General features: G+C 42.5%; 58 protein-coding genes and 1 pseudogene (1 of these 59 running past the window's edge). 39 read left to right on the forward strand and 20 right to left on the reverse strand.

The genetic code is table 11. The features are described from left to right. The first annotated feature begins 222 nt into the window (after positions 1-222). The 6 genes from R7Q47_RS17555 to R7Q47_RS17580 all read left to right on the forward strand — a co-directional run bounded on the left by R7Q47_RS17555 (position 223) and on the right by R7Q47_RS17580 (position 6,494). Complete coding sequence (locus tag R7Q47_RS17555) at positions 223-1,248, forward strand: ABC transporter permease subunit (RefSeq protein WP_005379368.1); 1,026 nt, start codon at positions 223-225, stop codon at positions 1,246-1,248. Position 1,249: 1 nt separating this feature from the next. Then, entirely contained in the window at positions 1,250-2,293 is a 1,044-nt protein-coding gene (locus R7Q47_RS17560) for an ABC transporter permease (protein WP_005379369.1), read from the forward strand. Between the two features lie 38 nt (positions 2,294-2,331). Beyond that, on the forward strand, positions 2,332-4,158 hold the full coding sequence (locus R7Q47_RS17565; protein WP_005384774.1) for an extracellular solute-binding protein: 1,827 nt from the start codon (positions 2,332-2,334) through the stop codon (positions 4,156-4,158). Positions 4,159-4,167: 9 nt separating this feature from the next. Beyond that, on the forward strand, positions 4,168-5,025 hold the full coding sequence (locus R7Q47_RS17570) for an ABC transporter ATP-binding protein (protein ID WP_005379371.1): 858 nt from the start codon (positions 4,168-4,170) through the stop codon (positions 5,023-5,025). 35 nt (positions 5,026-5,060) lie between these two features. Further along, positions 5,061-5,900 (forward strand): ABC transporter ATP-binding protein, encoded by an 840-nt coding sequence (locus tag R7Q47_RS17575; RefSeq protein ID WP_005379372.1) that lies wholly within the window; start codon positions 5,061-5,063, stop codon positions 5,898-5,900. 168 nt (positions 5,901-6,068) lie between these two features. Further along, on the forward strand, positions 6,069-6,494 hold the full coding sequence (locus tag R7Q47_RS17580) for a phosphate-starvation-inducible protein PsiE (RefSeq protein ID WP_025768316.1): 426 nt from the start codon (positions 6,069-6,071) through the stop codon (positions 6,492-6,494). Positions 6,495-6,549: 55 nt separating this feature from the next. Here the strand turns inward: R7Q47_RS17580 and R7Q47_RS17585 are convergent, their stop codons facing one another. Continuing rightward, complete coding sequence (locus tag R7Q47_RS17585; RefSeq protein WP_005384776.1) at positions 6,550-7,416, reverse strand: YicC/YloC family endoribonuclease; 867 nt, start codon at positions 7,414-7,416, stop codon at positions 6,550-6,552. 184 nt (positions 7,417-7,600) lie between these two features. Between R7Q47_RS17585 and rph the strand changes: the two genes are divergently transcribed. Then, on the forward strand, positions 7,601-8,317 hold the full coding sequence (gene rph / locus R7Q47_RS17590) for a ribonuclease PH (protein WP_031780917.1): 717 nt from the start codon (positions 7,601-7,603) through the stop codon (positions 8,315-8,317). Positions 8,318-8,421: 104 nt separating this feature from the next. Next, on the forward strand, positions 8,422-9,063 hold the full coding sequence (gene pyrE, locus R7Q47_RS17595; RefSeq protein WP_026000307.1) for an orotate phosphoribosyltransferase: 642 nt from the start codon (positions 8,422-8,424) through the stop codon (positions 9,061-9,063). Positions 9,064-9,147: 84 nt separating this feature from the next. On the opposite strand, the gene R7Q47_RS17600 is transcribed toward pyrE, so the two are convergent. From R7Q47_RS17600 to coaBC, 3 genes are all read right to left on the reverse strand, one after another. Continuing rightward, positions 9,148-10,098: a Kdo(2)-lipid IV(A) acyltransferase gene (locus R7Q47_RS17600; protein WP_033905948.1), complete on the reverse strand. Its 951-nt coding sequence runs from the start codon at positions 10,096-10,098 to the stop codon at positions 9,148-9,150. A gap of 6 nt (positions 10,099-10,104) precedes the next feature. Beyond that, the gene (slmA, locus tag R7Q47_RS17605; RefSeq protein ID WP_005379386.1) at positions 10,105-10,695 is read right to left on the reverse strand and encodes a nucleoid occlusion factor SlmA; all 591 of its coding nucleotides are present in this window, start codon (positions 10,693-10,695) and stop codon (positions 10,105-10,107) included. Between the two features lie 171 nt (positions 10,696-10,866). Next, a complete protein-coding gene (coaBC, locus tag R7Q47_RS17610; protein WP_154204912.1) occupies positions 10,867-12,066 on the reverse strand; it encodes a bifunctional phosphopantothenoylcysteine decarboxylase/phosphopantothenate--cysteine ligase CoaBC in 1,200 nt (399 codons plus the stop codon). Between the two features lie 193 nt (positions 12,067-12,259). Here coaBC and R7Q47_RS17615 point away from each other — a divergent pair. From R7Q47_RS17615 to R7Q47_RS17650, 8 genes and pseudogenes are all read left to right on the forward strand, one after another. Continuing rightward, positions 12,260-13,933, forward strand: a pseudogene (locus tag R7Q47_RS17615) (methyl-accepting chemotaxis protein). A gap of 114 nt (positions 13,934-14,047) precedes the next feature. After that, positions 14,048-14,722, forward strand: coding sequence for a RadC family protein (gene radC, locus R7Q47_RS17620; protein WP_025768320.1), 675 nt, complete (start codon positions 14,048-14,050; stop codon positions 14,720-14,722). Between the two features lie 302 nt (positions 14,723-15,024). Further along, positions 15,025-15,261 (forward strand): 50S ribosomal protein L28, encoded by a 237-nt coding sequence (gene rpmB, locus R7Q47_RS17625; protein ID WP_005384783.1) that lies wholly within the window; start codon positions 15,025-15,027, stop codon positions 15,259-15,261. A gap of 13 nt (positions 15,262-15,274) precedes the next feature. After that, positions 15,275-15,445: a 50S ribosomal protein L33 gene (gene rpmG / locus R7Q47_RS17630; protein ID WP_004410866.1), complete on the forward strand. Its 171-nt coding sequence runs from the start codon at positions 15,275-15,277 to the stop codon at positions 15,443-15,445. Positions 15,446-15,717: 272 nt separating this feature from the next. Further along, on the forward strand, positions 15,718-16,194 hold the full coding sequence (locus tag R7Q47_RS17635; RefSeq protein WP_025998646.1) for a hypothetical protein: 477 nt from the start codon (positions 15,718-15,720) through the stop codon (positions 16,192-16,194). Positions 16,195-16,296: 102 nt separating this feature from the next. Continuing rightward, complete coding sequence (gene mutM, locus R7Q47_RS17640; RefSeq protein WP_239945670.1) at positions 16,297-17,106, forward strand: bifunctional DNA-formamidopyrimidine glycosylase/DNA-(apurinic or apyrimidinic site) lyase; 810 nt, start codon at positions 16,297-16,299, stop codon at positions 17,104-17,106. Between the two features lie 86 nt (positions 17,107-17,192). Continuing rightward, positions 17,193-17,675, forward strand: a complete 483-nt coding sequence (gene coaD, locus R7Q47_RS17645; protein WP_017820709.1) for a pantetheine-phosphate adenylyltransferase — start codon at positions 17,193-17,195, stop codon at positions 17,673-17,675. Then, complete coding sequence (locus R7Q47_RS17650) at positions 17,662-18,597, forward strand: glycosyl transferase family 90 (RefSeq protein ID WP_047103787.1); 936 nt, start codon at positions 17,662-17,664, stop codon at positions 18,595-18,597. The genes coaD and R7Q47_RS17650 overlap by 14 nt, the downstream gene beginning before the upstream one ends. A 31-nt stretch (positions 18,598-18,628) precedes the next feature. On the opposite strand, the gene R7Q47_RS17655 is transcribed toward R7Q47_RS17650, so the two are convergent. Genes R7Q47_RS17655 through R7Q47_RS17665 form a run of 3 tightly spaced genes read right to left on the reverse strand, consistent with a single transcriptional unit; the run spans position 18,629 to position 21,272 of the window. Continuing rightward, positions 18,629-19,417, reverse strand: coding sequence for a glycosyltransferase family 2 protein (locus tag R7Q47_RS17655; RefSeq protein WP_005379421.1), 789 nt, complete (start codon positions 19,415-19,417; stop codon positions 18,629-18,631). Beyond that, positions 19,414-20,181, reverse strand: a complete 768-nt coding sequence (locus R7Q47_RS17660; RefSeq protein ID WP_047103887.1) for a glycosyltransferase family 2 protein — start codon at positions 20,179-20,181, stop codon at positions 19,414-19,416. The genes R7Q47_RS17655 and R7Q47_RS17660 overlap by 4 nt, the downstream gene beginning before the upstream one ends. 35 nt (positions 20,182-20,216) lie before the next feature. Next, the gene (locus R7Q47_RS17665; protein ID WP_005384789.1) at positions 20,217-21,272 is read right to left on the reverse strand and encodes a glycosyltransferase family 9 protein; all 1,056 of its coding nucleotides are present in this window, start codon (positions 21,270-21,272) and stop codon (positions 20,217-20,219) included. 107 nt (positions 21,273-21,379) lie between these two features. Here R7Q47_RS17665 and R7Q47_RS17670 point away from each other — a divergent pair, with 107 nt between their 5' ends. The 9 genes from R7Q47_RS17670 to R7Q47_RS17710 all read left to right on the forward strand — a co-directional run bounded on the left by R7Q47_RS17670 (position 21,380) and on the right by R7Q47_RS17710 (position 28,407). Then, positions 21,380-21,787 carry a diacylglycerol kinase gene (locus tag R7Q47_RS17670; RefSeq protein WP_005395798.1) on the forward strand — a complete coding sequence of 136 codons (408 nt, stop codon included), beginning with the start codon at positions 21,380-21,382 and terminating at the stop codon, positions 21,785-21,787. An 11-nt stretch (positions 21,788-21,798) separates the two neighbouring features. After that, positions 21,799-22,509: a 3-deoxy-D-manno-octulosonic acid kinase gene (locus R7Q47_RS17675; protein ID WP_318089272.1), complete on the forward strand. Its 711-nt coding sequence runs from the start codon at positions 21,799-21,801 to the stop codon at positions 22,507-22,509. Between the two features lie 144 nt (positions 22,510-22,653). Next, positions 22,654-23,718: a dTDP-glucose 4,6-dehydratase gene (gene rfbB / locus R7Q47_RS17680; RefSeq protein WP_318089273.1), complete on the forward strand. Its 1,065-nt coding sequence runs from the start codon at positions 22,654-22,656 to the stop codon at positions 23,716-23,718. Next, positions 23,718-24,584, forward strand: a complete 867-nt coding sequence (rfbA, locus tag R7Q47_RS17685) for a glucose-1-phosphate thymidylyltransferase RfbA (RefSeq protein ID WP_005379428.1) — start codon at positions 23,718-23,720, stop codon at positions 24,582-24,584. Before rfbB ends, rfbA begins: the two co-directional genes overlap by 1 nt. Further along, positions 24,585-24,998, forward strand: coding sequence for a sugar 3,4-ketoisomerase (locus R7Q47_RS17690; RefSeq protein ID WP_005489486.1), 414 nt, complete (start codon positions 24,585-24,587; stop codon positions 24,996-24,998). Further along, a complete protein-coding gene (locus R7Q47_RS17695) occupies positions 24,985-25,506 on the forward strand; it encodes a GNAT family N-acetyltransferase (protein ID WP_017634982.1) in 522 nt (173 codons plus the stop codon). Before R7Q47_RS17690 ends, R7Q47_RS17695 begins: the two co-directional genes overlap by 14 nt. Beyond that, positions 25,506-26,615, forward strand: a complete 1,110-nt coding sequence (locus R7Q47_RS17700; RefSeq protein WP_017634981.1) for a DegT/DnrJ/EryC1/StrS family aminotransferase — start codon at positions 25,506-25,508, stop codon at positions 26,613-26,615. Before R7Q47_RS17695 ends, R7Q47_RS17700 begins: the two co-directional genes overlap by 1 nt. Further along, positions 26,615-27,547, forward strand: coding sequence for a glycosyltransferase family 2 protein (locus tag R7Q47_RS17705; protein WP_017820715.1), 933 nt, complete (start codon positions 26,615-26,617; stop codon positions 27,545-27,547). The genes R7Q47_RS17700 and R7Q47_RS17705 overlap by 1 nt, the downstream gene beginning before the upstream one ends. Then, positions 27,544-28,407 carry a hypothetical protein gene (locus tag R7Q47_RS17710; protein WP_017820716.1) on the forward strand — a complete coding sequence of 288 codons (864 nt, stop codon included), beginning with the start codon at positions 27,544-27,546 and terminating at the stop codon, positions 28,405-28,407. The genes R7Q47_RS17705 and R7Q47_RS17710 overlap by 4 nt, the downstream gene beginning before the upstream one ends. A gap of 48 nt (positions 28,408-28,455) precedes the next feature. Here the strand turns inward: R7Q47_RS17710 and R7Q47_RS17715 are convergent, their stop codons facing one another. The 12 genes from R7Q47_RS17715 to R7Q47_RS17770 form a co-directional block, all read right to left on the reverse strand. Next, the gene (locus tag R7Q47_RS17715) at positions 28,456-29,136 is read right to left on the reverse strand and encodes a cytidylyltransferase domain-containing protein (RefSeq protein ID WP_017634976.1); all 681 of its coding nucleotides are present in this window, start codon (positions 29,134-29,136) and stop codon (positions 28,456-28,458) included. A 2-nt stretch (positions 29,137-29,138) separates the two neighbouring features. After that, positions 29,139-29,774, reverse strand: coding sequence for an HAD family hydrolase (locus R7Q47_RS17720; RefSeq protein ID WP_054701124.1), 636 nt, complete (start codon positions 29,772-29,774; stop codon positions 29,139-29,141). Next, entirely contained in the window at positions 29,758-31,368 is a 1,611-nt protein-coding gene (locus tag R7Q47_RS17725) for an aldolase catalytic domain-containing protein (protein ID WP_053303379.1), read from the reverse strand. Before R7Q47_RS17725 ends, R7Q47_RS17720 begins: the two co-directional genes overlap by 17 nt. A gap of 103 nt (positions 31,369-31,471) precedes the next feature. Continuing rightward, positions 31,472-32,746, reverse strand: a complete 1,275-nt coding sequence (gene waaA, locus R7Q47_RS17730) for a lipid IV(A) 3-deoxy-D-manno-octulosonic acid transferase (protein ID WP_213874587.1) — start codon at positions 32,744-32,746, stop codon at positions 31,472-31,474. Next, positions 32,740-33,795: a lipopolysaccharide heptosyltransferase II gene (waaF, locus tag R7Q47_RS17735; RefSeq protein ID WP_213874586.1), complete on the reverse strand. Its 1,056-nt coding sequence runs from the start codon at positions 33,793-33,795 to the stop codon at positions 32,740-32,742. Before waaF ends, waaA begins: the two co-directional genes overlap by 7 nt. Beyond that, entirely contained in the window at positions 33,792-34,514 is a 723-nt protein-coding gene (locus R7Q47_RS17740) for a glycosyltransferase family 25 protein (protein WP_213874585.1), read from the reverse strand. Before R7Q47_RS17740 ends, waaF begins: the two co-directional genes overlap by 4 nt. After that, positions 34,511-35,497, reverse strand: coding sequence for a lauroyl-Kdo(2)-lipid IV(A) myristoyltransferase (lpxM, locus tag R7Q47_RS17745; protein ID WP_017634970.1), 987 nt, complete (start codon positions 35,495-35,497; stop codon positions 34,511-34,513). The genes R7Q47_RS17740 and lpxM overlap by 4 nt, the downstream gene beginning before the upstream one ends. 127 nt (positions 35,498-35,624) lie before the next feature. Further along, a complete protein-coding gene (gene rfaD / locus R7Q47_RS17750; protein ID WP_017634969.1) occupies positions 35,625-36,566 on the reverse strand; it encodes an ADP-glyceromanno-heptose 6-epimerase in 942 nt (313 codons plus the stop codon). A gap of 148 nt (positions 36,567-36,714) precedes the next feature. Beyond that, positions 36,715-38,910 carry a YjbH domain-containing protein gene (locus R7Q47_RS17755; RefSeq protein ID WP_248487249.1) on the reverse strand — a complete coding sequence of 732 codons (2,196 nt, stop codon included), beginning with the start codon at positions 38,908-38,910 and terminating at the stop codon, positions 36,715-36,717. Continuing rightward, entirely contained in the window at positions 38,910-39,665 is a 756-nt protein-coding gene (locus tag R7Q47_RS17760) for a capsule biosynthesis GfcC family protein (protein WP_154204904.1), read from the reverse strand. The genes R7Q47_RS17755 and R7Q47_RS17760 overlap by 1 nt, the downstream gene beginning before the upstream one ends. Beyond that, positions 39,662-40,342 (reverse strand): YjbF family lipoprotein, encoded by a 681-nt coding sequence (locus R7Q47_RS17765; protein ID WP_154204903.1) that lies wholly within the window; start codon positions 40,340-40,342, stop codon positions 39,662-39,664. Before R7Q47_RS17765 ends, R7Q47_RS17760 begins: the two co-directional genes overlap by 4 nt. A 68-nt stretch (positions 40,343-40,410) precedes the next feature. Next, on the reverse strand, positions 40,411-40,632 hold the full coding sequence (locus R7Q47_RS17770; protein ID WP_154204902.1) for a hypothetical protein: 222 nt from the start codon (positions 40,630-40,632) through the stop codon (positions 40,411-40,413). Positions 40,633-40,933: 301 nt separating this feature from the next. Here R7Q47_RS17770 and R7Q47_RS17775 point away from each other — a divergent pair, with 301 nt between their 5' ends. From R7Q47_RS17775 to wecA, 14 genes are all read left to right on the forward strand, one after another. Further along, positions 40,934-41,431, forward strand: a complete 498-nt coding sequence (locus R7Q47_RS17775) for a hypothetical protein (RefSeq protein ID WP_154204901.1) — start codon at positions 40,934-40,936, stop codon at positions 41,429-41,431. Between the two features lie 2 nt (positions 41,432-41,433). After that, positions 41,434-43,182, forward strand: coding sequence for a polysaccharide biosynthesis/export family protein (locus tag R7Q47_RS17780; RefSeq protein ID WP_154204900.1), 1,749 nt, complete (start codon positions 41,434-41,436; stop codon positions 43,180-43,182). Positions 43,183-43,341: 159 nt separating this feature from the next. Next, positions 43,342-44,448, forward strand: coding sequence for a phosphoribosylamine--glycine ligase (locus R7Q47_RS17785; RefSeq protein ID WP_239945667.1), 1,107 nt, complete (start codon positions 43,342-43,344; stop codon positions 44,446-44,448). A gap of 38 nt (positions 44,449-44,486) precedes the next feature. After that, positions 44,487-45,476 carry an SIS domain-containing protein gene (locus R7Q47_RS17790; RefSeq protein WP_154204898.1) on the forward strand — a complete coding sequence of 330 codons (990 nt, stop codon included), beginning with the start codon at positions 44,487-44,489 and terminating at the stop codon, positions 45,474-45,476. A gap of 41 nt (positions 45,477-45,517) precedes the next feature. After that, positions 45,518-46,258, forward strand: coding sequence for an ABC transporter permease (locus R7Q47_RS17795; RefSeq protein WP_241670013.1), 741 nt, complete (start codon positions 45,518-45,520; stop codon positions 46,256-46,258). Continuing rightward, positions 46,255-46,908 carry an ABC transporter ATP-binding protein gene (locus tag R7Q47_RS17800; protein WP_006742499.1) on the forward strand — a complete coding sequence of 218 codons (654 nt, stop codon included), beginning with the start codon at positions 46,255-46,257 and terminating at the stop codon, positions 46,906-46,908. Before R7Q47_RS17795 ends, R7Q47_RS17800 begins: the two co-directional genes overlap by 4 nt. After that, the gene (locus R7Q47_RS17805) at positions 46,905-48,050 is read left to right on the forward strand and encodes a capsule biosynthesis protein (RefSeq protein ID WP_154204896.1); all 1,146 of its coding nucleotides are present in this window, start codon (positions 46,905-46,907) and stop codon (positions 48,048-48,050) included. Before R7Q47_RS17800 ends, R7Q47_RS17805 begins: the two co-directional genes overlap by 4 nt. Beyond that, positions 48,037-49,530, forward strand: coding sequence for a hypothetical protein (locus R7Q47_RS17810; protein ID WP_250155653.1), 1,494 nt, complete (start codon positions 48,037-48,039; stop codon positions 49,528-49,530). The genes R7Q47_RS17805 and R7Q47_RS17810 overlap by 14 nt, the downstream gene beginning before the upstream one ends. Before the next feature lie 22 nt (positions 49,531-49,552). Next, entirely contained in the window at positions 49,553-50,458 is a 906-nt protein-coding gene (locus tag R7Q47_RS17815; RefSeq protein ID WP_241670011.1) for a glycosyltransferase family 4 protein, read from the forward strand. A 1-nt stretch (position 50,459) separates the two neighbouring features. Beyond that, positions 50,460-51,989, forward strand: a complete 1,530-nt coding sequence (locus tag R7Q47_RS17820) for a capsule biosynthesis protein (protein WP_318089278.1) — start codon at positions 50,460-50,462, stop codon at positions 51,987-51,989. 41 nt (positions 51,990-52,030) lie between these two features. Continuing rightward, on the forward strand, positions 52,031-53,989 hold the full coding sequence (locus tag R7Q47_RS17825; protein ID WP_318089279.1) for a capsular polysaccharide biosynthesis protein: 1,959 nt from the start codon (positions 52,031-52,033) through the stop codon (positions 53,987-53,989). A 48-nt stretch (positions 53,990-54,037) separates the two neighbouring features. Next, positions 54,038-54,796 (forward strand): 3-deoxy-manno-octulosonate cytidylyltransferase, encoded by a 759-nt coding sequence (gene kdsB / locus R7Q47_RS17830; protein ID WP_167426991.1) that lies wholly within the window; start codon positions 54,038-54,040, stop codon positions 54,794-54,796. A gap of 32 nt (positions 54,797-54,828) precedes the next feature. Beyond that, positions 54,829-55,680, forward strand: a complete 852-nt coding sequence (gene kdsA / locus R7Q47_RS17835) for a 3-deoxy-8-phosphooctulonate synthase (RefSeq protein WP_006742492.1) — start codon at positions 54,829-54,831, stop codon at positions 55,678-55,680. Positions 55,681-55,966: 286 nt separating this feature from the next. Then, a complete protein-coding gene (gene wecA, locus R7Q47_RS17840; RefSeq protein ID WP_239945660.1) occupies positions 55,967-57,058 on the forward strand; it encodes a UDP-N-acetylglucosamine--undecaprenyl-phosphate N-acetylglucosaminephosphotransferase in 1,092 nt (363 codons plus the stop codon). A gap of 3 nt (positions 57,059-57,061) precedes the next feature. Here the strand turns inward: wecA and R7Q47_RS17845 are convergent, their stop codons facing one another. Beyond that, a protein-coding gene (locus R7Q47_RS17845; RefSeq protein WP_318089281.1) for an MBL fold metallo-hydrolase crosses the window boundary here: on the reverse strand, positions 57,062-57,671 show its 3' end. The gene runs 716 nt beyond the window's last position; the window shows 610 of its 1,326 coding nt (coding positions 717-1,326); its start codon lies beyond the right edge, outside the window; its stop codon occupies positions 57,062-57,064.

The following is a 57,671-nucleotide window of genomic DNA, read 5'->3' on the forward strand; positions in this document are numbered from 1 at the left end:
GGAAGTTTGTCATGTTTTGGTTTCAAACACTTGAAGCTGATGTGGATTCAAGATAAATATGACGCTGAAATTATTGCAGTAGTAGAAAAGTCTAGCTCTTGAGGCGCAGGGAGTGTGCTTCAACAGTTTTAGTTACTACGAGATAAATATGCACCATTTTGGGCGGAAAATATCCTCTTTCACTCCGTTTGAACTGGACAGTAGACAAGGAGCAAGTTGTATATGCTGTCGTACTTTTTACGCCGTTTGGCGTTGGTTATCCCAACGTTTCTCGGGATAACTATTCTCATCTTTGCTATCACTCGTTTCGTGCCTGGCGGACCTGTTGAACGCATGTTGTCACAAATGCAGTCCCAGGGGGACGGCGCCGCATCAATGACGTCTGCGGGTGGTAACACGGCCCTTTCTGACGATCAAATCGCGGAGCTGAATGCGTTTTATGGCCTGGATAAACCTGTAACGGAAGCGTACGTCGAGTGGTTAAGTCGTTTGGTAATGCTAGATCTTGGCGAGTCGACGCGTTACTACGAGCCTGTCTCGGACATGATCGCAGAGCGTTTGCCAGTGTCGTTGTTTTATGGCGGCATGACCTTCTTTATTAGTTATTTTATCTCGATTCCTCTTGGTTACTATAAGGCGCTCAAGCACGGTTCTGTGTTTGATTCCGCTTCTTCAGTACTCATTTTCGTAGGCTACGCGCTACCAGGTTATGTGGTGGGTGTATTGCTGATCACGTTATTTAGTTATCACTTGGAATGGTTTCCGATGGGAGGCTTTGTCGGCGATGACTTCGACGATTACGAAACCTTCTTTGAACGCACTAAAGACATTATGTGGCATGCGGTGTTGCCTTTGATCTGTTACCTCATCGGTGATTTTGCCACGCTGACGATGACAATGAAAAATAACCTGATGGAAAACCTTTCCTCAGATTACATCCGCACCGCAATTGCGAAAGGATTACCTTTCAAAAAAGCAGTTCGTAAGCACGCGTTGCGTAACAGCTTAATTCCAATCGCAAGTCACTTTGGTAACTCTTTGTTGTTCTTCATGACCGGTGCCTTCCTGATTGAAGTTATCTTCAATATTGATGGCATTGGCTTATTGGGTTACGAATCAATCATGGAGCGTGATTACCCTGTTGTTATGGGTATTGTCGCCATTAATGCGCTGTTGCTGCTCATTGGTAACATTATTTCAGATATTTGTGTTGCTTTAGTCGACCCACGTGTGAAGTTTGGAGCGTAACATGATTAAAGTTAGTCCATTAACTCAAAAGAAAATTCGTCACTTTAAAGAGATCAAACGAGGCTATTGGTCGTTTGTTGCTCTTTCTATCATGTTGATCCTTTCTCTATTCGCCGAACTTTTGATTAACAGTAAAGCTCTAGTCGTCAAGTACGATGGTAGCTACTATTTTCCTGTTGTCAGTGACGTACGTTTAGGTAGCGAATTCGGCCAAGAGTCATCCAGCGAAGCGGATTATCGCGTACTGCAAAAAGCGTTTGAGGCCGAAGGGGGCGACAACTTTGTTATTTTGCCGCTTGTGCCATGGAACCCATATGAACAAGATTTTAGTGGTGATTTCCCGCCAACAGCACCTAGCGCCGAAAATAAGCATTATTTAGGTACAGATGTGATAGGTCGCGATATTTTGGCGCGACTTGTCTACGGATTCAGAACGGCGATGGGATTTGCGTTGCTTACGATGGCCATTTCCTACGCGATCGGTACTGCAGTCGGTTGTGCTATGGGTTTTTGGGGCGGTAAATTTGACTTGTTTGTACAGCGACTTATCGAAATCTGGTCAATGGTCCCGTTTTTGTACGTCATTATGATTCTTGTCTCAATCGTTCAACCGACGTTTGCTCTCTTTGTCGCTATTAACGTGCTTTTCACTTGGATGGGGATGACATGGTACATGCGGACCATGACCTATAAAGAAGCGGCACGAGAATACGTAATGGCGGCACGTGCTTTAGGGGCATCGACTGGACGTATCTTGTTTAATCACATCTTGCCAAATACGATGGTGATGATTGTAACCCTAGCACCTTTCACTATTGCAGCTAACATCACAGCATTGACTGCTCTCGATTACCTAGGCTTAGGCTTGATGCCACCAACACCAAGTTGGGGGGAATTACTGCAACAAGGTAAGTCAAACTTAGATTCGCCATGGATTGTTGCGTCAGTAGTGACTTCTATTGTTCTGGTTCTGGTAATGGTGACCTTTATTGGTGAAGCCATTCGAGCGGCTTTCGACCCGAAAAAATTCACACGCTATGTTTGAGCGAGCATTGTGAGCAAAACATAAAAAAGGGAAGTTTTATGAAGAAATTATTTTTAGCGTCCACGCTGAGCGCCCTGAGTTTTGGTGCAATGTCAGCAACGCTTCCGACTGACTTAAACTGGCAAACAAACTGGGATGAGCCTCAATATGGTTCGCCAGAAGCGAAACGTGGAGGGACTTATCGCACCTTTATGTCAAGTTTCCCGCAGACGTTACGTAGTGTTGGCCCAGATGCTAATGCAGGGCTACGTTCTTTTATCTTAGATGAAACACCAGGCTTGGTGGTCCGCCATCCAGATACTTTAGAGTTCATACCTGAGCTTGCTAACGAGTGGGCGTTAGCAGGTGACAACAAAACGGTCTATTTTAAACTCAACCCTGAAGCCAAATGGTCGGACGGCAAACCTGTGACTGCCGACGATTTCGTGTTCATGCTGAAGTTTTATCGTTCCAAAGACATCTTGGAACCTTGGTACAACGATTACTACAACAAAACGATTGCGGATGTTATCAAGTACGACACTCACACGTTTGCTGTTAAGGCGGCGAAAGAGTTCAATCCGGAAGAATTGCTGTTACGAATGGGGGCTCTGCGCCCACGTCCCGCACATTTTTATGCTAACCCTTCAAAAGATGAAAATGGTGACGGTATACATGACAACTTTGTCCGCTACTACAATTTTAAAAGTGAACCAACGACCAGTGCATACTACCTAGATGACATTAAAAAAGGTAAAAGTGTTACCTTCAAGCATGTCGGTGAAGACTGGTGGGGTTACAGCAATAAGTATTATCAACATCGCTATAATGTCGACAAAATCCGCATCACAGTGATTCGCGACAGTGATATCGCGATGAAGCACTTTGAGAAAGGGAAGCTGGACGCATTTGGTCTTGTTTTACCAAGCTTATGGCATGATAAATCGAATACGGAACCTTACCAAAAGGGATACATTCAAAAGTTCTGGGGTTACAACCAATTCCCAGTTGGGGCTGGTGGTGTATGGATGAACACCGCGATGCCTTTGCTGGATGATTTAAACATTCGCAAGGGCATTACTTACGCGATTGACTTTGATGGCATGATAGAGAATGTCATGCGTGGCGACTACTCCCGTAAACCGAACCCGACCGGTTATGGTCATGGTAAATACACCCTACCAGATGCTAAGGCACCGAAGTTTGATCCCGCAAAAGCGGCCGAGGCATTCGAAGCCGCAGGCTTTAACAAAATTGGTTCTGATGGTATTCGTGTCAATGATAAAGGTGAGCGCTTAAGCTTCGAGCTGACCTACGGAACACCTGTTCATACTCCTCGTATTGCCTTTTTGCGTGAGCAAGCCAAGCTAGCAGGGCTGGATATTGAGCTCAAGTTAGTTGATGGCTCATCCATGTTCAAATACGTACGTGAGAAAAAGCACGATTTGGCTTTCTTAGATATGGGTACGTCTGAGATCCCAACGTATTGGGAGTATTTCCATTCAGTCAATGCGAACAAGCCGCAAACTAACTCTTTCACAAACTACAGCACGCCTGAACTGGATGAAAAGATCATCGAGTATCGTTTTGGCATGGATATGGATAAAAAGATCCAGCTAGGTCATGAGATTCAGCGTGACATCATTGATGCTCACGTTATCGTCCCAGGCTACATGGTTCCTTATGTCCGCTATGGTCACTGGCGCTGGTTAAAGTTTCCAGATAAGCCAATGAATCGCATGACAGAGGCGCTGTTCAGTGGTTCAATCATAGGCGATGGCACTTACTGGATTGATAGTGATATCAAAAAAGAAACGAAACAAGCGATGAAATCAGGCAAAGCTTTTGAACCTGTTGTTGTCGTAGATGACACTTATAAGCTGTAAGGATTGGTTATGGAAAACGATGTAATCCTAAGTGTTAAAGATCTCGAAGTTGAATTTACCACCGATGATGGGCCAGTGAAGGTTCTGCATGGTGTGAACTTTGATGTGAGAGCTGGGCGTACACTCGGTCTGGTGGGAGAGTCAGGTAGTGGTAAGAGCGTAACCTCAATGTCGATCATGGGGCTATTACCTAAGCCATATGGCAACATCATTAAAGGTGAAGTGAATTATCGCGGCACCAACCTAGTTGATTTGCCTGCGGAAGAGATGTACGCCATGCGTGGCGATCGCATTTCGATCATCTTCCAAGACCCAATGACGGCGCTTAACCCAGTGCATACCATTGGTCGTCAAATATGTGAAGTGCTTGAGCTCCATCGACCTGAGCTCGACAAAAAGGAGCGGGAGGCGTACTCGATTGAGATGCTGGCAAAAGTAAAAATTCCAATGCCAGAGAAGCGATTGAATGAGTATCCCCATAACCTATCTGGTGGTATGCGCCAGCGTGTCATGATCGCGATGGCATTGGCCTGTAAGCCGGATATTCTGATTTGTGATGAACCGACTACAGCGTTGGATGTTACGGTTCAGGCGTCTATCCTTGAACTGATGAACGAGCTTCAGGAAGAAACAGGCATGGCAATGATCTTCATCACTCACGATCTCGGGGTTGTGGCAGAAGTGTGTGATGATGTTGCCGTGATGTATGGTGGGCGTATTGTCGAAAAAGCAGAAATTTTTGAGTTGTTTGATAACCCGCAGCACCCATACACAGAGCGTTTGATGGGGTTGATGCCGAGCTTAGATAATGAGCCAAAGCAGATGATCGATATCAAGCCTATTGATGCCAGTATGTTTGCCAGTTAACTGAGCAAAGTGAACCAGTCATAAAAGAGGATGTTATGGCAAAAGAAGTATTAAGAATTGAAAATCTTAAGCAGCACTTTGTTTCTGGTAAAGGGCTGTTCAAGAAAGGCTACACCATCAAAGCGGTAGACGGGGTTTCACTGTCTGTTTCTGAAGGTGAAACACTGGGGCTAGTTGGTGAGTCAGGTTGTGGTAAAAGCACCCTTGGTCGCACGATCTTAAAGTTATACGAGCCAACGGAAGGTAAGATTTTCTTTGAAGGTAAAGACATCACTAAATTGTCTGTTAAAGAGATGCGCTCGCTGCGTAAAGACATGCAAATCGTCTTTCAAGACCCAATGGAGTCACTCAATCAGCGTCATACCATCGGTATGATTCTGGAAGAACCGTTTGTTATTCATAAAATTGGCACGCCAACAGAGCGTAAACAATGGGTAAAAGAGCTTTTAATCAAAGTGGGATTACCAGAAACGGCAGTAAACCGTTATCCACATGAATTTTCAGGCGGACAACGGCAGCGTATCGGTATTGCTCGCGCGATTGCATTGAAGCCTAAACTACTGATTTGTGATGAATCGGTATCTGCGTTAGATGTGTCGGTACAGGCGCAAATCTTGAACCTATTGCTACAACTGCAACAAGAAATGAATTTGGCGATCATATTTATCTCTCACGATCTCTCGGTGGTGAAACATGTCTCTGACAAAGTTGCCGTGATGTATTTTGGTAAAGTGGTAGAAGCAGGCAGCGCTAAAGAAATTTATGCAAACCCGCAAAACGAATACACCAAAAAACTCCTATCTGCGATTCCGATCACTCACCCTAAATATCGGAAGAAAAAGCGCGTAGCTGAAAAAAAGCAGCAAGTGGCGTAAGTGATGCCACAGGTCCTATAACACAAAAGCGCTCCGCCAAATAAGCGGAGCATTTTTATAAGCAAATGCCAGGACTTGGAGTCGATTCGCACTGATGTTTATTCTGATTGATTGAAGATCGTTGCATGCTAAACTCAAGGCCTATTTTCTTTGTTTGGATAATGGACCATGCCGTCGAATTTACCGAAATCCTTTAGTCGACCTTTCCTGAAAATCTTCCATATTTTGGAGGCGGTGTTATTAGTCTCTATTACCTTGGCGACGTTGTACGCCATGATGCAAGAGTTTGTGCACGTATTTGTAGAGAAGCGTGTCTTACTCACAGATATTCTTTTGATGTTTATCTATCTGGAAGTGCTCGCCATGGTGCAGCAGTTCGTGATGAACGGTAAAATTCCGGTACGCTATCCTATCTATATCGCGATGATGGCAATCGCCCGCTATATCACTCTCGGAATGAAAGAGCTGGATGCAGTTTTGGTTGTGTGGTTATCTCTGGCTGCGTTTATTTTGGCTGCGGCTACTTTGCTGATCAGAATTGGACATCATTATTGGCCCTACGTTGATAACAGTACCTTGGAAAAAGACGAATAAAAGAAAGCCCCGTATTAGCGGGGCTTTTTTGTTTCAATACTCGATGACTTTTAGATCATTCAATGTTTTGGATCTGCTCACGCATCTGTTCAATTAGAACTTTCAGTTCAACGCCCGATGCGGTGATGTCGGTGCTGATGGATTTCGACGCTAGCGTGTTCGATTCACGGTTGAACTCTTGCATCATGAAGTCCAGACGACGACCGACTGCGCCACCTTTTTTCAGAATGTTCGTGGTTTCTTTTACGTGAGAATCAAGACGGTCTAGCTCTTCTGCTACGTCTGATTTCTGTGCCAGAAGGATAAGCTCTTGCTCAACGCGAGATGGGTCTAGCTCTACTTTCGCATCTTCAAATTTAGAGAACAGACGCTCACGTTGCCACTCTAGTATTTCTGGCATGCGTGCGCGCACTTTCACAACTTCTGATGTGATCGCTTCTAGGCGTTGCTCAATCAGCGCCTTCATGTTCTCGCCTTCACGAGCGCGCGCTTCAATAAATTCATCCATTGCGCCATCAAACGCTTCTAGTAGCACTTTATTTACCGCATCCATGTCTTGCTCTGGCGTTTCCATTACCCCCGGCCATTGCATGACTTGAAATGGATTGATTCGGCTCAGTTCACCAGTCATGTGCATGACTTGTTCAGCGGCTTTAATTACCTGGCTAGCAAGCGCTTCATTGATGCTAAGCTCACCTTTTGCGGCAGGGTTTGCTTCAAAACGTAGATTACATTCTACTTTTCCTCGCGCTAAGCGCTTACGAAAACGCTCGCGTAAAACGGGCTCTAATCCGCGAAATTGTTCTGGCATGCGGAAGTATGTTTCTAAATAACGCTGGTTCACGCTGCGGATTTCCCATACCGCAGAACCCCAATCGCCTTTTACTTCTTTGCGTGCATACGCTGTCATACTGTAAATCATCGAATTTTCCTGTCTTCATTTTTTGAAAATTACTTCAAGAGTGTATCACGCTGCGTCGATAGGTGCGCGGGATGTATGGATTGTTTATGTTGTGCCAGAGGCGTAACCTATGAATTCGGAATCGATTCCGTTATAATCTTCGCCCAACCAAATCGTCTTCTCCTCATATTTAAGGTAGATGCCCATGCGTCCAAACGATCGCAAGGCGGATCAAGTTCGCCCTATCAAAATTACTCGTAACTACACAGCTTACGCTGAAGGGTCAGTGCTAGTTGAGTTCGGTAACACCAAAGTGTTGTGTAATGCGACCGTCGAAGAATCTGTGCCACGTTGGCTAAAAGGTCAAGGTAAAGGCTGGGTTACAGCTGAATACGGCATGCTACCTCGAGCAACACATTCTCGTACTCGTCGTGAAGCGGCAAGTGGAAAGCAAGGCGGCCGTACGATGGAAATTCAGCGTCTTATCGCGCGAAGCCTACGTGCTGTTGTCGATCTAAAAGCCATGGGTGAGTTCATGATCACCGTTGACTGTGACGTTATCCAAGCAGACGGCGGCACTCGCACTGCATCTATCAGCGGCGCAAGTGTTGCAATGGCCGATGCGTTCCAACACCTAGTAGATAGCGGCAAGCTAAAAGCAAACCCAATGAAAGGCCACGTAGCGGCAGTTTCTGTCGGCTTACTAGGCGACGAAGTATTGTGTGATCTTGAATACGTTGAAGATTCAGCGGCAGACACAGACATGAACGTCGTAATGACCGAAGAAGGCAAGATGATTGAAATTCAGGGCACCGCAGAAGGTGAACCGTTCAGTCACGAACAGCTGATGGCATTGCTCGAGTCGGCGAAAGTCGGCATTACGGAAATTGTCGCAGCGCAGAAGGCGGCGTTAGCCAATTGATTTAGATAGCTCCCATTATGGGGGCTATTTTTTTATCTCGACAATAGAGAAATGAATGATTGTCGAGAAGAGACACGAGAAACCAAGGACATAGAGAGAAAATAATGAAAGCATACCAGCGTGAATTTATTGAGTTTGCACTTGAGAAAGAAGTTCTTAAGTTTGGTGAGTTTACTTTGAAATCTGGCCGTAAAAGCCCGTACTTCTTTAACGCTGGTCTTTTCAATACTGGTCGTGACCTAGCGCGTCTTGGTCGTTTTTACGCAGCCGCGCTCGCTGATTCAGGCATTGAGTTTGATGTGCTGTTTGGCCCGGCGTACAAAGGTATCCCAATCGCGACGACAACAGCAGTCGCGCTGGCGGATCATCATGACGTCGACACGCCTTACTGCTTCAACCGTAAAGAAGCGAAAGATCACGGCGAAGGCGGTAACCTTGTAGGCTCTGCGCTTGAAGGTCGTATCATGCTAGTAGATGACGTAATCACAGCAGGTACTGCGATTCGTGAATCGATGGAAATAATTCAAGCAAATGGCGCAGACCTTGCTGGTGTGTTGGTTGCGATTGACCGCCAAGAAAAAGGCAAAGGTGAGTTGTCTGCGATCCAAGAAGTGGAGCGTGACTTTGGTTGTGCAATCATCTCAATCGTTAGCCTGACTGACCTTGTGACTTTCCTTGAAGAGAAAGGCACAGACAAAGAGCATCTAGAAGCAGTTAAAGCGTACCGCGCAGAATACGGCATTTAATTGGTTACTTTTTCTGAAAAAGTAAAAAGGGCAGATGGATATTCATCTGCCCTTTTTTGTTTTTGGATTTATCGCCGTGACCACTTACTTATAGCGAATGCCTTTCTCGACATGCTCATCTTGCATGGTTTTATAGCGTTTATGGAGCCACATCCATTGCTCTGGAGCGCGTAGAATGACTTCTTCCACATACTTGTTCATATAAGCGGCAGCGGCGACTTCGTCTTTTTGTGGATAGTCGGCTTCAATGCACTTATCGGCGATGATGTCGTATTTTCCTTCGTCATTGCGAAACCCTGAGCCTGGGATGATCGCACATTTTGAGGTATACGCCAGAATGCTCGTGCCTGTTGTCGTACACGCATCGTCTACGGCAAAGAAGGGCACAAATACTGATTTTTTGCGACCGTAATCGTGATCCGGTAAATAGAACAGACGCTCACCGCTGCGTAAAACACGAATCATCTTTTTTACATCTTTACGATCAATCAGTTTATTGCCGTTATGTGTTCGTCCCCAATACTGGATAAAGTTATAAGCAGGATTATTATGCGGACGAAACGCGCCGTACCCGGCCACGCCTAACACGGCGAAAGCACGCGCAGTGATCTCTAGATTAAGAGCATGGACACAACAAAGTAGGACGCCTTTACCTTCTTTGGCTTTTTCACGCAGTGCGCCGAGATCTTTCTCGACGATCAGGTTTTTAAAGCGCCAAGTCGGCCAGAACCAAGTGATTCCGGTTTCTATCAGTGCCATACCGGTATTTTTGAAGTTCTCTTCAACAATATGTTGAATCTCTTCAGGTGTTTTGTCTGGAAAGGCCAATTCTAAGTTACGCTGAGCAACGTGGACACGCTTTTTACCGTAGCGCATGCCAAGTTTACCGAGTGAACGACCTAATGAAAGCAGCAGCCGATAAGGAAGAATATTGACGAGGATGGCCAACAGACCAAAACCAAGCCATACGCCCCAGTTACGAGGGTGAAGAAGTGAAAGAGAAAACTCGGGCTGCGTGTATTTGTCTTTACTCATAGTCTTTTACTTTATTTGTGCACTTAAAAGCGCCCAGTACTCGTCAAAGTTTGCAGTCGGCTGGTATTTAAAGTCGCTACGCACAAAGCGGTTTAGGCTCCCCTCAACTTGTCCCAGAATTTGCGCAGCTAGGATGCGCTCTTCGACAGGGAAAGACTTCCCTTCACGAATCTTACGTTCACGCAGGATTTGGCGCAATTGTGTTTCTATACGCTCAAAGAGTTGATTGATGCGTTCACGTAGACGTTCATTTTCAAACATTAGAGCATGACCCGACAAAATGCGTGTCAGACCTGGGTTACGTTCAGAGAACGCCAAAATAAGGTGCATCACCATACGAATACGCTCTAGTGTATCTTTTTCGTCGTCTAGAATACGGTTGATGCGTGTCATCAAGGCTTCTTCAATGAACTCAATCAACCCTTCGAACATGCGCGCTTTACTTGGGAAATGACGATACAGCGCGGCTTCTGAAACGCCGACTTGCTTGGCCAGTTTTGCCGTAGTAATGCGTGAAGCGCCATCTGTTGATTCAAGCATTTCTGCCAATGCTTGTAAGATCTCTTCACGACGGTTGGATTTTTTACTGCCGGCCATTAGTTACTTCCTTTCAAAATACAAAGTTGAGCGGAGGGGATTATAAGACGCTATTTCGCCTCAAACTAGACCACTAAGGGTGGAATGGGAGATTTAACACCCTTAGTTGTCATTTTTGTACCAAATTTATGCCAGCTTTTGTAAAAAATTGGCAGGGTTTTCAAACGTTAGTTACATCAATTGATGCATTTTTTCGAGAATTTTAAAGCTCAATGCTTCTTTTGATTCTAAAGCGAGCGCAAGTTCACCTTCAGGCCAGTAAAGGGTAATCGCGTTGTCGTTGCTGTTAAATCCTTGCCCTGCAACCGAAACGTCGTTTGCACAGATCATATTGAGGTTTTTCTTTGTTAACTTGCCTCGAGCATAGGTCTCTACATCATTGGTTTCAGCCGCAAAACCGACGGTAAACGGACGCTTCTCCGTCATTGCTGCCACAGATGCAACAATATCAGGATTTTTAACCATATTAATGACCATTTCGTCGTTGTCTTCTGTCTTTTTCAACTTTTGAGACGCGATCGTTTGTGGGCGGTAGTCGGCAACGGCAGCGCAGCTAATAAACGCATCATGCCTGTTTGCATGTGTCATAACGGCTTCGTGCATCTCTTGTGCACTGGAAACATTTATGCGCTCAACACCTACGGGCGTATTTAAACTGACAGGACCGCTCACGAGGGTGACTTTTGCTCCCATCTGCGCTGCGGCGCTCGCCAATGCATAGCCCATTTTCCCAGAGCTATGGTTAGTAATGTAACGCACTGGATCAATCGCTTCGCGAGTTGGTCCGGCGGTAATGAGTATCGACTTACCTTCTAGCAATTTTGGTTGAAAGAACTGTTCACATAGATGTACTAGCTGCATTGGTTCCAGCATTCGACCTGGTCCTACATCACCACAGGCTTGCTCTCCTGCCGCAGGGCCCCAGATGTGCATACCACGACGCGCTAACGTAGCGATGTTCTCTTGGGTTGCGATATTGCGATACATCTGTTGATTCATCGCAGGAGAAACAGCAACAGGGGAATCCGTCGCGAGCACGAGCGTAGTAAGTAAATCGTTCCCCATGCCTGCGGACATGCGTGCGATTAAGTCCGCGGTCGCTGGCGCTAATAGCACTAAATCTGCCCATTTGGCCAATTCAATATGACCCATAGAGGCTTCCGCTGCTGGGTCTAGTAAACTGTCCGAGACAGGACGGCCCGAAACGGCTTGCATGGTTAAAGGGGTAATGAACTCTTTTGCGGCTTTCGTCATTACAACTTGAACTTGCGCTCCTCTCTCTATGAGGCGACGGGTTAGCTCCGCACATTTATACGCGGCAATACCGCCACTGATGCCGAGTAGAATTTTCTTTCCTGCTAGTGTTTGCATGTGAGATCTCCAATTTGATGACCGGATTTTAACACAATTCAAAGTCTGACCGCCCGAGCATATATAACGAGAAGATAATTCACATCAAACTCCAGAGTATTAATCTGACCGAGGAAGGGAAAATTCTCGCCTACCTCACAGACAAGTTGCGCGGAGTTTGCAAGTCTGAAAAGAAAAAGAGGTAGTGGAAACCATGGTGTTGAAAAGTCGAAACAAATTGCTGCTGATAACCCTAATTCCGCTGTTGTTGATCACCACGTTGATCTCAGTGGTGTATTACATCAACAGCAGTAAAAGTTTGGAAGCGGAGCTGGCAAGAGACAGGCAAGAGCTCATCGAAACGAAAAAGAAAGAGTTACAAGCCTATATGATGATGGGCGTGACGGCGATAAAACCGTTATACGACACGGATGTAAATGGAAGTAATAAAGAGGCAGCAAAAGAAATTCTGAAAGCCATGCGCTTTGAAAGCGATGGCTACTTTTTTGCCTACGACTCTCAAGGTGTGAATACGTTGCACGCCATCAAACCTGCATTAGAGGGTAAAAACCTTTACGACTTAAAAGATGAAAATGGGGTCGCAGTTATTGCGGGCTTGATTGACGCTTCTCAAAAAGGGGATGGGTTCCTCTATTTCTCGTGGCATAAACCGACCATTGACGCACAAGCGCCTAAGTTGGGCTATGCAGAATATCTATCGAAATGGGACTGGGTTTTAGGTACTGGCGTTTATATTGATGACATCGACCAGCAAGTTGCGATGCACAGAGAGTTAAAGACTCAAGAGCTAAAAGAGCATACGTTATCTGCCGTGTTGATTTCCGTTATTGGATTGATCATTACCAGTGTTCTCACCAGTATCGTGGTGTCTAAAGGCATTTAGCCATTACAACATGTCGCGGCTTCATTAAAAGATGTTGCCGCAGGCGGCGGTGACTTAACGGCTCGTTTAAAAGTCGAAAGTCAGGATGAAGTCGGTGAAGTGGCGGCCGCGTTTAATGAGTTTATGGATAAGCTGCACCCACTGATGCAGGACATTCATCGCTCTGCGACGACAGTACAGACCGTTTCTCAAAGCCTGAACACTCAGACCAGCCAAGCGAGCGGTCAAATGCAGGATCACTGTTTAGAGACGGACAAAGTCGTGACGGCAGTGACGCAAATGAGCATGACTGCCAAAGAAGTAGCCAGCAATACCAATGCGACCGCGCAGGCAATTGACGATGCCAACAGTCAAGTCACCGCCGCTCAGCATGAGGTCGAGCAAGCAATAGAAGGCATTACCGAACTCGTGACGGAGATAGACAGCACATCAGATGCAATTTCTGAGTTGAGTTTACAGACCGAAAAAATAACCAAAGTGCTGGATGTGATTGGCGAGATAGCCGAGCAAACGAATTTGTTGGCCCTAAATGCGGCGATTGAAGCGGCTAGAGCCGGTGAGCAAGGTCGAGGGTTTGCCGTCGTTGCGGATGAAGTGCGCTCGTTAGCCAGTCGTACGCAAAATAGTACTCATGAAATTGGCGACATGCTCAAGCAGCTACAAAATGGTGTATCAAGAGCGGTCAGTACGATGTCGGTGAGCCAAAAACGAGGTGTCAAAACGGCGGAAGAATCTGCGCTCATTCAGCAATCTCTTTCTGGTGTTCATCATTCTATCGGAACAATTCGAGATATGGGTATTCAAACCGCGTCTGCCGCAGAAGAACAAAGTGCGGTTGCAGAAGACATCAACCAAAACTTAGTGGCTATTCAACAGATCGTGAACAACATTAATGAGACGTTGCAGCATGCCGAGTCAATCAGCACGCAGCTATCACAGTCTGGAACGGAAATTCACGGCTTGGTTGGCAACTTTAAACTCTGATGAACTGTTAAGTTGCATGGAAAGCACTGATGGTACGAAGAAAGCGAAAGTCATACTCGACTTTCGCTTTTTGTTTTGTGGAATAGGGACACTTTCCATATAAAGAGACATCAGATGATACTGAAAGCTTTGCCAAATGAGTCCATGCCCAGAGAGAAGCTACTGCAACGAGGGCCGCAAGCTTTGACCGATGCCGAACTGCTGGCCATCTTCTTGCGCACAGGCACCCGCGGAATGAACGTGATTGAGCTTGCAGACTTCCTTATTCAAGACTTTGGTTCGCTCAGACAACTATTTTCAGCATCAGAAGAAGAGTTTTGTCGTCACAAAGGATTAGGGCAAGCCAAGTATGTTCAGTTGCAAGCGGTACTAGAAATGACACAACGTTACTTGGCGGAGACGCTAAAGCGTGGTGATGCCTTAACCAGCCCCGACCAAACTAAGTTATATCTGTCTTCTATTTTAAGGGATCGGCAAAGAGAGGCTTTTTATATTCTTTTTCTCGATAACCAGCACCGAGTGATAAAAGATGAAATTTTATTTGAAGGAACGTTGGATGCAGCGTCGGTGTATCCGAGAGAAGTTGTTAAGCGTGCTCTGCATCATAACGCGGCGGCTTTGATTTTGGCGCACAATCACCCTTCAGGCGTTGCTGAGCCGAGCCAAGCTGACAGAAGGATTACAAGGCGTCTCACCGACGCATTAGCATTGGTGGATATTCGTATTTTGGACCATTTCGTCATCGGAGATGGGGAAAGTGTCTCTTTTGCTGAAAGAGGCTGGATATAACTGTGCGTTTTTTAGGTTGTTAGTTGCTAAAAATCTGCTATCATCCACGCCACTAAATTTTTAACTGAATTCAGCTTGGACTGCTAAAAAAATCTGCTGTCTAAAAAAAGATCACGAAAACCTGTAAAAAGGATCTGTTCGGGTCTTGAGCAATGCATATCAAGTTAGTATAATGCGCGACCTTTGATAGCCTTGTATGGATTTTCCATAGCGGTTCTTAACCTCTAACTTCTTTTCGAGAGATAGAGAGGTTCGGCCACCAAGGTTGATATCGAGCTGAAACGATTTTGGAGAAGACATTCATGTCACGAGTATGCCAAGTAACTGGTAAGCGTCCAGTAACGGGTAACAACCGTTCACACGCACGAAATGCTACTAAGCGTCGTTTTCTGCCGAACCTACAAACTCATCGTTTCTGGGTAGAGAGCGAAAAACGTTTTGTTAAACTACGTCTATCTGCTAAAGGTATGCGCATCATCGACAAGAAAGGTATTGATACTGTTCTTGCAGACATGCGTGCACGTGGCGAAAACGTTTAAGAGGAAATAAGCAATGGCAAAGAAAGGCGTTCGTGAGAAAATCCGTCTAGTATCTTCTGCAGGTACAGGCCACTTCTACACAACTGATAAGAACAAGCGTAACATGCCAGGCAAATTTGAGATCAAAAAGTTTGATCCAGTAGTTCGCCAGCACGTTATGTACAAAGAAGCAAAAATCAAATAATTGGTTTCAGTCTCTTTGATGAATTGAAAAACCCAACTTTCGAGTTGGGTTTTTTATTACGTGAATAAAAGTGCTGAAGAAAAGGTTCAGTACGTCATCGGGTTATAAGGCACTGCTGAAGTTATTCTACTGGTCCGACTCTATACTCGAATTTTTGATTGATCGCCTCTGCCGCTTAGTCACCACTCCCTACACACTTGCACACCGTTGTTCTAGTCAAGCTCAATACTCTTTGGTAATTTACTCATAACGATAAGAGAGTAGAGATGGTTATGCGTGTGAGTCCGGCTCGTCGCCGCCGATGGAACAATATTCTTATTCTGGGCATTATTGCATTTATAGTGATCTTAAATGCGCCAATGTGGATCAAAACTTACCTATTAACAGATCAAGCAGACCCTTACCCAAATGTACTTCGCTCCGACTATACGGTGGAGTCTTTGTACTATAGTGGCTGGGAGTTCGAGCTGCATGATGGACGGTGGCAATCCAACATCAAAGTTGATGCACCGATCAGTGAACTTGTATCACGCTGGCAATCATTGGAAGGGACCGAGCTTACCTCAGAACAGTACGATCATTTAAAACCTAACCTGGCGGTACCTGAAACGGTAGAAGTTTGGTATCAGGATCTCGAAGAGCCGCAGCGGGTGACTTTCTTTCGTTTACCTGATTTTTGGCTATTTAAAACCTGGCAAGACAAATGGGTCGCTATCTCCGTCGATGAAAACTACCTTATGCCAGAGTAGAGTCTTTTTGCGCCTATACCCCTAATAAGCTTCCCTATTTATCGTTTTTCTTTTCGATTATGCTAGCAGCGAGAACTATTAGCCGGTGAATTGGAGAATCTAATGCCTGAGTTGCCAGAAGTTGAAGTCAGCCGTATGGGGATTAGCCCCCACATGGTTGGACAAACGATCCAGTCGTTTACTTTTCGAACGCCTAAATTGCGCTGGGATATTCCTACAGAGCTTAAAAAATTGGAAGGGCAGGTGATCCGTGCGATTAGCCGTCGCGCGAAATACTTACTGATCGAGACAAACACAGGTACAGCCATTGTTCACTTGGGCATGTCGGGGTCTTTACGTGTCCTAGATGCCGACTTTCCGCCAGCAAAGCACGATCATGTGGATCTCAAACTAAGCAGTGGAAAAATACTGCGTTATAACGATCCGCGTCGTTTTGGGGCATGGCTGTGGTGTGCTCCTGACGAGTCACATGCTGTACTAGCAAACATGGGGCCTGAGCCTTTAACTGAAGAGTTCAATGCGGAATATGTAGCGGAGAAAGCTAAAAATAAGCGTGTCGCCGTCAAGCAGTTCATCATGGACAACAAAGTCGTGGTTGGTGTCGGGAACATCTACGCGAATGAGTCGTTGTTTAAATCTCGAATTCACCCTTCAAGGCCTGCAGGTAAGCTAACTTCTCAAGAGTGGGGGTTACTTGTTGAAAATATCAAAATGACACTTGAGATTGCCATTACGCAAGGTGGGACTACGCTGAAAGACTTTGCGCAAGCCGATGGAAAGCCGGGTTACTTTGCACAAGAGTTATTGGTTTACGGAAAAGCCGGAGAGCCATGCCCAGAATGCGGCGAACGACTTCAAGAGCTAAAAATAGGGCAGCGTAATACCTTCTTTTGTGGTGAGTGTCAGAAGTAAGACGAGCTAATATCGAGCTTAAGTTGTTGTAATCTTGCGCTAGAGCCTCAATAATTCAATCAGTTTCGAATAACTTAGTAAATTATATGAAAGTCATTTATCCGGGCACTTTTGATCCAGTGACTAATGGTCACCTCAATCTAATAGAACGTACTCACGAAATGTTTGATGAGGTTGTGATTGGCGTAGCCGCAAGCCCATCGAAGAACACTATGTTTTCATTGGAAGAGCGCGTTGCACTGATGCAGGACGTTGTAGCGCATTTACCTGGTGTGACGGTAAAGGGGTTCTCCGGGTTATTAGTGGATTTCGCGAGAAATGAGAAAGCTAAGGTTCTTATTCGTGGTTTACGAACAACGGTAGACTTTGAATACGAGTTTGGACTGACCAACATGTACCGAAAGCTATTACCAGGAATTGAGAGCGTATTTTTAACTCCTGAAGAAGAGTTTGCGTTTTTATCGTCGACTATCGTGAGAGAAGTCGCGATTCATGGCGGAAGTATCGAACAATTCGTTCCCAAGCCAGTAGCCATCGCGATTGGGGAAAAACTGAATGAAAGACAGTAAGTTCCCTTATTATTTCTCAAACGCTCTCTCGATACTTATCCCTCGCTTTGTATATCGAGCACAAGCCAAGCGTTTACTTTCGAATCTGACTGAGGCAGAGCAGCACCGCTGTCTTGAGCGGGTGAACTATTACAATAAGTGTGAAATGCCGTTTTCAGTCGATAGCCGAGAACAAAGTTACGCGACCATCGATACATTCAAAAAAACGAAAGGCTGGACGTATTTTTTCGATCTTCGCCAAGTTGTACGCTATTTCCCTTCCAGTTTTGCGTTTAACTACATCAACGGCGATGTTACACACATCCCCAATGTACCGAGCTTTATAAAAAGCCGCCCTATTTTTGGTAACAACCAAAATTCAGTGGTGTTGAAACTTAATCAAGTTCGTCATTTTAAATTTATTGATGATCCTGTTCGCTATCAAGATAAAAAGGACATGGTAGCGTGGCGCGGCGTGGGTTTTCAGCCGCATCGTAAAAAGGTAATTCATGCGTTTTATAACCATCCGCAATGCAATATTGGCCAGACCCGCCCGGTAGAAGGGAAACCATGGGAAAAGGGCTTTATGAGTATTGAAGAGCAACTGCAGTATAAGTTTTTGCTCTGTATAGAAGGCAATGATGTGGCCACCAACCTTAAGTGGGCTATGTCGTCTAACTCCTTGGTTATTATGTCAAAGCCAAAATATGAGACTTGGTTTATGGAAGGTAAGTTAGAGGCAGGCGTCCACTATGTTGAAGTGAAGGATGACTATTCGGATTTACCCGAAAAGATGGATTATTACCTAGCGAATGAGCAAGAAGCATTAGCGATCATTGAAAATGCGCACCAGTGGGTTGAGCAGTTCAAAGATAAACGTAAAGAGCGTTTGATCTCATTGATGGTTGCCGATAAGTACTTCGCTTTATCTCAGCAACAATAAAAAAGGGGCGAAACGCCCCTTTTTTATAATCTTAAGCTTCTAGAAATTGATCAACACCATTCTCACAGCGTTTAAGCTTGTTTTTAATGGTGTTCTCTAAAATCTCGTCATTTTGTCCGAGTGACGCACGAGAGTTTTCTACGTGGTACAAGTGGTAGCCTACACCTGCGAATTTTAGGTAAAGACGTGACTTACCCGCATTCAACATGCGATGAACAAACTCGCTGTCTTCGCGTCCCCATCCAACAAAATCTTGGTTGAAGCCATTCACCTCGATGACATCTTGTCGCCAAAACGCCATGTTGCAGCCGCGAGTGGCTTTATCGTTATTACGCTCGTAAGAGAACCATTTCGATAGCAAGGCGTTGGTGATGCAGTTTTTACGATTGCGAATGCCTTTGCTGAAAATGGAAGGCACTAAGCCGTTTTCCATGATGGCCTTGCTGCAGCTTTCATCCGTTAACACACGTCCACCCTGCACAAACCAATTTGGTTTTGCGACTTGCTTATGTGATTCAATAAACGTTTGGGACAGCACCATGTCGCCATCAATCATGATGAGGTAGTCACCTGATGCTTTGGCGATCGCACGGTTGCGGCTCATTGAAAGCTGAAAGCCATTATCCTCGTGCCAACTATGAATCAGTGGAACCGGAAAACCTTCACGCATTTGGTCAACCATTGCTTTGGTGTCTTCTCGAGAGCCATCATCTGCAACAATGACTTCGTCAGGCAAAACGGTTTGACGTTTCACGCTTTCTAACACCGCTTTTAATGCTTCTTTCCAGTTGTAAGTGGTGATAATTAAAGTCGTTTTCATGATTTTCTTGCCTGTTCACGTAAGTAGAGATCGATGTATTTTACAAAAGTAGAGTGCATGCTTAGCCAAGCTAGAATGAAGCCATGTTTGCCATCAAGGAAACCTCGTTTGAGCACATACATCTTCAAAAAGCTCGCAAGAGCGTGAACGATAGCGGTCGTTAACCCCGCTTTCTTTTTACCTTCCCGTTCATCTGTCCAGGCCTTGAGGTAGCCAGTGGTTTTATTGATGTAATGATGCAGGTGCTCGTAAGTGTAGTGATGCAGTCGACCATCCAGTTTTTCAGTTTGATAGTTTTTCTCATCAACTTTTTCATGAACGAGCGAATCATTATATTGTGTATATTCGGTGCGATATAAGCGCACAATCCAGTCTGGAGACCAACCAGAATGGTAGATGAACTTACCAAACGCTGAGCTTAGTCGATTAAGTTTGTATAAAACGTTCGGCTTATTGGCTGATACCGCGTGTAAGATACTTTCTTTTAGCTCTGGAGTGACTTGTTCGTCCGCATCAAGCCACAAAACGTAGTCTGCCGTAACGTATTGCTGCGCCAGTTGGCGCTGTTTACCGAATCCTGGCCAATCTAGATTGGTGTAAAACTTATCTGTGTATTGTCGGGCGATTTCTTCGGTGCGATCGGTGCTGCCCGAGTCTAGAAGGACAATCTCATCGACCCAATCTTTTACTGTGTCTAGACAAGCTTGTAAGTGCTTCTCTTCATTTTTTACAATTAAGGCAACGGCTAAGGTTGGTTTGGACAAGGTCATTTCCTTCTTAACAAATCAAGACAGTAAGTTTACTGGTATTGAGGATACAAATCTTCTAAGACTTGATCGAACATGCTCATTACTTGAGTGCTGGTAATGCGGTTCATTGCCGTTTCATCTTTAGCGCGAGTTCGCCAGCTTAACTCGTGACTGTTTTTACCTGTTTCCGCAAAGATCGTTTCTTCATACACTGAGACAACGTATTTTAGGTAGCGGTAAGGTCCCACTCGCAGCGGATTATGGTGTGCATAGAGCCCGATGATTGGCGTTTTCATGGCATTCGCCATGTGTGCTGGTCCGGTATCGGGGGCGATGACCATTTCAACCTTATCTATTAACGCAAGCATTTGCAGAATTGAACTTTGTCCAACTAAATTTAGACACGGTTCTTCCAAGCGAGATTGAATGGCTTCTGCCAGATCCAATTCTACCTGAGCAGGGCTGCCTGCCAGAATCACGTTCCAGCCTTTTGCTCTGGCGTGATGAATCACATCCACATAACCTTCCGCGTTCCAGTTTTTATAAGCTTTGCTCGCACCAGGCACAATCAGCAGGTTAGGTTTACTACGAGAAATATGAGACTCTGCCCAAGCTTGGTCGTGGTCTGAATAAGAAAGTACCCAGTCTAGTCCTGCCTTTGGTACCCCAATTTGATGGGCAAAGGCCATTAAGCCATCTGCGACATGCAGAGATTGCGGGGAAGGCACTTTGACATTGGTAAATAGTGTTTGAAAGTCCTGGCTTCTATCAGAAGAGAAACCAAGTTTGTATTTTGCTTTAATGCCCAACGTTGCGACACTCGCTCGAATCGCGTACTGCATATGCAATAGCGCATCAAACTCTCTGCCTTTCAGCTGTCGCCAAAGTGATTTGTAGCCATCAAGTCCCGCTTTTTTATCAAAAACAATCACTTCTACACCATCGATGGCGGCTAATAACTGGGCTTCAAGTTTACCCGTTATCCAGGTAATCTGGGTCGAAGGCCAGTGTTTCTGAATAGCTTGAATGGTGGCGATAGTATTGCAAACGTCTCCGATAGCGGACAAGCGCAAGACGCATAGTGACGATGGGGCAGAAGTGAACATAATTATTGTCTGATTCGATGAATAGAGGCAGGTAAATTATGCAGACATCCCCAATAAATGTAAAATACACGGCTCGAATATAGCTAAGTACTGATAAGTGTTCTGCAATGTCAAAGACAACACCACATCAATCGCAAGAATCTGGCAAGCCGGGTAACACCGGGCTAAAGCGTATCGTTAAAGCGACGGGTTATTCGATCCAAGGATTAAAAGCGGCTTTTAAGCATGAAGCTGCCATTCGACAAGAGTTGGCTCTGTTGAGTATCGCCGTGATTTTGGCTTGGCTAGTGGATGTCGGCATGGTTGAGCGTATCTTAATGATCGGGGTCGTGGTATTAGTCTTGATTGTAGAGCTTGTAAACTCAGCGATTGAGGCAGTGGTTGATCGTATCGGTATTGAACGGCATGAACTCAGTGGTCGAGCTAAAGATATAGGCTCTGCTGCCGTTATGGTTGCTTTGGCGTTTGCTGCATTTACTTGGTTGTATATATTAGCCAGCCGGTATTTAGGCTAGAGGGTGAGCGTATGATTCAACAGTATAAAAACAACAACCAAGTGATCTGGTTTGATGACGAGATCATTACAGACCCTAGCCAACCGATATTTTATGAGGAATACTGGCAGTCCTCCGACAAGGTGGTTGGCAGTGCGATGGGGCGAGGCACGACATGGTTTATCCAACTAGAGAACATGCAAGCGGCACTACGTCATTACCGTCGTGGCGGTTTGTTTGGGAAGTTAGTTAACGATCATTATTGGTTCTCTGGCTGGGATAACACCCGTTGTGCGCAAGAGTTTCAGCTTTTGTTGGCGCTAATTGAGGCTGGGGTGCACGTTCCTCGTCCTATTGCAGCAAGAGCCGTAAAGTCAGGACTCTTCTATCAAGCTGATTTATTAAGTGAGCGAATCCCAAACGCCAGAGATCTGGTTAGTATCTTGCAAGAACAGTCTTTATCGGTAGAAATGTATCAGAAAATAGGGCAAGAAATTGCCAAGATGCATCAGGTTGGCGTTAACCATACCGATTTGAATATCCACAATATCTTGATCGACGACAAAGATAAGGTATGGATTATCGATTTTGATAAGTGTCGTTTTGAAACTTCTGGTGACTGGAAGCATCAAAATCTAAATAGACTTTTGCGTTCATTTAATAAAGAGCGTTTAAAGCGACAGATTATTTGGCAAGAATCCGATTTTGAACATTTTCAGGACGGTTATGCTTCTCAATCTTAATTGAGTTTTTTATCATTTTATATTAATTGCTCTAAGTAAGCCTTCTTGAGTCTAACGATGCTCGAGTGAGTCTATAAACTACAATAATCATAAAGTATTCATGTGTATCTGATGGCACAAAAATTAACGTAGGTAACATTTGTAATGAAAATATTAGTAACCGGTGGAGCAGGCTTCATTGGCTCAGCTGTTGTCCGACATATCATTCGTGACACCCAAGATACCGTCATCAATTTAGATAAACTGACCTACGCAGGGAATCTAGAATCACTGGTTGATGTCTCAGAGAGTGAACGTTACTACTTCGAGCAAGTGGATATCTGTGACCGAGCTGAACTAGATCGCGTGTTTTCAGAGCATCAACCCGATAAGGTGATGCATTTGGCGGCTGAGTCTCATGTCGATCGCTCTATTGATGGTCCTGCTGCTTTTATTGAGACCAACGTGATGGGCACTTACCATTTGCTTGAAGCGGCTCGTCAATATTGGTCGGGCTTAGATGAAGCGCGCCAATCGGCATTCCGTTTTCATCATATTTCTACGGATGAAGTGTATGGTGATTTAGAGGGAACGGATGATTTGTTCACCGAAACCACTTCATACGCGCCGAGCAGCCCATATTCTGCATCTAAAGCTTCGAGCGATCACCTGGTTCGCGCTTGGCAACGTACTTATGGCTTACCAACACTTATCACTAATTGCTCCAACAACTATGGCCCGTACCACTTCCCAGAGAAGTTGATCCCTCTGATGATTTTAAATGCCCTCGATGGCAAGCCGTTGCCTGTGTATGGTGATGGTATGCAGATCCGAGATTGGCTGTTTGTGGAAGACCATGCTCGCGCGCTGTACAAAGTGGTCAACGAAGGTGAAGTCGGTGAAACCTACAACATTGGTGGCCATAACGAAAAAGCCAACATCGAAGTGGTGAAAACCATTTGTGCTTTGCTTGAAGAGCTGCGACCAAACAAACCTGCAGGTGTTGAGTCTTATGAATCTTTGATCACGTATGTGAAAGATCGCCCCGGTCATGATGTGCGCTACGCAATTGATGCGACCAAGATTGCTCAAGAGCTTAACTGGACGCCAGAAGAAACCTTTGAAAGCGGCATTCGTAAAACCGTGGAATGGTACCTCAATAATCCGCAATGGTGGCAACGCGTGCTTGATGGTTCATACAGTTTAGAGCGATTAGGAGCGGGCGAATAATGAAAGGCATTATTTTAGCAGGTGGCTCGGGCACTCGCCTTTACCCTATTACACGCGGTGTTTCTAAGCAGTTACTGCCGGTTTATGACAAACCAATGATTTACTACCCGTTGTCAGTACTCATGCTTGCGGGCATTCGTGAAATCTTGATCATCACCACGCCAGAAGACCAGGAGGGTTTTCAGCGTCTATTAGGTGATGGCTCAGAGTTTGGCATTGAGTTGCAATACGCGATTCAGCCAAGCCCAGATGGCTTAGCTCAAGCCTTCATCATTGGTGAAGAATTCATTGGCGATGACTCAGTATGTTTGGTGCTGGGTGACAACATCTTTTATGGGCAAGGGTTCACTCCGAAGTTGCAGCAAGCCGCTGCTTTAACGGAAGGTGCGACGGTCTTTGGCTATAAAGTGAAAGATCCTGAGCGCTTTGGTGTGGTGGAATTTGATGAAGAGATGCGAGCGCTATCGATTGAAGAGAAGCCATTCAAGCCAAAATCCAATTACGCCGTGACCGGACTGTATTTCTACGATAACCGCGTCGTGGACATTGCCAAAACTATTCAACCGTCTCATCGTGGCGAGTTAGAAATTACGAGTATTAACCAAGCTTACTTAGAGCAAGGGAAATTGACGGTTGACGTGCTAGGGCGCGGCTTTGCGTGGTTAGACACGGGGACACATGGCAGCTTGCTTGAAGCTGCTCACTTTGTCGAAACGATCGAGAAACGACAAGGTTATAAAGTGGCTTGCTTAGAAGAGATTGCTTATCGCCGAGGGTGGTTAACGCGAGAGCACATTCAAGCCGCAGGAAAAGCCTTATCTAAAAACGATTATGGCCGCTATCTTCTTGAGTTATTGGAAGAATAAATGTCAAATATACCGCTAATATCTTTTCAGAAAATGGGTGATGAGCGAGGTTCACTAATCTCGTTAGAGCAACACAAAAACATTCCGTTTGATATCAAACGTATTTACTACATCTTTGATACACAAAGCGGTTTAGCTAGGGGCTTTCATGCACACTACGACTTAGAGCAAGTCGCTATCTGTATGAAAGGTAGCGTGACTTTCGTCATTGATGATGGCACCACGAAAGAGAAAGTGACGCTTTCATCTCCCGATGTAGGACTGCATATCAAAGGCTTAAAATGGCGTGAGATGCACGACTTTTCTGAAGATTGTGTGCTAATGGTTGTCGCTAGTGAATTGTATGATGAAGCCGATTACATACGCGATTATGCTGAATTTTTGAATGTGGTAAACAAACATGCTGAAAAGTAAGACAATACAACTTCGCCTTGTTCAAGAAGATGATGCAGAGTTTATAACTCAGCTTCGAGGTGATGAAAAATACAATACACACTTGTCCAAATGCGATACAAGTGTTGAAGCACAAAGATTATGGATAAGAGCGTATAAAGAGGACGAGCAACAAAAGAAGCAGTTTTACTTCATTATAGAGAGGCTAGATGGAACCAAATGCGGAACAGTTAGACTTTACGACTTTAAAGGTGTTTCTTTTTGTTGGGGAAGTTGGATCCTGAATCATGAAAAAACACGTTACGCTGCCCTCGAAAGTGCTCTTTTAGTTTATCAATTTGGCTTTGATGTGTTGGGTTTTAAAAAATGCCACTTCGATGTTCGCAAAGATAACCATGCGGTAAACAAATTCCATGAAAAGTTCGGTGCTCGACTCGTTGGCGATACAGACTTGGATTATCTTTATGAAATATACCCGTCAGATATTGAGCCAATGAAATTGAAGTGTGAAAAAATCCTAGGTAGATAATGAACGTTAATTTTTTAGAGCTAAAGCGCTTAAATGCCGAGTACGAAGACGAATTGAAACAAGCCTGTGCACGCGTGATTGAATCTGGCTGGTATATCCTTGGCAAGGAAACGGAACAGTTTGAACAAGCATTTGCTGACTACTGTGGTGTTAAACACTGTATAGGCGTTGCGAATGGCTTAGATGCTTTAACACTGACGTTAAAGGCTTGGCGAGAGCTAGGAAAAATCAACAAAGGTGATGAAGTTATCGTACCGGGTAATACCTATATCGCATCGGTATTGGCGGTCACCGAAGCGGACTTGGTTCCGGTGTTTGTGGAGCCGGATGAGCAGACGCACAATATCAGTCCTGAAGCGATTGAAGCGGCGATTACAGAAAAGACGAAAGTCATTTTGCCGGTGCACCTGTACGGCCAGTTGGCCGATATGCCAGCGATTATGGCGTTGGCAACAAAACACAATCTTCTCGTGTTGGAAGACAGCGCCCAGTCTCATGGTGCGACACTTGATGGTAAGAAGTCTGGAGCATGGGGTGACGCCTCAGGCTTTAGCTTCTATCCGGGTAAAAACCTAGGTGCATTGGGTGATGGTGGCGCTATTACGACCAACGATGAAGAGCTTGCCGAAACCTTGCGTGCCCTTCGAAACTACGGTTCACATGTTAAATACCAGAATCTTTATCAAGGATTGAACAGTCGTTTGGATGAAATTCAGTCGGCGATGTTGTCAGTGAAACTGAACTACCTTCCAGCGCAGACGAAAGCGCGTCAGGAGTTGGCGGCATTTTACTTACGCGAAATCAACAACCCGAATATTATCTTGCCGGAAGTGACAGAGCCTGAGGCACATGTATGGCATTTGTTTGTGGTGCGAACTTCACACCGAGATGCATTGGTTAAGCATTTATCAGAGCATGGTATTCAAACACAAGTACATTACCCGATAGCGCCGCATAAACAGCAGGCTTATAAAGAGTTTGGTCATCTGTCATTAGCGTTGACTGAGCAGTTACAAAATGAGGTGCTGTCATTGCCAATGTCGTCCTACTTGAGTGAAGACGAGAGTCAAGAAGTAGTCGATGCAATCAACTCTTTTAAGGTTGAGTAATGACACAAGAGCATGTGCAAGTATTAGAAGACGTGGTTTATGTCTTCTTTTGTTATAAACAATCTCGTTATCTTGAGAAAACATTGCCAGCGGCATTGAACCAGACCGTGTGGCCAAGCCAATTATTGATCTTGGATGACTGTTCACCTGATGATAGTCATAAAATAATTCTATCGCTTTTAGAGTTTGCGCCTAAAGGATTAAATATTGAATATCGCCACAATAAGCAAAATGTTGGTTTAGTTAGCCAAATCAACTCCTTGCGGGGGCAATACCAAAATAAGCTTATTATTGTACAAGCTGGCGATGATATAGCGATGCCGAGCCGAGTTGAGGAAACTTATGAAGCCTGGTTGAAAAATGGCAAACCAAGCTTAATTATTGGTGGTTACGACAAAATTTCTGAGCAAGGCGATGTTATTGAGTCATTTGAATCGATTAAGCAAAATAAAAAGCCGTACACACTCGAAAATATTATTAATAGAAAGTGTGCAGTAGATGGTTGTTGCGCCGCTTTTACCTCTGATGTACTGAACGAGTTTGCTCCTTACAACAAAGACATCATCAATGAAGATCGCATCAATGTCCTTCGAGCCTTTTTGTTAAATGGTATTCATCATGAAAACAAAAAATGGATCCAATATCGATTGGGTGGCATATCAACGTTCGCAAAAGAAACACGTGAAGAAAGGTATGACAACACAGTAATTAATGCTCAGCGTGAACTGCAAGATCTTAAAATGAACTTGCGAGATGCAGAGAGTAAAAACGCCACTAAAGTTGTGAGTGCGATTAAAAAGCGTATGTGTACCGCTGAGTTTATGGCATCACTTTCACAATCAAAGTCTGCTTTGTACAGCGAAGCGATTTGTTATTTTGTTAAAACGCTGGATTATCGAACGGTTTTAAAAGTTTTGCGTAGGTTAAGATGAATAAAATTAAAAATATAAAGCAATCGATAAGTATGAAGAGGCATTTTTCTTCAACTTTCCGTTCATTCAAAAAGCGAAGCGATAAAAGCACTGATTCACCTAAAGACTTTTATCGTACACATGAGAAATGTACGGTTTTAGGTAATGGACCATCCTTAAAGTCAGATATTAATAGTATTGGTACAGATAGTGATGTGATTGCTGTTAATCATTTCTCAGAGTCTGAGCATTTTACGGCGTTGAAACCTAATAAATATATTTTAATTGATAGCTATTTCTGGGATGAAACCACCCATAGCTCTCTGGTGGAAAAAAGAGATAAATTGTTTAAAGATCTAAATGAACTTGTGTCTTGGGAAATGCAATTGATTATTCCTGACTTTGCTGACAGAGAGTTCATTCAAGGCAATATCAAAAACAGCAACATAGCGATAAAAGTGCTGCGAGCAATTCCTAGTAATGTAACTAATATTAAATATGGCCCAATGGCACTATCTTCTGGTATCGTCGCACCTCCAGCTGTCAATGTGCTTATCTTTGCTGTGTATGTAGCAATTCTATGTGAATATGATTCAGTGGAAATATTTGGAGCGGATATGAGCTTCCATAATGATGTCCATGTTGATCAAGAGAGCAACCAGCTTTATATGGTCTACAAGCATTTCTATGGAAAAGAAGAGAAGTTGCCGCTCCTAGAAAATCCTCAAAAGGTCAAACCTTTTAATATGACGGACTTGATGCGATTAACTTTCTTGACGTTTTATGCACATCAACTGTTAAATAAATGGGCCGATCTCAAAGGGGTAAAAATCGTGAATAGGTCTAGTTTCTCTATGATCGATGCTTATCCTAGACGATGAAATGACAGGTAAATAGACGCTACAATTGTAATGTCTATTTACCGATGATCATTTATTTTTCTGTAACCACATAGATTCAGCGAAAGTAAAGTCCTCTGGCCAATCTATATCAATTGAGCTCTCTGCATCCTGTATGTACATCGAAGGCTTTAGTCCAATTCGATCATTTAGCTTTTTGTAGTTTTCTACACTATTTAAAAAGACTGAGCTATCGATTTCATAAAGAGGTTCAATTGTCTGAGTTCTAGGCCATTTTTCTATATTACGATCGTAGCTAATTGGCTTATCTTTATTCCAAATAAACCCACGTAGTTCTTTGACCGTCATTAATGAATCATAACCTTCCGTGAGTGCTTGATTATACTGTTTGATAATAGCGCTATAACCTGACTCGTCTAAGAATGGTGAGGTTACATGAGTCCAAAGTACGTGACCCGTAGTAATAATCGAAGGAACATATCTAATAAGATCATCAGTGCTTGTTGAACTTGCCCCTAGGTGCTCTGGGCGTTCATCTATTCGTATGCGAGAATCTTTATATGTTGAAGCAAAATCCAGTACAAAGTCATCGTTTGAAGATACGACTATCGAATCTAGGTCAGTTATATTGATTAACTGATCCAGTTTGATTTTTAGTAACCCACCTTTTACACCTGCAAAGTCTTTGGTATTTTTGTTTGGGATACGTTCACTGCCTTTCCGGCATGGTAGAAAAACATGGACACTCATGCTTACCAACTCCTTAGAATATTGAAACCTTCACTTTTTGATAAGCTTTCAAGCTCTTCTTTTACATTTGAAAAAGGAAGATAGCCAAGAAAATCAATATTATTCTCTTTGGCTGCGTGAAAGTCTGATAATGCGTCACCGATCATTAGAGCCGCGCCTGAAGACTCCTTTAGGATGGTTGCAACGTTATCTGCTTTCGCGGTAGGTGATCCTAGAATTAACGTAAAATATTGCGCCAGCTCTCTTTTAACAAATACTTCTCGTAATTCGTCTTGAGCAGATCCACTCGCTACATAGAGTTTGGCTGGGCAATCTGTAATTGCTGCAATAAAATTAGGCGTCAGTTGAGCTTCCATGTATAGCTCTTCACACTGCTTTGAGTAGCAGTTTAGTATACGTTCGTACAATGCTTCATCTGCATTTGTGATGAAATGTTCAACAAAGTAACTCACATGATGAAAACGCGATTTGCCAAAATTAGCTTTAAAATAAGTGCAACACTTATCTATTTCGAGCTCTGATACTTGAGCCATGCGTAAAGCATTACGCATGGCATCAATTTTGAGGTTATTTGAGTCTAGGATCACGCCATCGCAGTCAAAAATAACAGTATCATAGCCATTAAATAGCGGGTGCATAAATAGACCCTGCTTTTACTGGATAAGTGGTTGGGGTTAACGCTTGAATTGATGTACTTCCAAACTGCTGACTAACCATGCTAAAGATCTCATTCATTTCCATTTGGCGTCGGTCAGTCACATCATAACCATCAAAACCAACGAGAGATATCTTCTGCGCTTGACCTATAAAAGCGATACATAACGCATATGCAGCGGTATTATCATACGGTAGTGTACAGTAGTTTTTATGGGCGGTGAGAGTATCCTTCTCTATGGTGCTACTGTAATCAATCATAGAAATATTACTAAATTTACTTAGCTCGTCTTCGTCAAAGCGGTTCTTTGGCAAAAATACGGGTTTGGCTACCTCTGAGTAATGGCTGCTTTCTGACAAGTATTTAGAGTTATGAGATACAGCAAAGTAATCGAAAAGCTCAGTGTCAATCTCATGCTTTGTATTGATGCCAATTACGATAGGCTTTCGAGTTTTAATGTATGTTTCGATCGCGACTCTATGTGTTGCCGTATTGGGCGTATTAGTGACCAGTAAGACTTCTTTTCCTGAAAAGATACCTGATAGATCTGATTGGCTTTCAGTCGGTTGGCTTATTTTCCCTACAGTAAGCGCTTCTTCTAAGACATCACCATTATAGCTTGTTGTACCTTCTAGCTTTTTTAAATGCTCGATAGCACCAACAATTTCTTCTGTTCCGTAATTAGGATTTGAAAGCATATTCTGGATGTAAGTTGGGTGAATATCGTTTTTGGCCCCCAAGTAATATAGAAGGCTTGAGCCCCAACCGTATCTTCTTTGCATTGGCTCAAAATGGCGAATAACTAGTTCATATATTGCTGTTGGCAAGTATTTATCTAGTCCATCAAGTTCGGCGAGCAGGTTTTCGGTCTGGGCATTCCCAGCGCCTCGTCCCATTCCGGTAACGGTCACATCCAACCATGTAACACCATTCGAACGAGCAGTCATCGTATTGGACATTGCTTGACCCATGTTGTTATGGGTGTGGATACCAATGTCGCCATCCCAGTTTTGCTTTACAATTTCGGCAATGCGAGTGACTTCTGCACCATCCATATTTCCGAGAGAGTCAGCAAAATAGATAACATCAGGGGTTGCTTTTGCTACCGCCTGTACCTTTTCCGCAATAACTTGGGATGGTTTTCCGCCCGCTTGCATCAGATTTAGGCCAACGATATACCCCATTTCTTTGAAAGCTTTAATCATGCTTTCACACTGCTCTGCTTCATTGAAATGTGCCGCGATACGAACGAGATCAACTTTACTTTCTTGTGCTGGTACAAAAAGATCATTGATGGCAGCTTCAACAGGCTTACCCGCATCTAGCAAAGTTTTTGCATCAACCATTACGCCATATGTCGGACCTTTCGGTAGGTGTAGCGTGTTTAGAAACTCTTCAGTCGTATAAGCAAATGGACCACTGTAAACAGATTTAGGATAATTACGAAGCCCTAATTCAACATAATCAATTTTAGCTTTTGCAACTGCAGTGAGGTAAGCGTCAACGACTTCTGGTGAAAAGTCCCAGTGATTATAGTAGCCACCATCGCGAAGAGTACAGTCTAAAATTTTTTGCATAATGGATATTCTTTTTAAGTTAAACAGGTAATGTGCTTAGTACAGTAAAACATACAAGCTTAATAGTAAAAGTGAGGTATTTATCAAACTAATTATTAAGTTATTACTTATCACTTTGTGGGAGTAAGCTCATTGTTCGGTTTAGAGCGCCTTGATTGGATGAGGCCCATTTATTAGCATGCAAAGCTCGGAGTAAATATTTATCTTGTTGAGAAATGATCTCTGTAGTCCTTAGGGCAAGGGTCGTTGAGTCTGGCACAATTAAGATACCATCCACAGCTAGTAAGTTTTCAACAATCTCCTTAAAGTTGAAATAGCTAGGGCCAGTGATTATGACTTTTTCTAACATGGCAGGCTCTAGCACATTGTGCCCACCAACCTTATCTCCAATTAGGCTACCGCCCATAAAGCAGATGTCTGCTGCACCCATCAACGTTAGCATCTCACCCATTGTATCGCCGAGATATACTTGAGTATTTGTCTCTACTGCATGCGTTGAAGTACGACGCACAGTGTTAAAGCCTTGCTGTTGGCAAAGCGTGAATACATCATCAAATCGTTCCGGATGGCGAGGAACCAAAATAAGTAATGCATTTGGATGAGATTTTAAAACTTGTCTATGTGCATCTAATACCTGTTCGTCCTCGCCTTTGTGGGTGCTAGCTGCAATCCAAATTGGACGATCCTTTCCAAGCTGGGCTCGAAGCTGCTGTCCTTGCTGTTTCACTTGCTCTGATATTTGAATATCGAACTTAATCGAGCCGGTAACGGATAGTTTATTTTTCTCAACGCCTAAGCGTTCGAAGCGCTCTGCATCTGAATCCGTTTGGCAGAGTACTTGAGTTAGGCATGGATGAAGCTGGTTAAAAAGCCGCTGTATTTTGGCGTAGTTCTGACACGATTTTTCAGATAGGCGCGCATTCACGACAGTTATAGGGATACCCGCTTTGTAAACATGGTGAAGCGTGTTTGGCCACAGCTCAGTCTCAATGATCAACATTTGTTTTGGTTGTACTGATTTAAGAAAACCTTTGATAGCAAAACCAAAGTCAATTGGCATATAGCGGTGTTCAATTAAATCACCCAACTTAGCAATCTGTTCAGCTCCGGTACTTGTTGTTGTAGTAACTAGAATAGATTGTTCGGGGTTTTGTTCCTTAAGGGCTTTAATTAAAGGTGTTGCTGCTATGCTTTCACCAACAGATACGGCATGTATCCAAATAGGTTTGTCGTTGCTTTTTAGCTTGGGAGTTATGCCGAAGTGCTCTTTCCAGCGAGAGCCGAACTTAGGCTTATTTGGTTTGCTTTTGTACAAACCAAATAAAAGCAGCGGTGACGCGAGAGCGAGCAGTAAGGTATAAACAATACGAACTAACATGAGCTTATCGTAATGGCGTCAAGTTTTTGGATGCTATCTAGCACTTGCTTAGGCGAAAGTTCTGTCAAGCACTTAAGGTGTTTGTATTGACATTCACGCTGGAAACAAGGGCGACAATCAATATCGGTATGAACAATCTCCACTTTTTCTGCGAGTGGGGGGGTGTACTTCGGTGATGTTGAACCATATACGGCAACAACATTACAACCAACTGCAGCCGCCACATGCATTAAGCCGGAGTCATTCGCGACAACAGTCTTACATGCAGCAAGTAGGTCGACCGCTTCAATTAAGCTGGTTTGGCCTGCTAGAACATGAATGTGCTCATGGAATTGCGTCGGAACAAGTGCGCGGATATTGTTACAAGTCTCTAAGTCTTTTTGAGAACCAAACAACCAGATTTGATGCCCAGATCGAGCCATTTGCGTCGCAACTTCAGCGTAGTGTGTTTCGGGCCATTTTTTTGCGGGACCAAACTCTGCTCCTGGGCACAGTCCAATAATTGTTTGGTCTTGGGCTAAGTTGAACTTTTTGATCGTGGCTAGTTGCTCAGCCGCGTTGATTGCAAGGCGTGGGCGGGGCAAGGTTTCAAGCCCGCCAAGGGAGTTGGAGTCCACCATCTCTGCTTTTGGATAAGCTAATGCTACATAGCGTTCTACCATGTATTGAAAAGACTTCATGTTGGGGCGTAAGTCATTCAATAAACCATAGCGCATTTCTCCCTTCCAGCCAGTACGAAGAGGAATGTTGGCAAACCATGGGATCAGTGCTGATTTCGCTGATTTAGGCAAGATATAGGCGTGGTCATATTGCTTTTCACGTAATGATTTACCAATTTCCCTGCGGCCTAATAAGTTAAATTCACCATGACCGATAGGCATTTCAATCGCTTGGTGGATTTCTGGCATACGCTCAAGAATCGGTTTACACCATCCTGGAGCGATAACGTCAATTTGGCTATCTGGATGACGTTGCTTTAATACGATATATAACGATTGCGACATTACCATATCGCCGACCCATGCAGGGCCAATGACTAAAATCTTCATGCTTTGTTTTTCCAGTATAGGAATTTCAAAATTGACTCATAAGTTCTAAAAAGTTCAGCGTATATTTTATTCGCAAGAGTCATTTTGGATTTATCTTTTCTTTTACCACCAATCGTCGAAGCAATCTCTGCTCTAGTAAAAAGATCTGGAGACACGCTGTAAACTTGAACACCATGTCTCCATGGTTTTTCCATGTAGTCATCGACTGGTTCAATAAACTTTTGAGCATGCATAACAAACTTTGAGGCTGCTTTAGGTGTGACGATATAAGCGGTGGTACCACAAGTGCCTGCTGAGTATCCCCCTAGCATATGATTATCATCAATAGGTACGATTGGGGTGAATACACGCTTCTGAGTGGCAGACAACTTGATGTAGTCATAATTAGAAGTCAATGGAAGGGTATGTTCGAGTGCTTGCTTCAGCCCTTCTACGGGGTCGACGTTGTCTTCTAAGATGACGATCGGTTCATCAAGCTCAACACAGCGAACCCACAACTCGTAATGGCTTGCAAAACAGGCGACTTCACTGGTTTTTAATTGATACCCTTTGCGGCGTAGAGTAATGGTAGGACGACTTTTTTCTGAATGAAGAAAACGGTCAACAGAGCCATCTATTGCATCAAAAAATTCAAACGTAATGCCTTGTTGTTTTAACTTTTCTTCAATACGTTCTCGGCGATCTAGCGATCGAGCCAAGCTTACGACAAATACTTTCACTGCACTTTCCAGTCGCTGTTATATCTTGGTTTAAACAAATTGTAATAGTTATTGCCGTCTTCTTGAGAGTGCAGCAACTGTAGTACCCACATATATTGTTCGGGTTTATCACCGACAAAATATTCAATGGCTTCATTACAGGTACGAGCGTCTTGCTCTTCGCCTTTATCCAGCTCAAACGCTGGTAAAATCTCAATATCAAACGTACCATCTTCAGTGTTCATCGACGCAAATAGAGGCAGTACTTTTGAGCGTGATAGTTTCGCAATTTTGCCTAAACCAGGTAGCGTTGCTTTACGTGTTGCAAAAAAATCCACAAACACACTATGCTCTGGGCCGTGATCTTGATCGGGTAGGTAATACCCGACATAGCCATCTCGAATGGATTTCAGGAAAGGCTTAATGCCACCTGAGCGTTCATAAACACGGCCACCGTATTGGACTCTTTGCTTGTGCATTAGCCAGTCAGCAACATCATTCTTTTGTTTCTTCGCCATTGCAGAAACTGGCATTCCCATTGACGCGAGCAAGATAGCAGGCACATCAATTGCCCAAGAGTGGGGAACCATTAAAATCACATTTTCGTTGTTATCAATGTGCTGTCGTAAAATGTCTAGGCCGCGAATTTGGCAACGGTTCTGAAGCCATTTTGGTGAGCGTAAACTTAGTAACCCGAAGCGAAAAAAGAACATGGCTGCTGTGTAGAGTGTTTTTTCTATCAAAGCTTCACGTTCTTGGAACGACTTTTCCGGAAAACACAGCTCAAAGTTAACCCTCGCTCGGTGAGCTGGCCCCTTGTGGGATTTCGACAGTTTTTTGGCTATGGTTTTCGCCAACCACTTTTGTAAACCCAGTGGCATTAATGATAAAGGTAAAAATAAGATAACACCTAACCACGTGCCCCAGTACTTAGGCGACAGAAAGTGGCGCTTAAACTCAGGGTTATATGCTTTAGGGTCGAAGTCATCACGTTTTATGGTCATGGCGTGTCTAGTTACCTATTCGTGTACGGGCGAAGTGGTTTAAATGAGAAAAAAGATAGTTAGGAATGATACAGGCTATTGCATTTGAGTAAAGGTGGCAGGTTATGGTTCTACCACCTTGTGGTGCTTAACTGTTTTGGATAGTCAAGTATTCGGCAACGCCTTCTGCAACTGTCTTGAATTCAACATCACAGCCTGCGGTGCGCAGTTTGGTCAGATCCGCTTGTGTGAATTCTTGGTAAGCGCCTTTTAGGTGCTCAGGGAATGGGATGGTTTCAATTTGGCCTTTGCCATGATGCTTGATAACTGCTTTTGCTACCTCTTCAAAAGATTCAGCACGGCCAGTACCACAGTTAAAAATGCCTGATACGCCGTTTTCTAAGAACCACAGGTTTACTTTACAGACATCACCAACGTAAACAAAGTCGCGTTTGAATGATTCGCTGCCCGCGAACAATTTAGGATTTTCACCTGCGTTAAGTTGGTTGTTTAGGTGGAACGCAACTGATGCCATGCTACCTTTGTGGTCTTCACGTGGGCCATATACGTTGAAGTAGCGGAAGCCAGTGATTTGAGAAAGGGTCTCACCATGTTCTTCAGCGTCTTGCCATAGGCGACGAACGTAGTTATCAAACTGCTGTTTCGAGTAACCGTATACATTCAGTGCGCCTTCGTATTCGCGTTCTTCAACGAAAGTATCTGTATCGCCGTAAGTGGCTGCTGAAGAAGCGTATAGGAATGGAATCTCGCGATCTAAACAGTAATGAAGCAGCTCTTTAGAGTACTCGTAGTTGTTTAGCATCATGTACTTACCATCCCACTCAGTCGTTGCAGAGCAAGCACCTTCGTGGAAAATTGCCTCAATCGGACCAAAATCATCGCCCGCCATAATTTGGGTCAGAAAGTCGTCACGATCCATGTAATCTGTGATGTCCAGATCAACTAAGTTCTTAAATTTTTTTCCATTTTTTAGGTTGTCGACAACCAGGATATCGTTAATACCAGCTTCGTTTAGTGCTTTAACAATGTTGCTGCCGATCATGCCAGCGCCACCAGTTACGATGATCATAGAACTTCCACCATAGATTAAAATTTTCTCTGGAATTCTAGCAAGAAACGAAAAGTAGCGCTATTGGAAGCAGGAAGATAGGTTTTAGTCTTCTATGACTCAGTATCTAGATATGAAAAAGGGAGCCGCAGCTCCCTTGATTACTTTATTATTCCACATCCGAACGGTTAGGTCTTTGGTACCAAGGATTTCGTTCGTCGGTTAACTCAATTAAGCTGTATTTGCGGCCGAGCTTCTGCCCTCCGTCACGAGTAAGAGGCTGCCAACTAAAGTTCGCACGATTGCTACTTGGCTTAACGGTCATGATGTCAAACGGAATCGACAAGTAGAAACCTTTAGTAAAGCTACCTTCACCAAATTCGTCCGCAGACAAGTCTGTAAATGAGGCAAAGGCGCCAGCAATTACGCCACTCTTGAACTGCTTAGAAACATTGATTTGTGTACCAACATCGCCAGCTAGGAACTGACCAACATCGACTTGGATCATCAAATCTTGCAGGAATTCCCATTGAGGGTAGTAGTAACCAGATACAAAACCAGTGAATCCTTTATCAATAACTTGGAACGGACGTCCATATTCTGGCACGTTTTGCCATTTCTCATCGTAAACACCGAAGTAACTTTGTGGATCACGTTGAGAAATTACGTTGACGTCAGCGCCAATCGCCCAGTTAGCTCCTTGTGGTCGGTAAAGAAACTCGGTACCGACTCCAGCAAACATGCTCTCCAGATAACCCGCGTAGAATTGTTGATCCATGGTATCGGAATACTCTTGGAACCAAGTCAATTGTAAGTTTGACATGGTTATAGCATGTTCATTTTGGTAAGCGCGGAACATGGTACGAACGCGAGGAACAGTAGTACCATCAGGTGGAGTTACATAGTTAAACTTATCGTAGTTGTTATACCAATCCCAGTACAACGAGCCGCCAATTTCAAGGTTGTCCGTCAGCCAGTATGAGGCATTACCGCTTAGCCCCACACTAAAGAGGTAGAAATCTTCTGCGTTACCGAGAGTTTGAACAAGCTTCGGTGCAAAGCCCCAATCAAAACGTTCAAAACCATCATAGACAGATTCTCCACTTGGCTTATTGTTAGCTTTTGCGGTTGCATCTTCTATTTTGGGGTTGATGTAATTAACTTGGGCAAAGTCGCGATATTTCTCCTTGGAAATAATCGTTTGTTCGCCGACTAAGCCTCGGCTACGTTCATTGATCGCATAGGTATCAATACTTTTAGGCATTTCATTATGAAGTACAGCCGCCGCTTTTTCATGTGCCTCTGTACGGTCACGATATTTCTTCTGTTCACCAACGACAGTTACGGTGTTGTCATCAACATAAATGCGCGTGTTTTGGTAACCTGCAATTTTGTCTAAATCTTCTGTTACACGCTCCCAGTCAACATCAGACAGTTCTTCTGGCTGATTGCTTTCTACTTCTGGCGTAGGTGTGTCTCGCCAAAAAGATGGCATGTCATTGAAATTAGTGTTTAGTGTTAAGCCTGCGACCAAAGTGTCGCCGCGTTCATAGCTTAAACGAAAATCAGCCATTCCTAGACGATAGAGCACACCAAAGTTCCAAGGAGTATGTGGTGTCATGTCCACGCCACCTTTTACCACAGGGAAGTCTTCGCTGTAATCATTGCTATCGTATTCGAGTTTAAAGCGTAATGGTGCATGTAAGGTTTGATATTCAACACCACCAAACAATGCAGTTGGTCCTTTAAATGCTCTATCAAAGTTAGTTGTGCCACCTGTATCTAAATAGTCAGAGGGGCGTTCACAAAATCGATCTGACAATTTACAAGTCGGGTTAGAGATGTTGTCACGAGTGCCTAGCGACCCCCAACCAATACCAAAAGTAAAATCAAAGGTCCCTAGCTCAGAGTTGGAATACCGCTTCGTAGCTGCGATGTATTCTCCATCGAATAAGCCGGTACCAGCAAAGTCTCGAACACCCAGTGATAGCTCAGGAATATACTGAGATTCTTTTAGCAATCGAATTTTAAAGTCAATACCTTTATCGGTATAGTTTGTATCTCCCGAGAAACTAGGATCCTTACTATAAAGCAAATCTCGCACCGAAGTATAACGAATGGTTGTTTCTAACCAAGGCATTAGTTGCAGAGTAACGTTGTAAAAAAGGTACTCATCACTACCGGTAACAGAAAAGTTGAATTCCCCTTCAGGAGCCATACGTCCTGTTGGCATCTGCATCAAGCCAACACCACCAAAATCAGATTGAGAAGGCTGTAACGAGGGAGCCTCAAAGGGTACTTCTTGAGCCCAAACCAATGCTGGGCCCATTAAAGAAAGGGTTAAGCTTTTTCTAATTGGTATCATTACGGTCTCTTTGTAGCATTTGGTATCAATTGAGTGAGTAGGCGGATTATATCTTGATCCATGTCAGACCGTTCAAGATCACCAAACGGTACATATACCAAGGTCAGAGGTGGTAGGTAATATTGTGTTGTTAACCAAGCTCCGTGATGTGGCTTAACTACGTGACCATCTGGGTAGATCAACACTGGTGGTGTTGATAATGCACCAATGTTACTTTTCAAATTCTCTATTTGCTTCTGCAAAGGGATGCCAGCTTGCCCTTTAATAGAATACACGCTATTCAAGTTTCCCAAGAAATACACTTTTTCTTCGCGCAGAGGGCTTGCGAGCAGGAGATTGCCGCGCAACAGTGGGTTGTCGAATTTATTTAGTCGAATTTTATCAACATCGATCGCAGACAGTAAGCGTGGTGCAAAGCTTTGCTTCTGAATGAATTTATAGAATGGATGTGCAACCAAATTATGTTGAATCATTTGATTGAGTACTGTGCTCTTTAAAGCGGTAGAGTTTTTTTCGGCGCGTTCCGATTTGTCAAACAAAGTGGTACCAAGAGAGTATTGCAGAGACACGCTTTGCTCCTTAGCAAGTGCTAACAGGCTTTCTAAACGAGTCGGCTCTTGGAATTGTAGCTGTTTGCCTACTCCTAGCAATTCAACATTTAATGGTTGCATAGCAGAGGTTTCTGTTTGAGCGAAGCTAGGCATACTCAAAAGCGGCATGACCAAACCGAGTAATGTTAGTAGTTGCTTGCTCATGATTTGCTATATCCCTTCAAAATGGTTAACTCAACCGGAATCATATTTGGTCCTAAGTATTGTAAGGTTTTGATAACCTGACCTTGCTCGTTTACCCAATAGTAGTTTTCGACTGATTGAGAAAGGCTGTTAAACTCAACAACTTCTTTATATACGTCGGTCATCGTGTTGGATATAGGGGTTGTTAACGTTTTTTGGCCTGAGTAAGAACGCGTTACATTTGCTGGAAAACCATAACGGTATTGTGTTGCCCAGTCGTATGAGAGTGCAAAGTTGACAGAGGCTGAATCAGAAGAAAAATCTGGCACATCACCATAAATACCCGCTAAGTCCCCATTCTGTAGACCTATCGTTTTGACTATATGCCCATTCTCCGTAACGATCATAGCTTTGTCAGCACTTACCCATTTCAGTTGTATTTTTCCATTGAGAGGATTTCGCTCTGCAAAAGCTAAAACAACAAATACCTGTTTTTGATTCCCAAGTTTTAAATAGGCACTGGCATAAGGAACGGCATTTATTTCTTCAGGGGTCATCTCTACATCGATGTAGTTACCGTACGCTTCTTGAACGGTTGCTGAAACATCATTGAACTTTTGTGTACAACCAAAGAGTAAGGCGAATAGCGGAAGAGTGAGAAGTGGGCGTATCCATTTAGACGTTCGGAAGATATTCATTATTCCCTCTTACAAATAAAATCGCCCTGAGTCATTCAGGGCGATTATCTTCTATCTACAAAACGAAATTAGTTAGTAGAAGTAGAAGTAGAAGTAGATGTTGAAGTAGATGTTGAATCGCTATCTGACGCTGCAACTGCCACTACAGTTACTGCTGCAGCTGCACCTACTGCTACGGCTGTTGTACCTGTTGCAGATGCAGACGCTGCGCCTGCTGAACCTGCTTCTTCTGCTGCAAATACAGTTGATGCGCTTAGAGCCATAAGAATAGCTAGAGCTGTATTCTTCATTATTAATCCTTGTGTTAACTAGTTTTAAAACATCGATGTTTGAAACTCTATTTAGAGTTCCAATTCATATTCTAGTTAAAAGTTGGGCAGACTGTAAATAGTTTCTTATAAAAGGTTTTTTTGTTGTATTTATGAAACAGTTGGTTTTTTTACCAAACAATTGCGTGCAGCTAATTAATTGGAAAATTGCGAATATGCTCCATTGAGTATACTCTTCCGCGGGTGTGGACTTGCCTCAAAGGAGAGTTATCTTGTACCCTAGTACGCACTTCAAAGGGGGCATTCACTGTGGGAGAAGCTGATGAGCAAGTCCAGAGTACACCGAGTGCTCAAAGCATCTTATTTGCCAAAATACATACGTGTTATGGATAACGTGTTTAACCATAGGGCGGTAGCGTGCGTAAAAATGACAAAACATCTATTTTTCAGACATAAACATCTCTTTATTTCTCTAGTGTCCATTACAGTGCTGAGTGCATGTGCGAGTAAACCTCGCCACGTTAAGGCAGATCTTCCACTTGTTACGCAAGAGTCATCTTCGATAGAAATGATGGAGGAAGTTCCAGAACAATATTGGGGATATTTGAACAGACCTGAACTGGTGTCTATATCGCATCCAAATTATCATGTTGCTGTTGGGCCGATTTATTTCTCTGCACTGGGCCTATACTGTCGAGAAGTGAACATTGACTCCACTTCTAATGTAGTGTGCTCGATAAAGTCAGATAAAAACAATACCCCAAATACTTGGTATTGGGTCAATGGGCTTGTTAAAGATAAACTAGAGAAAAAGCTTTAAAAATGATGAAGATGACAAATAAAGCACCTCAATGGCTAGTTGCAATTACAAGCTTTGCTTGTATCAATTCAGCTTTCGCGCTTGATAGTAACAATTTAAACCTCAATGCAGCTAATCCTACGTTTTCTTCCTCTGGAACTTTAAACCAATCTCAGACGCCACCCAACGAGAAACTCTCTGCTGGTTCATTTAATAAAGAGAACAGAAATAATCTTCTTTTGCCAGGTGAGGTGGATGTTAGACAATTACTCCCTTCCTCTGGAGAAGAACTACCACCTCCTTATGCAGCAAATATTTTTGCTGGTGGTTATGAGACTGAAAGAGCTGATGGTTTGAATGATAATTATCTCGTTGCGGCTGGGGATAAGATTAACATCTGGCTGTGGGGAGCTGTAAATTACTCTAATGTTGCTACGGTGGACAATCAAGGAAATATCTTTATACCAGAAGTTGGCCCGATTCATGTCCTTGGAACAAAAGCTAGCCAAATCAACGAGCTTGTGACAAAAAAAATTAAAGACGTTTATACCACTAACGTAAACGTGTATGTGAATTTACTTACTGCGACGCCAGTTAGTGTTTTTCTAAGTGGGCCAGTCATTAGACCAGGGCAATACGCTGGAATGGCCTCTGATTCAATACTTTATTTTCTTAAACGTGCTGGCGGTATTGACTCTGAACGTGGCAGTTATCGAGAAATTCAAGTTCTACGAAATGGTAAAATCATAATCAATGTTGATCTCTATGATTTTATGCAATCTGGAGTTATGCCACAAGTTAGCTTTAAAGATGGTGATGTTATCTTGGTTACACCACAGAAAGCTGCTATCACAGTATCCGGAGGGGCTCGCAATCCCTTTCGCTTTGAACTGGAAAATTCTAGTGAATTAGGAGAAAAGTTAGCGGCTTATGCAAAGCCGCTCGCAAAAGTTTCGCATGTTGGAGTTGTTGGGAATCGAATTGATGGGCCATTCTCACGTTATATGACTTACCAAGATTTCCTGAGGTTTGAATTACGAGACGGGGATAAAGTTATCTTCAATGATGATTTACACGCTCAAGTCATAGATGTTCAGGTTTCTGGTAGCTACTTAGGACCATCTTACTTTGCTGTTACAAAAGGCACTAAGTTACATGATTTGCTGAATAATATTCCCATTGATCCAATGCTTACAGATTACCAATCTATTTATATATTGAGAGATAGCGTTGCGAAAAAGCAAAAAGAAATGATTGATGAGTCTCTTAATCGGCTAGAAAGAAGTATTTTTACTGCACCAGCGTCTTCAGATGGAGAAGCTGTAATCAGAGCAAAAGAAGCAGAAATGGTACTTCAGTTTACTGAACGAGCTCGTAAAGTTCAGCCGCTAGGGAAAGTCATCGTTTCTGAACATGGTCTTGTAGCTAATATATTATTAGAACAAGGTGACCAAATTGTCATTCCAAACAAAACAGATCTAATTCAAGTGGGGGGTGAGGTTTTGATGCCACAAGCGCTCGTTTATAACCCTAATGCCACTATCGACGACTACATTGCGTGGGCCGGTGGTTTCACTGATAGGGCCGAGGATCAGCGTATAGCAGTTGTGCGAGCAAACGGCCTGGTTGAATTTGATAGTGGGAAACCCATACAAAAAGGTGATCAAATCTTAGTTTTACCTAAAGTTGACACTAAAACAATGCAGGCAGTTAAAGATATTACGCAAATCATTTACCAAATTGCTGTAGCAGCAAATGTAGCGATAAACTAACCTATGAAAACTGATCATATAGTGTTATCGCTAGATCCAATGTACTCGCCACTACACGAGAAAATAGCGGGGATATTGGGAAAGAAAAGGTATGCAGTTACTTCCTGTTTATCAAAAAAAATCTATCTACCTACTTTCAAGCAGTTTCTAGCAGTTAATATGATCGCAGCAGTGAGTAAGGAGCAAGCGCAGCCTTATCAAGAAAAAATATCTTTACTTCGAACATACCATCATGCTTATGTTCAAAAAGTAGAAGGCCGGACTCTCAGTAATGAGGAGTTGAACTATATGGCTAGGTTTTACGTGGCGCTTAAATGTTTTGTTATAGAAAAAGATATCAGTCTCGTTTTACTGCATAATGATGCTAGGTGGTATCACGCTGTGGCAATTGATGTATGCAGGGAGTTGGGTATAAATTATTTGGTTACAGAGCAGGGGCTTATTCGACCATTTACAACTGTTATCGATCCCCAAGGTGTTAATGCCAACAGCAAGATAGATTTTAAAATATTTAATAATGATGTTCAACACACCCCAAAAGAGCGGGGGAGTTTTACACCAAAAGATACTCATGACTCAATAAAGTCGATGTTTTTTTTCTTTATTTTTTTATTGGGTTTTGCTTTTGAACGTATAAACAAAAACCGAACAATTATCCGCTATATGCATAATAGCTATAGTTTGAAAAAGTATTTCAAACGTATTGCGAACAAACTGATTAAGAGAAAAAAGGGAACATTAGTACCTTCATTAAGTTCTCATGGTTCCATTCTACTACTACTCCAGTTGGAAAATGACTCACAGTTTCTACTGCATAGTCCTTTCAAGTCTAATCAGGAGGTTATCAACTTGGTCGCAGATTTGGCCAAGTTGGCAAAAGTGAAGTTAGTAGTTAAGCGTCATCCCTTGGACGATAAAGAGTATCAACTTGATGACAATACCTATTATGTTGATGGGAAAATAGCAGAGCTGGCAGGTTCTGCTGAAATTGTATTTACTATCAACTCTAGTTCAAGCATTGAAGTTTTAAAGACCGTGACTCCATTAATATTGATGGGCGAGTCAATTTATGCTTATAAAGGGGTGGCCGTAGAATTCGATCCTAACCATCCATCCCAAGTGATGGTGCAAGCAAAGGCAGAGGTCGACTCCGTGACCAGACAAAGGTTTGTCCATTATTTGCATAACGAATACTTGGTACAGGGAGCTGGCTATTCGTTTTGCTCTAAGCACCTTAAGCACAAATTAGAGCAGATTTTAACTTAAAGACGGTATGTACACTGTTAGTTGGAGAGAGCACACTCATGAAAACACTTGATATCAATGACTACTATTCCATTTCGGGTGAACAAAAGCCGGTGTTGGAGTCGATTGTTGACACGTTTAAGCACCAGGCAAATGCATTGAATGAGATGGCTAATAGTATTGATTTTGAGCAATACCAAAAGGCTATTTCTTATATTATTAACTGCCAAGGTCATGTCATTGTATGTGGAATGGGTAAATCTGGTCACGTAGGTAAGAAAATTTCTGCCACATTAGCGTCGACGGGCACGCCAAGTTTCTTCTTACATCCAAGCGAAGCATTTCATGGTGATTTAGGGATGATCACTAAAGAAGATGTAATTGTTCTAATTTCTAACAGTGGCGAAACGGATGAAGTATTGCAATTGATTCCTTCGTTGAAGTCATTTGGCAATAAGATCATCTCTATTACCGGAAGACTTGATTCTACGATGAGCTGCAACTCAGATGCCACATTGCTACTAGCGCAGATCCAAGAATCTTGCCCTAACAATTTGGCACCAACCACTTCAACAACTCTTACTATTGCCTTAGGTGATGCGTTGGCCGTTGCGTTGATGAAAATGCGCCAGTTTATGCCAAATGACTTTGCTCGTTTTCACCCTGGAGGCTCTCTGGGCCGACGTTTACTGACTCGCGTGCGTGACGAAATGAACGCAGAAAACTTGCCATTAGTTGACGTGAGTGACTCTATGCCGTCGGTTATCATTAAAATGAACGAGGGTCGGAGAGGCGTAGCCATTGTTACTGAAAATGATCAACTGAAAGGTATCATCACTGACGGTGATTTACGCCGTGCACTGGCGAAAGAGACTGAATTTAATAGTTTAAAAGCCGGCGGTGTAATGACTGTTGAACCTAAAACTTGTTATGACACCGAAATGTTAGCAGATGCAGAGGAGAAAATGCGCCAGTTCTCGATCTCATCTTTAGTTGTTTTGGACGATGAGAGCAAGGTTGTCGGACTAATCCAAATCTTTAATATGTAATGAAAGACCTAAGACAGGCTTTAAGAGTGCAAGGGCGAGTCTTGTACGCCCTTATTTTGCGTGAAGCGCTCGGAAAATATGGTAAGAGTAGGATTGGTTATCTGTGGGCTTTATTTGAACCATTAACCCAAGTTCTTATCTTAGTAGCCATATTCTCCGCGTTAGGAAGGAAGTCACCAGTTGGAGGTGATTTGGCTATTTTTTTTACAACAGGAATAGTGCCTTGGCTTATATATAGCAATATCGCAAATAGATTATCGGGAGCCCTAGGGGCTAATCAAGCCCTACTTGCATATCCGCATGTTACACCTTTTGATGTTCTTATGGGGAGAGCTCTACTTGAATCGATTACTATGCTAGTTGTATTTGCCTTGATAATAATATCTCTACAGCTAGTAGGGAAAGCATTAGCGATTTATGATCTCTTTAATGTTTTAATGGGATTAATTACATTAGTTCTATTTTCTGTCGGCTTAGGAATGACTAACTCCGCAATTCGAATTTATTTTGATAGTTGGGACAAGTTGTTTAGTGCGATAAACAGGCCTCTTTATTTTATATCTGGTATTTTCTTTACAGCAGCTAGTTTACCTCCTCAAGCTAGAGAATATCTTCAGTGGAATCCATTGTTCCAATATGTTGAATGGGTTAGAAGTGGTTTCTTTTCTACTTATCAAAACGTCTATATAAATCATCAGTATGCTATATCCTGTTCTGCAGGAATGCTGTTGATAGGATTAGCATTAACGCAATATACAAAAGAGCAAGCACGTAACTTATGATTGAGCTGTTCAATGTTTCAAAGAGCTATAGTACTCCTAAAGGGAAAAAAGAAGTTTTGAAACCGTGTACTGTAAGCTTTCCTAAAGGCCGTAATATTGGTCTTCTGGGAGTTAATGGGGCTGGGAAATCAACTTTGCTAAGGATGATTGCTGGTTCTGAAGCGCCGACTACAGGAGTCATCAAGAGAAAAGTAAAAATGTCTTGGCCTTTGGGGTTTGCTGGTGGTTTTAACGGTTCACTTACTGGTGCTGAAAATTTAAGGTTTGTTAGTCGTATATATGGTGCAAATATTAAAGAGGTCACTGCTTTTGTCCGCGAATTTTCAGAGCTTGGCGATTATCTTGATATGCCAATTAGAAGCTACAGTTCTGGTATGAAAGCTAGGTTAGCTTTTGGGTTATCAATGGCCATGGACTTTGACTGTTATCTGGTTGATGAAATTACCGGAGTTGGTGATAGAAGGTTTCAAGAGAAGTGCCGAGTGGAATTTAAAGATAGAAGTGAGAAATCTAGTTTAATTATGGTATCTCATAGTATGCCTACGTTAAAAGAGCACTGTGATATGGGATTAGTATTGTCGGATGGGGTACTAACCTTTTTCGAAGATATTAACGAAGCGATCGATAAATATCTAACATTATCAAAATGAAATTAAATAAAAAACACAAAACGATCTTAAATAAGTTCTGGAAAAATAGAAATAATAAACAAAGAAGTTTCATTTTATTCGTGTTACTTCCTACATTTATATCACTTGTTTATTATACATTTATAGCCTCAGGGCAATATGTTGTTGAAGCTCGGTTTTCAGTTAAAGGGAACGAAATGCAACAGATTGATTTACTGAGCGGCATTGCAGGAATTCCTTCTCAAGGTGGAAGTTCAACAGACTCTTACATAGTTCAAGATTATATCCATTCTTTAGATATGGTCAGAGAGGTTAATAAAAGAGTATCTTTACAGCAAGTGTTTAATCATCCAGATGCTGATTGGATGTCATCTTTAGGGAAACAGCCAACTCAAGTAGAGATGTTGGCTTATTGGAATAAATTTGTCACTGCCTCTTATGACCCTACAACGACAATAATCACACTTAAAGTTAGAGCATTTTCTCCGCAAGATGCTAAAAATCTATCAACGGCAGTTCTTTACCAAAGTGAGATCCTAGTAAATAACTTATCTGAGCAAGCAAGAAAAGACGATCTCCTCTTTGCTGAAGAGGAAGTGAAAAGAGCAGAAAAGAGAGTTGCGAATGTACGAGCTTTGATGAACGAATTTCGGACTCAAGCTCAAGATCTAGATCCAAAACAGACTGCAAGTTCTAAAATGATGCTGATAGGCGAGTTGGAGGCTCAACTGGCAAAGACGCAAGCTGAACTTAGCGCTTTGACTAGTTACATGGATCCTAAAGCTCCATCAGTTATTAATTTAACTCGAAAGGTAAATGCATTAACCCAGCAGATCCAAAATGAGAAAAATTCTATCGCAGGAGATACGGATACACAGCCTGCACTAAGTGGTGTATTTGCAGACTATGAGCCTTTGGTTGTTGAACGAACATTTGCAGAAAAAGCTTACACATCTTCATTAGCTTCTTTAGAAGCCGCTCGCGTAGAAACCTCCAGAAAACACCGTTATCTAGCAACTTTCGTTGAGCCAACCCTTCCGGATGAGGCATCGGAGCCTCAGCGACTGCGTTCAATCATTACTGTATTCTTGGCAAGTTTAATCAGTTGGGCGATTGGCTTACTTGGATTAGGGATTATCCGAGAGCATATTGGTTGGGTTTAGTGCTTGTTTACCACTTGTAGCTTTAGCGAGAAAAAAGGATATGAACTTTAGAGAGTTTGTAAGAAGTAAGGAAATAAAGAAGCATGGGCGTAGCTATGTGTACATTGAAAGAAATGAACACTTAATAATTGTAATGAGCGCCCATAATCAAGGCGAAAGGTATATGTCTATAAAAACCTTCTACGAGGGGACTAATTATAGTTTACTTTTCTTAAATAACCCTGAAAACTCATGGTACTTGGATGATAATGATTCATATGGAAAAATTATTCAAGAAATAGCAGAAGATTATGATTCAAAAAATATAATTTTTTACGGTTCTTCCATGTCGGGCTACTCCTCAATACTTTTTGCTTTAAGATTTAATTGCAATGCACTTTCTGTTAACCCTCAGATTAACTTGGATCTATCCTATGACATATGTTGGGAAGAGTTAAGAAATAGTTTTGACAAGATTTCATCGCCAAAAATAGCGCTGGAAAAGTATTGCTTGAATCACTGGAAAGATTCAGTAGTGTATATTCTACATGGGCACAACCCATTAGACAGGGAAAATGTTGACCTATTTGCTCGAGCTCGCTCCGATAACAAAAAACTAATACTTAACACACTCGACTATGATGAACATGATAACTACATTGGAAATAATGTGGATGTTTTAATAGAAACTTGTGAGATTATTTATCAGTTCAGGAAGATAAAGTCAGTCGCTCTAAACGAAAAAAATACCAATAAAAACAGAAGAAAGAATATAAATCTCGATTTGGAAAATAGTTCTAGATTGAGAAATTATCATAATAATTCGATAGTGTGGCATGAGAGAAGTAGTTACGAAAATAATCTGGAGCCTATTCATTTTTCAGATATAGGTTTGTATGACTCTAATGGAAAACTATCAGGAGCACTTTGTTATTTTAACGGCAGGGATTGGGAGCTGATATCTCCGAAGCTAGATTCAAAGTACAATTTATTAAAGAAACAGAATTTTAATTTAGACATTATACCTACTAAATTGATAAATAATGAGAAGTTCTATCAAGATTGGTGGTCTAGAGTTGAAAATGATTCAAATATTGAAGTAAAAGTAAATAACGAAGAAGCGGTTTTAAATATTCGTAATGTGAATAGCAAAAATACGTATATTTCTACACATCCAGATAAGGAAAGTTTTCTTAATGATATTTCTACGAGTAGTAAGTATTTGACATTTTTTGCTGATATATCAGTTGAACAAGGTTCTGCTTTCTTAACTTTAGGAGGCAGGACAAAAGAAGAGTATTTTCACTCCAACTCTAAGTCGGTTAGTTCAAGTGATTATACCCACGTTTATACTAGTGAGATATTTTCTAATGTCTATCTAGACCACAAAGACTTCGTTTATTGTAGAGTGTTTTTAAGCCCAGATTTAAAGGATAAAACTGTTAAAGTTAAGAATCCAATTTTAGTTGAAGGCTACTTCCCAGAAGGTTTAATTTTTTAAGATGAAGATCGTAAATCACGTTATGAGTCAAGATATTCATAGTAATATCTTGACATCTTTTATTGAGTATTTGTCCAAGTCAGACCCTGAGGATCAGCATATAACGTCAGTAGATCCGATTGAGGATGCTGATATATATCACTATCATCGACCTCACTTAGAAAAAAAACTAATGTCTAACAGTGTCGTTACGGTGCATCATGATTTGATGGAAAATGATCCTTGGCTTTCGTTACCAAAATTTCTTAAAGTTTATAGAGATGCTAGTGCTGTTGTTTGTTTGAATAATATCCAAAAGGAAATTCTTTCAAAGCATAACATTGACCATACTTTTGTTATTCCGCATGGCTATAATAAAGATATATTTTGTGATTCATTGGAAAAGATTAAAAAAGATAAAATCACATTGGGATTAATATCGAAGCGTTATGGTCGACGTGTTAAGGGGGAGGCATACTTTTTAGAACTCATCAAACGATTAGATAATCAGCGATTTGATTTTATCTTAGTTGGCGATGGTCGCAGCGAAGAATATTTTCTTTTAAAAGAATATGGTTTTGATGTTAAGGTATATGAATCCCTACCCTACAGAGTCTTTCAGAGTTTGTATCAGAACATCGATATTTTATTAATGCTAAGCTGCTTTGAAGGTGGGCCAGCTAACGTTCCTGAAGCTATAGTATCATCAACTCCAATAGCGGGTTTTCCAATTGGTATGATTCCTGATTTTGTCAAAGACATGGTGAATGGCGTAATATTATCGGGAGATGCAGAAGAGGACACTGATAAGTTAATGGAGCTGGCTTTAAATCGTAATGAGTTTGAGAAGCTGCTTGAAAATACAAAGTTGTACGCAAATACTGCTCCTACATGGGAAGCTGTCGCTGAAATGTATAATGAAGTTTATAATGATATGGTAGCACGATAGTATGAAAGCAAAGATTTTATTTTCAGATAACCTTCATTTTCACAAGCGCAACTTTAAGTCATTAATTGAAGCAGTTGAAAACCAAAACTATGATGTTGAGTATAATCAAGAGTATAAGGATTGGATGGCATTATATGGAGATTATACGAATAAGTTTAGTAGCTTAAGTGGATATTATAACCTGTTAGAAAGGTTAGATAAAAAAGAGTTATTTTGCTATGAAGTGAGAGGCGTTAATGTCTATGAGGTTGCCAGAGCTGAGTTGCTTGCTTATATCATACCTGTGAAGGAACTGTATAAGTCTGATTTAAGTGACGATGTTCGCGAAGTGTACAGTTATATATATGATAATTGCAAGGAAGAATTGTTATTGAATATGTCTGCTGCTTTATTTTGGTTGGATTTTTGGTATAATAAAGTAGTAGTAAACAAGAAAAAATATACGCATGTCTTTACTTTTTCTGGATCCAATATTTACTCTAAAGCATTAATTAAAACATGTCAAAGCACCATTAGTCGAGTGTTTGTAACAGAGACGTCTTTAACGGGTAATGATTATTACATTGAAGAGAAAAACTCTCATCTGGCTAATAACTCAGACATTAAACTTTTAGCAGTAAAAAGAAAACACTTAGATGCTTTGAATAATGATAATTCACCTTACAATACACGAATTAAAGCAATAAATAAACTAAATCTATCCAAGAATAAAAATGTTACGCAACCATATTCCGAACTAGATGATGTTAAGTTCGACAATGAGAATAAGTTGGTGACCATTCTTGGTCAGGTAGTCAATGATTACTCTGTAATTGAAACGAACTTTGGTTATTTGTCGACAGTTCATGTTTATAAGCTTTTGATAAAAGAGATTGTTGAAAATACAGATTATAATATTGTTTTCAAGTCACATCCTTGGGAGGAAAACAAAACTAACTGTGAATTTGATATTACATATCAAGAAATCGTTAAATTTATCGAAAGTGAAATTTCAGATAAAGAACGTATTAAGGTTATAAAAGATTATGACATTGATATGTTGTTGAAAGAATCTGAGCATGTAGTGTTGTTGAACTCACAGTCAGGCATAGAAGCTGCTAGGCATGGAATTAAACCTGTCATCTTGGGTAACGCTTTTTATAGTGGTTTTGGTTTTACATCCAATTGCCGTAGTATACAAGAAGTATTAAATGTTCTGACCACTACTCGCGGGTCTTTGACATTGGAAGAATATGATAATTACGAGTTATTCTTGACTCTCTACATTGAGAAGCACTTATTTAGTGTTAATCCATCTGGTATGAAGAAAGTAATAAACGAAGTCTTTACGCCGTATCATAAAATTCCATTTGTTACAAAAGCGAAACCAGTAAAAGAAGTGATCAAGGAAAAAGGCGAAATCGACGTAGAGCATTCAGCTGTCGTTGAGGAGTTAGTTGAGCTGTCTGCTGCAAGTCAGATAAAAAATGGTATCGTTTACTTTTTTACAGACTTCGACAAATTTAAGAAAAAACTAAAGAATAAGCTTTAGTTAAGTGGAATACCATTAAAACTATGTGTAATAGGGCAGTAGTGCTATCAAGAGGAATCATCCGTATTTCGAACCTGACTAGTTTTTTAGGTTCAAAGGTTGTTTTACCCATTTTTCGGCGGCTGTACAACAGCAACGCTGTTGTCGGCTGGGGCTTTAAACACACCGCAAAGCGAGCCAGAGATTATGCTGAAAAACATGCTCTCCCTTACGTTGCACTGGAAGATGGTTTTCTTCGTTCTATTGGCTTAGGGGTTGCGGGTGCGCAGCCTCTGAGCCTAGTCGTAGATGATGTCGGCATCTATTACGATGCAAGGCAGCCGTCGAAACTTGAAATTTTGATCAAAGAAAGTGAAGGTTTAGGCTCTGACGAGCTTGTGCGCAGTCGCTTATGTATTGACGCGATTCGCCAGTATCGACTCTCGAAATACAATCAAAACCAGCGAGATGATAGCTTACTAGAAGAAAAACCCAACGTATTGGTGATTGATCAGACCCTAGGTGATGCTTCTGTTGAGGGCGCGCAAGCCTCGCAAGAAACATTTGTTGACATGCTTAAACAGGCAGTTGAGGAAAATCCAGACGAAACAGTTTGGGTGAAAGTTCACCCTGATGTTGTGCATGGAAAGAAGAAAGGTTTTCTTTACCCTCTGCCATTTGAGCACCCGAATATTCGGGTGCACACGGAAAAAGTAAACCCTTGGGACTTTTTAGACAGCGTTAAAAGTGTCTATACCGTTTCCAGTTTGATGGGATTCGAAGCGCTCTTAGCCGGGGCGAGTGTTCATTGTTTTGGTGTGCCGTTTTACGCCGGGTGGGGGTTGACTAACGATAGACAACAATGCCCTCGCAGAAACGTTGATCGTTCACTGGAGCAGTTATTTTATGCAGCATATATACAATATGCACGCTATGTAGATCCTATTCTTGGGGAACGGTGTGATATTGAGCGTATTATCAGTTATATGGCGGATACACTCAAAGTTATGGCAAAACCTTCCAGAACAGTTTCTATATCAAAATTGTCGTGGTGGAAACAACGATGGATTGGTGACTACCTGAAAGCCTGGCGGTTTGAGAAGGTGAGTTCCGAAGCGGAAGAAATGCTGCGCTGGGGGCGGGGGTCGTTGGATGATAACAGCTATTGTATTGAAGATGGTTTTATTCGCTCCGTAGGGTTAGGGGTGCATTTTAATCGTCCGGTATCTCTTGTGTGCGATTCGCGTGGTATTTACTTTGATGTCCGAGAGCCCAGCGACTTAGAGTACATGTTGGAAAATCAGCAGTATAGCGATTGGGACTGCGTACGTGCGCGTGCGCTGATAACTCAACTGCTGGCGGCTAATCTGACTAAATACAATGTTGGTAGCGATTGCGACGTCTCTTTGCCTCAAAATCGAAAAATCATTTTGGTTCCGGGCCAGGTAGAGTCTGATGCGTCAATCAAGTATGGCTCACCGGAGATCTATCACAACGAGACGCTTCTTAAAGCTGTAAGGACGGCGGAGCCGGATGCCTACATTATTTATAAGCCACATCCCGATGTTTTGGCTGGTCAACGAGATAACGGTAACTGGCAGGGCGATTTCACACGCGCGGCCGACCATGTCGAAACGCAGGCCTCAATGGCAAGCTTATTAGAAATGGTCGATGAGGTTCATACCATGACGTCCTTAACCGGGTTTGAAGCGCTGTTGAGAGGTAAGCGCGTCACCTGTTACGGCTTACCATTCTATGCGGGGTGGGGGCTTACCAATGATAAGCTGATTTGCGCAAGAAGAACGCGTTCTCATTCGGTCGAAAGCTTGGCTTACTTTGCCTTGATAGAATACCCGACTTATGTGGACCCTATTACGCGTAAAACGATGACAGCAGAACAGGCGGTGACTCGTGTAGCACAAATGAAAGCTGGAAAAGTGCAAGTCAAAGATACCAAGTTGCAGTTGTTACTTGCGATGAAGAAAGCTAAAAATACGCTCAAGCGATTTATCCGATCTTAGATCTGCTTCTTATATCTAATCAACGTCACTCACAAAGATGGAACGTTAATGTCTAATATTCATATTGTTATTCCAGCTCGCTTCGGTTCAAGCCGATTGCCTGGCAAACTAATGCTGGATCTGGTGGGTAAGCCAGTGATTGCCCATGTTGTAGAGCGTGCCCTGACCCTGACAGACTCGGTCTACGTAGCGACAGATAATCAAGATATTTTTGATGTTGTCAGTCACGCTGGTGCAACCGCGGTCATGACCTCGGAGAAACACAATTCCGGCACCGATCGCTTAGCTGAGGCGGCGAACAAGCTAAACTTTGCTGATGATGACATCGTGGTAAACCTTCAAGGAGATGAGCCATTGATGCCGATCGCGCTGTTACGACAAGTCTCAGCCCTGCTTGATGCCCATAGTAACGCTGGCATTGCGACACTAATGCAGCGCATTAAGCATGTAAAAGATTTTATCAACCCTAACGTGGTAAAAGTAGCTCAAGGCGAAAGATGCAAAGCTCTTTACTTTAGTCGAGCTCCAATTCCTTACCCGCGTGATGAATTCTCTACTGAAATAGCTGAATTGCCACAAGGCGACTATTTCCGACATATCGGTTTATATGCCTATCGAGTAAAGACGTTAAAAGCGATTACTCAACTTACTGAGCATCCTCTTGAGTCTTTAGAGAAACTGGAGCAGTTACGTCCGTTAGCTCACGGCGTCGAAATCGTCATTGATGAGGCAAGTGAGGAGCCTGAGCACGGTATTGACACTCTTGAAGATTTAGAACGTGTTCGTCATGTTCTACTAGCTAAATAAATATATTCATTAAGATAAAAACGGAAACCCCAATGAACCAGAAAACCGTAAATATCGGTCATATTGAAGTTGCGAATGACAAACCATTCACTCTATTTGGTGGTATGAATGTCCTAGAATCGCGTGACTTAGCGATGCAGATTTGTGAGTACTACGTAAAAGTAACGGAAAAGCTTGGTATTCCGTATGTTTTCAAGGCGTCATTTGATAAAGCGAATCGTAGCTCTGTGCACTCTTATCGTGGTCCAGGTCTTGATGAAGGGATGAAAATTTTCCAAGAGTTGAAAGATACATTTGGTGTGAAAATTATCACTGATGTTCATACCGAAGCTCAAGCACAGCCAGTTGCTGAAGTGGTGGATGTGATTCAGCTACCTGCCTTTTTAGCTCGTCAGACAGATCTTGTAGAAGCGATGGCTAAAACTGGTGCGGTGATCAACGTCAAGAAACCCCAGTTTATGAGCCCGGGCCAAGTAGGCAATATTGTAGAAAAGTTTGGTGAGTGTGGTAACGATCGTATCATACTGTGTGAACGTGGTGCTTGTCATGGTTATGATAACCTAGTTGTTGATATGCTTGGCTTTGGAGTAATGAAAAAAGCATCGCAAGGTAGCCCAATCATTTTTGATGTGACGCACTCATTGCAAATGCGAGACCCTTCTGGTGCCGCGTCAGGCGGACGCCGTGAACAAACGGTTGAGTTAGCCCTTTCTGGTATGGCAACCGGGATTGCTGGTTTGTTTATGGAAGCTCACCCTGAACCGAATAAAGCAAAATGTGACGGCCCGTCTGCGTTCCCGTTGGCAAAACTAGAGCAGTTCTTATCTCAGGTTAAGCAAGTCGATGACCTAGTTAAGAGCTTTAGTGCAATTGATATCAAATAATCACTAGTTTTGATTTTTAAACGTTGTCTAATCGTCACATAACTAAGTTTGGCTTTGTTTAAAACTAGCTATTTATAAAAGCAAGCGCATTTGAGCTTGCTTTTTTGTATAAAATCTAATTCAAGAGAATTTATTTGATATACAATTAGTAGGTGATTTTGATAAACGCAGGAACTAATGCCTGTTAGATCACAAATCGCGTGCAAGCAAATCTAGCTCAATCGGCTGATTTAGTGAAAGCCGCAAAATGTTGCTTATAACTATACTTATCACAACGGAACTTGGTTTGATCTCTCTTGTTTTACTTACTGTCAGTGTGTCTTTTATTAGCTTGTTTACTTTCAGGAAGCTTGCTCTTGCCCATGACTTCGTCGATAGACCATCATGTCGTAAAAAGCATATTGGAGATGTACCTGTAATAGGTGGTTTGTCCCTCTTTGTCACGATTACTTTAGCAAGTACGTTTGAAGGACAACTTTTGCCAAATCAGCAGGACTTTCTTGTATGTGGTCTAATACTGACTATTATCGGCACAATAGATGACAAGTTAGACATCAGCGCTTCTTTCAGGCTCTGCGTCATTACCGTCATATCCGTTTGGCTTACCCTTGGTGAAGGGATTGCGCTTACAGAGCTTGGCAATCTATTTGGATTTGGGGTGCTCAACGTAGGTAGTGCAAATGTTTTACTAACAACGATTGCAATCATTGGTTGTATTACAGCATTCAATATGGTCGATGGAATTGATGGTTTATTGGCGTCTTTAGCATCAGTCACATTTTTAGCTTTAGGGTTTATGTTTTACCAAGCCGGAGAAGTAAAGCTAACAATATTCTGTTTTATCTTTGTGCTTTCCATGTTCCCGTACATATTGTGTAACCTAGATCTGATCCCTAAGCGCTCATTTAAGGTATTTATGGGAGACTCAGGAAGCTTTCTGATTGGTTTTACCATTGTTTGGTTACTAATACACAGCTCGCAAAGCATTTCGAATGAGGTGCAAGCTATTTTAATGAAGCCTGTTACGGCCTTATGGTTAATTGCTGTTCCTTTAATGGACATGGCAATGGTCATGCTACGTCGTTTAAGGAAGAAACAGTCTCCCTTTAAGGCTGATCGTTTACATCTTCACCACATATGTATGCGGTTGGGTTTGTCATCGCGACAAACTTTAGCATTCATTACCTTCTGGGCGTTATTGTTTGCTGCGTTTGGAACTCTAGGGCAGGTGTTTCAGGTGCATGAGCACGTCATGTTGATACTCTTTTTATTGGCATTTACATGTTATGTCTTCATCATTAGTTACATTTGGCGTATTACCTGCTGGATTAGAAAGCGATTTCAAATTGGTAAGACACATGTAACGGTAAGTAGCTGACGCTTATTTAACAACGGTAGAGCCTTTTGCTGTTAGGCTGGAATGTAGGGCTCTTTTTACTTTATTTTCACCATGAATCAAATGCACTTCTTTTGGCGGCGGATTAATTCCTTCTACAAATCGAATTAGATCAGATTGATCTGCATGAGCAGAATAGCCAGACATCGTATGTATTTGAGCTTTCACTTTAATTTTCTTTCCTTCGATATCAACCTTACTCGCCCCTTCTTGAATTTCTCTCCCTAGCGTTCCCTCAGCTTGATAGCCAGCAAACAGCACATCATTACGACTATCTGGTAACAACGCATTGAGGTAATTCACCACTCGACCACCTTCGCACATCCCAGAAGCCGCAACCACAATAGCTGGTTCAGGCGTGCTCGCCAGACGATTCACCAATCTCATATGTTCAGCATGAGTCTCAATCGTAATACATTGTTCAAACGCTAAAGGGTGACGATGCTGCTCAAAACGCTGCTTCGCTTCTTTACCCCAAAGCTTTTTAAAGCGCCGATAAGTCTTTGTCACCTTTCTTGCTAAAGGCGAATCAAGAATAATCGGTAGGGCTCCATGTAAAGACTCTTGGTACAAAAGCTGTTCAATATCGAATAAC

Source organism: Vibrio sp. Vb0349, from assembly GCF_033338975.1.

Coding starts and splice junctions, on each gene's coding strand:
- R7Q47_RS17565 (WP_005384774.1), top strand. CDS start 2,332: ATGAAGAAATTATTTTTAGCGTCCACGCTGAGCGCCCTGAGTTTTGGT.
- R7Q47_RS17710 (WP_017820716.1), top strand. CDS start 27,544: ATGAATAAAATTAAAAATATAAAGCAATCGATAAGTATGAAGAGGCAT.
- rpmB (WP_005384783.1), top strand. CDS start 15,025: ATGTCACGAGTATGCCAAGTAACTGGTAAGCGTCCAGTAACGGGTAAC.
- waaA (WP_213874587.1), bottom strand. CDS start 32,746: ATGTTAGTTCGTATTGTTTATACCTTACTGCTCGCTCTCGCGTCACCG.
- R7Q47_RS17770 (WP_154204902.1), bottom strand. CDS start 40,632: ATGAAGAATACAGCTCTAGCTATTCTTATGGCTCTAAGCGCATCAACT.
- R7Q47_RS17765 (WP_154204903.1), bottom strand. CDS start 40,342: ATGAATATCTTCCGAACGTCTAAATGGATACGCCCACTTCTCACTCTT.
- R7Q47_RS17655 (WP_005379421.1), bottom strand. CDS start 19,417: ATGAAAACGACTTTAATTATCACCACTTACAACTGGAAAGAAGCATTA.
- R7Q47_RS17585 (WP_005384776.1), bottom strand. CDS start 7,416: ATGATTTACAGTATGACAGCGTATGCACGCAAAGAAGTAAAAGGCGAT.
- R7Q47_RS17700 (WP_017634981.1), top strand. CDS start 25,506: ATGAACGTTAATTTTTTAGAGCTAAAGCGCTTAAATGCCGAGTACGAA.
- R7Q47_RS17705 (WP_017820715.1), top strand. CDS start 26,615: ATGACACAAGAGCATGTGCAAGTATTAGAAGACGTGGTTTATGTCTTC.
- rfbB (WP_318089273.1), top strand. CDS start 22,654: ATGAAAATATTAGTAACCGGTGGAGCAGGCTTCATTGGCTCAGCTGTT.
- lpxM (WP_017634970.1), bottom strand. CDS start 35,497: ATGACCATAAAACGTGATGACTTCGACCCTAAAGCATATAACCCTGAG.
- kdsB (WP_167426991.1), top strand. CDS start 54,038: ATGTCTAATATTCATATTGTTATTCCAGCTCGCTTCGGTTCAAGCCGA.
- kdsA (WP_006742492.1), top strand. CDS start 54,829: ATGAACCAGAAAACCGTAAATATCGGTCATATTGAAGTTGCGAATGAC.
- R7Q47_RS17575 (WP_005379372.1), top strand. CDS start 5,061: ATGGCAAAAGAAGTATTAAGAATTGAAAATCTTAAGCAGCACTTTGTT.
- coaBC (WP_154204912.1), bottom strand. CDS start 12,066: ATGCAAACACTAGCAGGAAAGAAAATTCTACTCGGCATCAGTGGCGGT.
- R7Q47_RS17670 (WP_005395798.1), top strand. CDS start 21,380: ATGTCAAAGACAACACCACATCAATCGCAAGAATCTGGCAAGCCGGGT.
- R7Q47_RS17580 (WP_025768316.1), top strand. CDS start 6,069: ATGCCGTCGAATTTACCGAAATCCTTTAGTCGACCTTTCCTGAAAATC.
- R7Q47_RS17785 (WP_239945667.1), top strand. CDS start 43,342: ATGATCGCAGCAGTGAGTAAGGAGCAAGCGCAGCCTTATCAAGAAAAA.
- R7Q47_RS17665 (WP_005384789.1), bottom strand. CDS start 21,272: ATGTTCACTTCTGCCCCATCGTCACTATGCGTCTTGCGCTTGTCCGCT.
- rfbA (WP_005379428.1), top strand. CDS start 23,718: ATGAAAGGCATTATTTTAGCAGGTGGCTCGGGCACTCGCCTTTACCCT.
- waaF (WP_213874586.1), bottom strand. CDS start 33,795: ATGAAGATTTTAGTCATTGGCCCTGCATGGGTCGGCGATATGGTAATG.
- R7Q47_RS17650 (WP_047103787.1), top strand. CDS start 17,662: ATGAAAGACAGTAAGTTCCCTTATTATTTCTCAAACGCTCTCTCGATA.
- mutM (WP_239945670.1), top strand. CDS start 16,297: ATGCCTGAGTTGCCAGAAGTTGAAGTCAGCCGTATGGGGATTAGCCCC.
- R7Q47_RS17805 (WP_154204896.1), top strand. CDS start 46,905: ATGAAATTAAATAAAAAACACAAAACGATCTTAAATAAGTTCTGGAAA.
- R7Q47_RS17560 (WP_005379369.1), top strand. CDS start 1,250: ATGATTAAAGTTAGTCCATTAACTCAAAAGAAAATTCGTCACTTTAAA.
- R7Q47_RS17715 (WP_017634976.1), bottom strand. CDS start 29,136: ATGAGTGTCCATGTTTTTCTACCATGCCGGAAAGGCAGTGAACGTATC.
- R7Q47_RS17815 (WP_241670011.1), top strand. CDS start 49,553: ATGAGTCAAGATATTCATAGTAATATCTTGACATCTTTTATTGAGTAT.
- R7Q47_RS17725 (WP_053303379.1), bottom strand. CDS start 31,368: ATGCAAAAAATTTTAGACTGTACTCTTCGCGATGGTGGCTACTATAAT.
- pyrE (WP_026000307.1), top strand. CDS start 8,422: ATGAAAGCATACCAGCGTGAATTTATTGAGTTTGCACTTGAGAAAGAA.
- R7Q47_RS17695 (WP_017634982.1), top strand. CDS start 24,985: ATGCTGAAAAGTAAGACAATACAACTTCGCCTTGTTCAAGAAGATGAT.
- R7Q47_RS17690 (WP_005489486.1), top strand. CDS start 24,585: ATGTCAAATATACCGCTAATATCTTTTCAGAAAATGGGTGATGAGCGA.
- R7Q47_RS17760 (WP_154204904.1), bottom strand. CDS start 39,665: ATGAGCAAGCAACTACTAACATTACTCGGTTTGGTCATGCCGCTTTTG.
- rph (WP_031780917.1), top strand. CDS start 7,601: ATGCGTCCAAACGATCGCAAGGCGGATCAAGTTCGCCCTATCAAAATT.
- R7Q47_RS17775 (WP_154204901.1), top strand. CDS start 40,934: ATGAGCAAGTCCAGAGTACACCGAGTGCTCAAAGCATCTTATTTGCCA.
- R7Q47_RS17635 (WP_025998646.1), top strand. CDS start 15,718: ATGCGTGTGAGTCCGGCTCGTCGCCGCCGATGGAACAATATTCTTATT.
- slmA (WP_005379386.1), bottom strand. CDS start 10,695: ATGGCCGGCAGTAAAAAATCCAACCGTCGTGAAGAGATCTTACAAGCA.
- coaD (WP_017820709.1), top strand. CDS start 17,193: ATGAAAGTCATTTATCCGGGCACTTTTGATCCAGTGACTAATGGTCAC.
- rpmG (WP_004410866.1), top strand. CDS start 15,275: ATGGCAAAGAAAGGCGTTCGTGAGAAAATCCGTCTAGTATCTTCTGCA.
- R7Q47_RS17555 (WP_005379368.1), top strand. CDS start 223: ATGCTGTCGTACTTTTTACGCCGTTTGGCGTTGGTTATCCCAACGTTT.
- rfaD (WP_017634969.1), bottom strand. CDS start 36,566: ATGATCATCGTAACTGGTGGCGCTGGCATGATCGGCAGCAACATTGTT.
- R7Q47_RS17600 (WP_033905948.1), bottom strand. CDS start 10,098: ATGAGTAAAGACAAATACACGCAGCCCGAGTTTTCTCTTTCACTTCTT.
- R7Q47_RS17800 (WP_006742499.1), top strand. CDS start 46,255: ATGATTGAGCTGTTCAATGTTTCAAAGAGCTATAGTACTCCTAAAGGG.
- R7Q47_RS17755 (WP_248487249.1), bottom strand. CDS start 38,910: ATGATACCAATTAGAAAAAGCTTAACCCTTTCTTTAATGGGCCCAGCA.
- R7Q47_RS17570 (WP_005379371.1), top strand. CDS start 4,168: ATGGAAAACGATGTAATCCTAAGTGTTAAAGATCTCGAAGTTGAATTT.
- R7Q47_RS17820 (WP_318089278.1), top strand. CDS start 50,460: ATGAAAGCAAAGATTTTATTTTCAGATAACCTTCATTTTCACAAGCGC.
- R7Q47_RS17720 (WP_054701124.1), bottom strand. CDS start 29,774: ATGCACCCGCTATTTAATGGCTATGATACTGTTATTTTTGACTGCGAT.
- R7Q47_RS17780 (WP_154204900.1), top strand. CDS start 41,434: ATGATGAAGATGACAAATAAAGCACCTCAATGGCTAGTTGCAATTACA.
- R7Q47_RS17675 (WP_318089272.1), top strand. CDS start 21,799: ATGATTCAACAGTATAAAAACAACAACCAAGTGATCTGGTTTGATGAC.
- R7Q47_RS17790 (WP_154204898.1), top strand. CDS start 44,487: ATGAAAACACTTGATATCAATGACTACTATTCCATTTCGGGTGAACAA.
- radC (WP_025768320.1), top strand. CDS start 14,048: ATGATACTGAAAGCTTTGCCAAATGAGTCCATGCCCAGAGAGAAGCTA.